Here is a 57,671-nt window from a genome sequence, read left to right as displayed (position 1 = left end):
GTGCAACACGCCGCCATGTTGCTCCAGCAGCAGGGTCTGGCAGTCGGGCAGGGGGCTCATTTCTTTTTCCCCGGCAGGATGCCCATCAGTTTGCAGATGATCCCGAGCATGATTTCGTCGGCGCCGCCGCCAATCGACACCAGCCGCACATCGCGGTAGGCGCGGGCCACCGGGTTGTCCCACATGAAGCCCATGCCGCCCCAATATTGCAGGCAGCTGTCGCTGACTTCACGACCGAGGCGCCCGGCCTTGAGCTTGGCCATCGACGCCAGCCGGGTGACGTCCTGGCCTTTGATGTACTGCTCGGTGGCCTGATACACCAGCGCCCGCAGGCATTCGATTTCGGTCTGCAGTTCGGCGAGGCGGAAGTGGATCACCTGATTGTCGATCAGCGCGTTGCCGAAGGTCTTGCGTTCCTTGCAGTACTCGATGGTGCTGTCGACGCAGTATTCCAGGCCCTTGATCATGTTCGCTGCGCCGAACAGACGTTCCTCCTGGAACTGCAGCATCTGCATCATGAACCCGGCGCCTTCGTGGCCGATGCGGTTGCGCTGCGGCACGCGCACGTTGTCGAAGAACACCTGGGCGGTTTCCGAGCTGCGCATGCCGAGCTTGTCCAGGTGCGAGCTGAGGCTGATGCCCGGGGTGTTCATCGGCACCATGATCAGCGACTTGTTGATGTGCGGCTTGTCATCCGAGGTGTTGGCCAGCAGGCAGATGAAGTCGGCGCTCGGCGAGTTGGTGATCCACATCTTGCTGCCGTTGATCACGTAGTCGTCGCCGTCCTTGCGCGCGGTCGTCTTGAGGCCGGCGACGTCGGAGCCGGCGCCGACTTCCGAGACGCCGATGCAACCGACCTGCTCACCGCTAATCGCCGGACGGAGGAATTGTTCACGCAACTCATCGGAGCCGAAGCGGGCCAGCGCCGGGGTGCACATGTCGGTCTGCACGCCGATCGACATCGGAATGCCGCCGCAATGGATGGTGCCGAACTCTTCGGCGGCGACAATCGAGTAGCTGTAGTCGAGGCCCATGCCACCGAATTTTTCCGGTTTGGAAATCCCCAGCAGACCGAGGTCGCCGGCCTTGCGGAATATCTCGTGGATCGGAAAACGCCCGGCCTTTTCCCACTCATCGACGTGTGGATTGATCTCGTGCTCGACAAACTGGCGAACGGTGCGGCGCAGTGCTTCGTGTTCCGGGGTGAAGATCATTTTTATTGTTCTCCTTGGGATCCGTGGCAGTCAGAAGCGGCTGACGCCGAAGCTGTTGGGTTGCAGCGTGCGAATGTCGGCCTCGTGACAGATATCCAGCAGGTAGCCGAGCAGGGTGCGGGTGTCGCGCGGGTCGATCAGCCCGTCGTCCCACAGGTTGGCGCTGCCGTAGAGCGCAGTGGACTGGCTGTCGAGCTTCTGCGCGGTGACCTGTTCGAGCATGTCGAGCATTTTCGGGTCCGGTGTCAGGCCGTCCTTGAGCTGCTTGGCTTCGGTGACGATGCGCAAGACTTTGCCGGCTTGTGCGCCGCCCATCACCGCGGTGCGGCTGTTGGGCCAGGCGAAGATGAAGCGCGGATCGAGGCCACGCCCGCACATCGCGTAGTTGCCGGCACCGTAGGAGCCGCCGACGACCATCGTCAGTTTAGGCACCCGCGCATTGGCCACCGCTTGAATCAGCTTCGAGCCGTGCTTGATCACGCCTTGCTGTTCGGACTCGGTGCCCACCATGAACCCGGTGGTGTTGTGGAAGAACAGCAGCGGCGTCTGACTCTGGTCGCACAGCTGAATGAACTGCGCGGCCTTGCTCGCGCCGGCCGGGGTGATCGGGCCGTTGTTGCCGATCAATCCACAGGCGCGGCCCTGGATTTTCAGTTGGCCGCACACGGTCTGTTGATCGAACTCACCTTTGAATTCGAGAAAGCAGGATTCGTCTGCAATGCGCGCGATGATTTCGCGCACGTCATAGGGCTTTTTCGGGTCGTCGGGAATCAGTCCGAGCAGTTCATCGATGGGGTAGAGCGGCTCTTTATATTGCGGCTCCGGCAACCACGGCAGTTGTTCGTTCCACGGCAGCATGCGCAGGATCTCGCGCACCAGGCGCACGCCGTCGGCATCGTTTTCCGCCAGGTATTCGGCGGTGCCGGCGACCTGCGCGTGCATCTCGGCACCGCCCAGTTCTTCATCGGTGGCGATTTCACCGGTCGCGGCTTTGAGCAGCGGCGGCCCGGCGAGAAACAGTTTGGCCTTGCCGCGCACCACCACCACGTAATCCGACAGGCCCGGCTGATAGGCGCCACCGGCCGTGGCCGAGCCATGCACCACAGTGATCTGCGGCAGGCCCATGGCCGACATCCGTGCCTGATTGGCAAAGCTGCGCGCGCCTTCGACAAAGATCTCGGCGGCGTAGTTGAGATTGGCGCCGCCGCTTTCGGCGAGAGTGATCACCGGCAGTTTGTTTTCCTGGGCGATCTGTTGCAGACGCAGGGATTTTTTCAGTCCGCTTGGCGAGATCGTGCCGCCCTTGATCGCACTGTTGTTGGCCACCACCAGTGCGCGCACGCCGGATACGTAGCCGATGCCGGCGATCAAACCACCGCCAGCGGCGCTGCCGTCCTTGTCGTCGTGCAGTTTGTAGCCGGCCAGGCTCGCCAGTTCGAGGAACGGTGCGCCGGGGTCGAGCAACAGGTTCAGGCGTTCGCGAGGCAGAAGCTGTCCGCGCTTGGCGAATTTGGCCTTGGCTTCGGCGGCCTTGTTCAGCAGGTTCTGTTCCAGTTGCTGGACGTGCTCGATGGCCGTGAGCATCGCTGCGCGGTTGCGGGCGAAGGCTTCACTGTGCGGATCGAGTTGGGACTGGATCTGCGGCATGGCTTACTCCTTGTCCTTGAGGACGTCGGGCAAGTACGCCCGATGGAAACCGTTGAACGACTCGCTGTGGCTCGCCTTGTGCAGCGGCCACGCGCGGCTGCCGAGGCTCGCGGCACCATCGATTTTCAAAGTGCTGCCACTGATGAACGCCGCCGCCGGACTGAGCAGGAAAACGATCGCCGCGCTGACTTCCGATTCAGTGCCGATGCGCTTGAGCGGCACGTGTTCGCGCAAGGTCGGGATCACCGCTTTGAACGCGCCTTCGTAGGTGTCCATGCCGCTGGAGGCGATCCAGCCCGGCGCCACCGCATTGACCCGCACCCCGGCGTAGCCCCATTCGAACGCGGCAGTCTTGGTGAAATTGTCCATGCCCGAACGTGCTGCGCCCGAGTGGCCCATGCCGGGCATCCCGCCCCACATGTCGGCGAGCATGTTGACGATGTTGCCGCCGTGCTTGCTCATCGACTGGTTGAACACTTCCCGGGCCATCAGAAAGCCGCCGACCAGATTGGTGCGCAGCACGGTTTCAAAGCCTTTCTGATTGATCGAGGCCAACGGTGACGGGTACTGGCCGCCGGCATTATTGACCAGACCGTGGATCGGCCCGTGTTCGGCGATCAACCCGGTGACCAGTTGCTTCACCGCGTCCTCGTCACGGATGTCACAGGCTTGCCAGTGGGCGCGGCCGCCGTCTTCGGCGATTTCGGCGGCGACCTTTTGCAGCTTTTCCGGTTTGCGCCCGACCAGCAGCACCGTGGCCCCGAGGGCCGCCAGTTCATGCGCGGTGCAGCGCCCGATACCGCTGCCGCCACCGGTAACGATGATGGTCTGGCCGCTGAACAGATCGGCTTTGAAAATCGATGCGTAAGCCATGAAGCCCAACCTCTAGTCGAGTTGTTCGGCGATGCTCTGCGGCACCGGGATCTGGATTTCCAGCAGTTGCTGGGCGAAGGCCTTGCCCTGTGGGTCGATGCGCAGACTCGCGACACCGCCGCCGCCGAGGGCGTTTTCCAGCAGGAAGTTCAGGCTGTGGGTGCCGGGCAGATACCAGCGTTCGACCCGACCGTGAATCGGGTCGAGCACATGGCGCATCCAGTCGACGATCACTGCCGGGGTCAGCGCTTCGGCGATCCACGGCAGGTATTCCGGCCGGCGCGGCAGCACGCCGATATTGCTGTGGTTGCCCTTGTCACCGGAGCGCGCCACCGCCAGTTTCACCAGCGGCACACTGGCGTCGGCACGGCCCTGGGGTTTGGGTGGCTGGTCCGGGGTGGGCAGGTCGTGGCTGTCGAGTGGCGCCTGCGCGGGCAGGGTGCAGGGATGCTGTTCACCGGCCATGTCGACGTGCAGGGAACAGACCGTTTTATCGATCAGGAACGAGAACAGGCGGATCAGCGGGTACACCGTCGGGCGCCCGCCAACGATGCCGGTCAGCCCCGGTGCCATGCCGGTGGCGGCTTGGGCGATCTCCCGGGAGAACAGCACCAGCGCCTGTTTCTGTGGATGGCGCACGGCGAGTTTGATCACCACCTCGCGGCTGTCGCGGCGCCGGCCGTGAGGGCCGTAGGTGGCTTCGCTGCCGAGCAGTTCGATGTCGACTTCGCTGTAGGGCGGCCAGCCGCGCTGGCTGAACATTTCGGCAGTCTTATCGATGATTGCCTGACTGACGCGGCGCGCCTTGTCCACCGCATCGATGCCGGCGATCAGGCAACTGGCGGTGCAGCGAAAGCCGTCCGGCCAGGTGGCGCTGACCTTGTATTTGTCGCTCGGTGGCAAGCCTTTGGCACCGTGCACATGCACGGCGTTTTTGCCTTGCTGCTGGAGTTTGACCTGGCTGAAATCGCAGACCACGTCCGGCAGCAGATACGCCTGCGGGTCGCCGATTTCGTAGAGCATCTGTTCGCCGACGGTCAGCGGTGTCACCAGGCCGCCAGTGCCTTCGGCTTTGCTGACGATGAACTGGCCGTCGGCGCTGACTTCCACGATCGGAAAACCGATGTGTTCGTAATCCGGCACGTCGCGCCAGTCGGTGAAATTGCCCCCGGTGCACTGCGCGCCGCACTCGATGATGTGCCCGGCCAGCGCGGCCTGGGCGAGTTTGTCGTAGTCGTGCCACGCCCAGCCGAATTCATGCACCAGCGCCGCACTGACCACCGCGCTGTCGACCACCCGCCCGGTGATGACGATGTCGGCGCCCAGACGCAACGCCTCGACGATGCCCGGCGCGCCCAGGTAGGCATTGGTTGACACGCACATCGGCGGCAGCGGCGTGCCGTTGAACATCTCATGGATGCCCTGCGCGGCGAGTTGCTTGAATTGCGGTTGCAGGTCGTCGCCCAGCAGCACGGCGATTTTCAGCGCCACACCGGCCTTGTCGCAGGCCGCTTGCAGGGCGGCGGCACAGGCCCGTGGATTGACCCCGCCGGCGTTGCTGATGACGCGGATGTGCTGTTCGGCGAGTTGCGGCAGCAGCGGCGCGAGCACTTCGATGAAGTCCGCGGCGAACCCGGCCTGCGGGTCCTTCATGCGGGCGCCGGCCATGATCGACATGGTGATCTCGGCCAGGTAATCAAACACCAGATAATCCAGGCGTCCGCCTGTCACAAGCTGAGCGGCAGCGGTGCTGGTGTCACCCCAGAATGCGCTGGCGCATCCGATGCGAACGGTGGTTGGCATGGTTGTCTCCGACTCAGGAACCTGCGACAGAAGTGTCTGGAGGCTACCAAGCAAGCGCTTGGTTTGTAAACAGCTGAAATAACTTCTGCCCAAGCGCTTGCTTGGTCGCGGCCCGCGGCTTAAATTGCGCGCAACCCTGCGTGTTCAGGGGGCAACAGACTGATCGACTGTAGGAGAGAACGGGTGGACGAGCAAAAAGCCCTGAGGGTCATGCGCGAACTGGTCGACCAGGGCCAACTGACCGACCCTGACAGCGCCCGCGGCAAACTGCTGCAGGTCGCCGCTCACCTGTTTCGCAACAAGGGTTATGAACGCACCACCGTGCGCGACCTGGCCGGCGCGGTGGGGATTCAGTCCGGGAGCATTTTTCATCACTTCAAAAGCAAGGATGAAATCCTCCGGGCAGTGATGGAAGAGACCATCCGCTACAACACCGCGTTGATGCGCGCCGCGCTGGCCGACGCGAGCAACGTGCGCGAACGGGTGCTGGCGCTGATCCGCTGCGAGTTGCAGTCGATCATGGGCGGCAGTGGCGAAGCCATGGCGGTGCTGGTCTACGAATGGCGTTCGTTGTCCGAAGAGGGCCAGGCCAAAGTCCTGGCCCTGCGCGATGTCTACGAAGATATCTGGCTGCAGGTGCTGGGCGAAGCCAAGGCGGCCGGGTTCATTCGGGGTGATGTGTTTGTAACCCGACGTTTTCTCACGGGCGCGCTGTCCTGGACCACCACCTGGTTCCGTGCCGGCGGCAGCCTGAGCCTCGATCAGTTGGCCGATGAAGCGCTGATTCTGGTGCTCGAAGAGCGCTGACCCACTGTCTAACCGGCCGGGAAACTGGCTAACTGGGCGAAACCGCCTAGCTTGAATGCATTGATCGGTATTTTTTCGGGGAGTGGGGTGTTTTGAAGTCTTCGCCAATTCGGATGGCCACGGGTCTGGTACTCGTCGCGCTGACGGCATTTTCAGGGTTGCCTGCACAGGCTGCGCAACTGGTTCGAGTGGGCGCCGCGCACTTTCCGCCTTACACCATCCGCCCGGAAAGCGGTGCCGACACCGGTCTGCTGCCGACATTGGTCCAGGCGCTCAATGAGTCGCAAAGCGACTATCAGTTTGTCCTGGTACCGACCTCGATTCCCCGGCGCTTCGGCGACTTGAAGGAGGGTCGCACCGACATGGCGATTTTCGAAAACCCGGACTGGGGCTGGAAGGACATTCCACACACCACGGTGGATATGGGCCTGGAAGATGCCGAAATTTTCGTCGCGCAGAACCAGGAAGGTCGCCAGCAGAACTATTTCGCTGACCTCAAGGGCAAGCGCCTGGCGCTGTACAGCGGATATCACTATGAGTTCGCCAACTTCAACGCCGACCCCAAATACCTCACGGATACTTTCAACGCCACGCTGACCTACTCCCACGACAGCAACCTGCTGATGGTCCTGCGCGGGCGCGCTGATATCGCCCTGGTGACGCGCTCCTACCTGTCCGATTACTTGCTGCGCAATGAAAAAGTGCGCAAAGAGTTACTGGTGTCGCAGCGCATCGACCAGATCTACCACCATTACGCGATTCTGCGCCCGACCGCGCCCCTCACCGGCGAGGCCTTCGCCAGGCTGCTGCAGGGTTTGCGCGACAACGGGAAGATGCTGGAGATCTTCGATCCGTACAAGATTGCCGTAGTGCCGGTGCCGCGCCCCTGAGCGATTTTCCTCCGCGTGGCTAAATTTCCGCGCTCGGCTCACGTCCCATCGTTGAACTGTCGACGATTATCGTGAGCCCGACCCATGTCCAATCTGAATGACCTGACTGTCCTGGCCTTGCCTTCGGGCAGCCAGCTGCTAGCCGATGCCACCGAAAGCCGTTTGAGCCTGAGCCTGGACGGACAGCCGCTGATTCGCCTGCGGCTGGACCGTGAAGGCAACGGCCCAATCCAGCTCGATGAGCGTTTCACGCTACCGCCCGGCCTGGCGTTGTGGGCGGCGTGCTATTGGCTGTTCGCCCGCGAGCCGGAGCGTCAGCAACTGATCTGGCAACTGGATCAACCACCCACCGAAGCCTTGCTCAGCGGTCTGTTGATCAGCACCGAGGTCGCTGGCGAGTATCGCTGCGAACGCACGCTGTTCTGGCAACTGCCGCAACCATGGCTCGGTGCGTGCCTGAGCGGCAGCTACCCGCAACACATGGTCATCAGCAATGGCAAGCGCCATCCGCTGCGCCCGGTGAAGCCGCGTGGCGAGGTCTATCGGCGTTTCGATGCGCGCCTCGGCGCGTGGATTTCCCTGCGCACGGTGGAGATCGAGCAGGATCTGGCGCGTTTCAATCGCTGGCAGAACAACCCTCGGGTCGCCAGTTTCTGGCAGGAAGAGGGCAGTCTCGAGCAGCATCGTGAATACCTGAGCAAGCTTGAGGCCGATCCGCACACTCTGACCCTGATCGGCTGTTTCGACGATCAGCCCTTTGCCTACTTCGAAGCCTACTGGGCCAAGGAGGATCGCATCGCGCCGTTCTACGACGCCGACGATTACGACCGCGGCATTCATATGTTGGTGGGGGAGGAGGGACACCGTGGTCCGCACAAGGTCGCGAGCTGGTTGTCGGCCCTGGTGCACTATCTGTTTCTGGATGATCCGCGCACCCAGCGCGTGGTCGCCGAACCGCGAGCAGACAACGCGAAGATGATCGGCCACATGCACAACCAGTGCTTCCACTGCGAGAAGGAGTTCGACTTCCCGCACAAGCGTGCGGCGTTGATGATTCTGGGGCGTGAGCGGTTTTTTGATCGGTGCAAGTTGGCGTAAAAGCAAAAGATCGCAGCCTTCGGCAGCTCCTACAGAGGCAAACATTGCATGTAGGAGCTGCCGAAGGCTGCGATCTTTTTTTGCGATGAACCGGGCTTAACGACGACCCATCGAAGCCGCATCCCCACGACTGCCCGACACTTTGCGGCAGTGCACCAGCGCATCGCGAATCATGAAGTTGACCAGGGTCGGCGAGACGCCGAGTTCCTTGGCGATGTCCTTCTGCGGCACGCCATGCAGGCGGTACATCTCGAAGGCATAGCGAGTGCGGCTTGGCAGTTCGGTCAGCGCGTCGGCGATGTGTTCCAGGGTCGAGAAGTTGATGTGTGAGGTTTCCGGCGAAGCGCCCTGAATGACCACGTTCAACCCTTCCTCCTCGGGGCCCGAATACTTCTGCTCCAACGCCTGCTTGCGGTAGTGATCGATAGCGAGGTTGCGCACGATCTGGAACAGGTAACTCAATTGCGCCTTGATCGACGAGGTGATCGGTGGGGCCGACTGCAACCGGAAGAACGCATCCTGCACCACGTCTTCGGCGCGCGAACGGCAGCCGGTAATGCGCGCGGCAATTTTCACCAGAATCAGTCGATTGTCGACGAAGGCCTGAAGTAGCGGTGAATCGCACCTGCTTGTGGATACTTGTTCCGTCATGGAAATCACCTTGCTGCCAATAGGTTAGTGGGACGGCTGGGGGAGGGGCCGTCCTACACATCGAGCGACAAATTATGTTGAATGATAATGATTGTCAATTGAGAAAGAGAAGTAATGCTCCGTAAAGGTGCGAAGCGAGAACTGCGACACACCGCCACACGCCCGCCCCGGTTGGCGATCCCGCCCGCCGACTAATTATTTCCAGACGTCATCCGTTCTCATTGGTGAATGGCTCCGGCTACCCAGCCCCGGCCCGCCAGCATTCCCAAGCCTTGCGTGGTCGGCACAGACCGCGCCCCGCACGCCTCCAGACAGGCGTGACGCAGCACATCGATTCCATTAGCAAGCCGAATTCAGGCAGGAAACCTCATGACCGACGCGTTCGAACTCCCCAGCACCCTGGTCCAAGCCCTCCAGCGCCGCGCGGCCCTGACACCGGATCAACTGGCCTTGCGTTTTCTCGCCGAAAACCCAGAGCAGGCTGTGGTGCTGAGCTACCGCGAACTCGATCAGCGCGCCCGCAGCATCGCGGCCGCGTTGCAGGCTGAAGCCGGATTCGGCGAGCGTGCGGTGCTGCTGTTCCCCAGCGGCCCGGATTACGTCGCGGCGTTTTTCGGTTGCCTGTATGCCGGCGTGATCGCAGTGCCGGCCTATCCGCCGGAGTCCGCCCGCCGTCATCATCAGGAGCGCCTGCTGTCGATCATTGCCGACGCCGAGCCGCGCCTGCTGCTGACCAGCGCCGACCTGCGCGATGCACTGCAGCAGATCGAGGGCGCGCCGCCGTTGCTGTGTGTCGACACGCTCGACAATGCACTGGCCGAAAACTGGGTCGAGCCGAACCTGCCGCCAGAGCATATCGCCTTCCTGCAATACACCTCTGGCTCCACCGCGCTGCCCAAAGGCGTGCAGGTCAGCCACGGCAACCTGGTGGCCAACGAGCTGTTGATTCGCCACGGTTTCGGCATCGATGTGAATCCTGACGACGTGATCGTCAGCTGGCTGCCGCTGTACCACGACATGGGCCTGATCGGCGGTCTGTTGCAACCGATCTTCAGCGGCGTGCCGTGCATCCTGATGTCGCCGGCGTACTTCCTCGGTCGCCCGTTGCGCTGGCTCGAAGCGATCAGCCAATACGGCGGCACCATCAGCGGCGGCCCGGATTTCGCCTACCGTCTGTGCAGCGAGCGCGTCAGCGATTCCGCACTGGAGCGCCTCGACCTGAGCCGCTGGCGCGTGGCCTATTCCGGCTCGGAACCGATCCGCCTCGACACCCTTGAACGCTTCGCCGAAAAATTCACCGCCTGCGGTTTCAGCGAAAGCAGCTTCATGGCCTCCTACGGGCTGGCCGAAGCGACCCTGTTCGTCGCCGGCACACCGCGCGGCACCGGCATTGCGGCGCTGCGCGTGAACGATCAGGCGCTGGCGCAAAATCGCGCCGAGCCGGGCGAGGGCAGCCCGATCATGAGTTGTGGCATCAGTCAGCCCGATCATGCGGTGCTGATCGTCGAGCCGAGTAGCCTCGAAGCACTGGCCGACAACGCCATCGGCGAAGTCTGGGCCACCGGTCCGAGCATCGCCCATGGCTACTGGCGCAACCCCGAAGCCAGCGCCAAGACGTTCGTCCAGCACACCGGCCAGACCTGGCTGCGCACGGGCGACCTGGGCTTTATTCGCGACGGTGAACTGTTCATCACCGGGCGCCTGAAAGACATGCTGATCGTGCGCGGTCACAACCTGTATCCGCAGGACATCGAGCAAACCGTCGAGCGCGAAGTGGAAGTGGTGCGCAAGGGCCGGGTCGCGGCATTCGCGGTCACTCAGGGCGGCGAAGAAGGCATCGGCATCGCCGCAGAAATCAGCCGCAGCGTGCAGAAAATCCTCCCGCCTGAGGAGCTGATCAAAGCCATTCGCCAAGCGGTGGCCGAGGCGTATCAAGAGGCGCCGAGTGTAGTGGTGCTGCTCAATCCGGGCGCGTTGCCGAAGACCTCCAGCGGCAAGCTGCAACGCTCGGCGTGCCGCAATCGTCTGGCCGACGGCAGCCTCGACAGCTACGCAGTGTTCCCGTCTGCCAGCGAATCCCCTGAAAACGCGGAGACCTCGGTGTCGGGGCTGGAAGCGCTGATCGGCAAGATCTGGGCCGAGCAACTCAACCTCAAACAGGTCACTGCCGACGACCACTTCTTCCTGCTCGGCGGCAACTCGATTGCCGCTACGCAAGTGATCGCCCGGGTGCGTGAAGAGCTGGCGCTGGAGTTGAATCTGCGTCTATTGTTCGAAGCCCCGACCCTGTCGGCATTCGCCGCTGCCGTGGCGCTACAGCAGCAAGACGGCGGCAGCGCCCAGGGCGACATCGGCGTGTTGTCGCGCACTGGAGCGCTGCCGCAATCGCTGGCGCAAAACCGTTTGTGGATCACCTGGCAACTCGACCCGCACAGCAGCGCCTACAACATTCCCGGCGCCCTGCGTCTGCGCGGTGAACTGGACGAAGACGCACTGCGCGCCAGCTTCCAGCAACTGATCGAACGCCACGAATCGCTGCGCACACGCTTCTTCGAACGTGACGGTGTAGCGCTGCAACAGGTCGAAGCGGCGCCTGAATTCAACCTGCAATTGATCGACATCAGCGACTTGCCGGCGTACGAGCGCGAAGCCCGTGCGCAACAGATCCGCGAAGACGAGGCGCGCACCCAGTTCGATCTGGAAAAAGGCCCGCTGCTGTGGGTGACGCTGGTGCGGCTCGACGACGAAGATCACCAGTTGCTGGTGACGCTGCACCACATCATCGCCGACGGCTGGTCGCTGAACGTGCTGATCGACGAATTTTCGCGCCTGTACGCCGCGGCAACCCAAGGCCAGCGCGCCGACCTCGCGCCACTGCCGACCCAATACGCCGACTACGGCAGTTGGCAGCGTCAATGGCTGGCGCAAGGCGAGGGCGAGCGGCAACTGGCGTACTGGAAAGCCCAGTTGGGCGATGAGCATCCGATGCTGGAACTGGCCACCGACCACCCGCGCTCGGCCAGGCAATTGCACAGCGCCGCCCGCCACAGCGTGAGCCTCGGTGTCAGCCTCAGCGACGCGATCAAGCAGACTGCCCTGGCGCACCAATCGACGCCGTTCATGCTGTTGCTCTCGGCGTTCCAGAGCCTGCTGCATCGCTACAGCGGTCAGCGCGATATTCGCATCGGCGTGCCCAATGCCAACCGTCCACGCCTGGAAACCCAGGGCCTGATCGGCTTCTTCATCAACACCCAGGTGCTGCGCGCCGAGGTCGATTCGCGCCGGTCGTTTGTCGAGTTGCTGGCACAGACCCGCGAAGCGACACTCGGCGCTCAGGCGAATCAGGATCTGCCTTTCGAACAACTGCTCGAAGCCTTTCCGCAGGCCCGTGAGCAGGGGCTGTTCCAGGTCATGTTCAACCACCAGCAGCGCGACTTGAGTGCGCTCAAGCGCCTGCCCGGGCTGCTCGCCGAAGAACTGCCGTGGCACAGCCGCGAGGCCAAGTTCGACCTGCAACTGCACAGCGAAGAAGACCGCAACGGGCGCCTGACCCTGTCCTTCGACTACGCCGATGAATTGTTCGATACGGCGAGCATCGAGCGTCTGGCCGAACACTTCTGCAACCTGCTGCGTGCCGTCTGCGAGCAACCGCAACAGGCGATCGGCGACCTGCAACTGCTGACCCCGTGCGAGCACGAACAGCAGCACGCATGGAGCGTCGCGCCGTGCACCCCGGCACAACAATGGCTGCCGGAACTGCTTAACGAACAAGTGCGCCAGACCCCGAACCGCACCGCGCTGGTGTGGGACGGCGGCAGTCTCGATTTCGCCGAATTGCACGCCCAGGCCAACCGCCTCGCGCACTACCTGCGCGACAAAGGCGTCGGCCCGGACGTGTGCGTGGCCATTGCCGCCGAGCGTTCGCCGCAACTGCTGATCGGCCTGCTGGCGATCATCAAGGCCGGCGGTGCCTACGTGCCACTGGATCCGGATTACCCGGCCGAACGTCTGGCCTACATGCTCCGCGACAGCGGTGTCGAACTGCTGCTGACCCAGACCGCATTGCTCGACCGTCTGCCGGCCAGCGACGGTGTCAGCGTGATCGCCATGGACGCGCTGCACCTGGAGAACTGGCCGAGCCAGGCGCCGGGTCTGCACCTGCACGGCGATAACCTCGCCTATGTGATTTACACCTCCGGTTCCACCGGCCAGCCGAAAGGCGTCGGCAACACTCATGCGGCGCTGGCCGAACGTCTGCAGTGGATGCAGAACAGCTATCGTCTGAACGACACCGACGTGCTGATGCAAAAGGCGCCGATCAGTTTCGACGTGTCGGTGTGGGAATGCTTCTGGCCGCTGATCACCGGCGCACGCCTGCTGCTTGCCGCGCCGGGCGAGCACCGCGATCCTCATCGCATCGCGCAACTGGTTCAGGCGTACGGCGTGACCACGCTGCACTTCGTGCCGCCGCTGCTTTCGCTGTTCATCGACGAGCCGTTGAGCGCCGAATGCACCAGCCTGCGTCGGCTGTTCTCCGGCGGTGAGGCGCTGCCGGCGGAGCTGCGCAACCGGGTATTGGCGCAACTGCCGGCGGTGCAATTGCACAACCGTTACGGCCCGACGGAAACCGCGATAAACGTCACCCACTGGCACTGCACCCGCGCCGACGGCGAGCGGTCGCCGATTGGCCGCCCGCTGGGCAACGTGATCTGCCGCGTCTTCGACGCCGATCTCAATCCTGTCCCGGCCGGTGTGCCGGGCGAGCTGTGCATCAGCGGCATCGGCCTGGCCCGTGGCTACCTCGGTCGCCCGGCGCTGACTGCCGAGCGTTTCGTGGTCGATCCACTGGGCGAGCAGGGCGCTCGCCTGTACCGCACCGGTGACCGTGCGCGCTGGACGGCAGACGGCGTGATCGAATACCTCGGGCGTCTCGATCAGCAGGTCAAACTGCGTGGCTTTCGCGTCGAACCGGAAGAAATCGAAGCGCGCCTGCTGGCTCAAGACGGCGTCGCCCAAGCTGTGGTGCTGGTGCGGGAAACCGCGGTCGGCGCGCAATTGATCGGCTACTTCACCGCTGTCGATGCCAGTGAAGATCAGGACGTGCAGATCGCCCGCCTGAAAACCGCGCTGGCCGCCGAGCTGCCGGAATACATGGTCCCGGCGCAACTGCTGCGTCTGGACACTATGCCGCTGAGCCCCAGCGGCAAACTTGATCGCCGCGCCTTGCCCGAGCCGCAGTGGCAAGTGCGCGAGCACGTCGAGCCGGTCACCGAACTGGAACAACAGATCGCCGCGATCTGGCGCGAAGTGCTGGGCCTGGCGCAGGTTGGTCTGCGCGATGACTTCTTTGCCCTCGGCGGCCACTCGCTGCTGGCCACGCAAATCATCTCGCGCAGCCGTCAGGCCTGCGACGTCGAGCTGCCGCTGCGCGCCTTGTTCGAACACAGTGAACTGGGCGCTTTCGCCGAGCAGATCCGGTTGATCCAGGCCAGTGGCCGCACCAACAAACAGCCGCCGATCGACAAGGTTGATCGCAGCAAACCGGTGCCGTTGTCGTATTCGCAACAGCGCATGTGGTTCCTCTGGCAGATGGAGCCGGACAGCCCGGCGTACAACGTCGGCGGCATGGCGCGCCTGCGCGGTGTGCTGCATGTCGAGCGTTTCGAGGCCGCGTTGCAGGCGCTGATCCTGCGCCACGAAACCCTGCGCACCACCTTCCCCAGCGTCGATGGCGTGGCGCGGCAGCAGGTGCATGCCGAGACCGGCGTGCGCATGGGCTGGAAGGACTTCTCGAAACTGCCGGCTGACCAGCGTGAACAGAACGTCCAGCAACTGGCCGACGCCGAAGCGCACCTGCCGTTCGATCTGGAAACCGGGCCGCTGCTGCGCGCCTGTCTGGTCAAGACCGCCGAGCACGAGCATTACTTTGTCCTGACCCTGCACCACATCGTCACCGAAGGCTGGGCGATGGACATCTTCGCCCGCGAACTCAGCGCACTGTACGAAGCGTTCGTCGATGACCGCGACTCGCCGCTGGAGCCGCTGCCGGTGCAGTACCTGGACTACAGCGTCTGGCAGCGCAACTGGCTGGAGTCCGGTGAGCGTCAGCGTCAACTCGACTACTGGACCGCGCAACTGGGGCGCGAACATCCGCTGCTGGAACTGCCTGGCGACCGTCCGCGTCCGCCGGTGCAAAGCCATCAGGGCGAATTGTTCCGCTTCGACCTCAGTGATGATCTCGCTGCGCGGGTGCGGGCGTTCAACGCGCAAAACGGTCTGACCCTGTTCATGACCATGACCGCCGCGCTCGCCACCTTGCTCTATCGCTACAGCGGCCAGACCGACCTGCGCATCGGCGCCCCGGTGGCCAACCGTATTCGCCCGGAAAGCGAAGGGCTGATCGGCGCGTTCCTCAACACTCAGGTGCTGCGTTGCCAGCTCGACGGCCAGATGTCGGTCGGTGAGTTGTTCGAGCAGGTGCGCCACACCGTGATCGAAGGCCAGTCGCATCAGGACCTGCCGTTCGATCATCTGGTCGAAGCCCTGCAGCCCCCGCGCAGTGCCGCGTACAACCCGCTGTTCCAGGTGATGTGCAACGTGCAGCGCTGGGAATTCCAGCAGAGCCGCATGCTCGCCGGGATGACCGTCGAGTACCTGGCCAACGATGCGCGGGCGACCAAGTTCGACCTCAACCTGGAAGTCACTGATCTCGATCACCGCCTCGGTTGCTGCCTGACCTACAGCACCGACCTGTTCGACGAGCCGACCATCGCGCGCATGGCCCGGCATTGGCGCAATCTGCTGGAAGCGTTGATCGCTGATCCGCAGCAGCGCCTGAGCCAATTGCCAATGCTCGCGGCGCCGGAGCAACAGCAACTGCTCGACAGCCTTGGGGTCGAGCCGGGCGAGCGTCGTCTCGACCAGTGCATCCATCACCTGTTCGCCGAGCAGGCGCTGGCTCGCAAAGATGCGCCGGCCCTGACCTTCGCCGGACAGACCCTGAGCTACGCCGAACTCGACGCCCGCGCCAACCGTCTGGCCTGGGCACTGCGCGAGCGCGGTGTCGGCCCGCAAGTGCGGGTCGGTCTGGCGCTGGAGCGCTCGCTGGAAATGGTCGTCGGCCTGCTGGCGATCCTCAAGGCCGGCGGCGCGTATGTGCCGCTGGACCCGGAATACCCGCTCGACCGCTTGCATTACATGATCGAAGACAGCCGCATCGGGCTGCTGCTCAGCGATCGGGCGATGTTCAAAGCGCTCGGCGATTTGCCGCCGAGCGTGGCGCGCTGGTGCCTGGAAGAGGACAGCGCTGCGCTGACGGATTACCCGGCGACCGAACTGCCTTTTATCAGCCTGCCGCAGCATCAGGCGTACCTGATCTACACCTCGGGTTCCACCGGCAAGCCGAAAGGCGTGGTGGTGTCCCACGGGGAAATCGCCATGCATTGCCAGGCGGTGATCGCGCGTTTCGGCATGCGCGTCGACGACTGCGAGCTGCACTTCTATTCGATCAACTTCGATGCCGCCACCGAGCGTCTGCTGGTGCCGCTGCTCAGCGGCGCGCAGGTGGTGCTGCGGGCGCAAGGGCAGTGGGACGCGGAAGAAATCTGCGGTTTGATTCGGACGCACCGGATCAACGTGCTCGGCTTCACCCCGAGCTACGGTAGCCAGTTGGCGCAGTTCCTCGCCACGCAGAATGAAACTCTGCCAGTGCGGATGATCATTACCGGCGGCGAAGCGCTGACTGGCGAACACTTGCAGCGGATTCGCGCGGCGTTCAAACCGAGCCTGTTTTTCAACGCCTACGGCCCGACCGAAACCGTGGTCATGCCGCTCGCCAGTCTGGCGCCGGAGGTGCTGGAAGAGGGCGCCGGCAGCGTGCCGATCGGCAGCGTGATCGGCGACCGCGTCGCGTACATTCTCGACGCTGACCTGGCGCTGGTGCCACAAGGCGCGACCGGCGAATTGTTCGTGGGCGGCGCCGGGCTGGCGCAGGGATACCATGACCGTCCGGGCATTAGCGCCGAGCGCTTTGTCGCTGACCCGTTTGCCGCCGATGGCGGACGCATGTACCGCACCGGCGACCTGGTGCGCCAGCGTGCCGACGGGCTGGTGGAATACCTGGGGCGGATCGACCATCAGGTGAAGATTCGCGGTTTCCGTATCGAACTGGGCGAGATCGAAACCCGTCTGCTCGATCACGCGTCGATCCGTGAAGCGGTGGTGCTGGCGCTGGATGCGCCGAGCGGCAAACAACTGGTGGCCTATCTGGTCAGCGAAGTCGCCGAGCAAGGTGAAGCACAACAGGCCGAACTGCGCGAAGCACTGAAGGCGCACCTCAAGGCACAACTGCCGGATTACATGGTGCCGACGCATTTTATCCTGCTGGCGAGCATGCCGCTGACCGCCAACGGCAAACTCGACCGCCGCGCCTTGCCGGCACCGGACCCGGAGCTGAATCGTCAGGACTACGTCGCCCCGAGCAATGCACTGGAGCAGACCCTGGTGCAGATCTGGTGCGAAGTGCTCAACGTCGAACAGGTCGGTCTCAACGACAACTTCTTCGAACTCGGTGGCGATTCGATTCTGTCGATTCAAGTGGTCAGCCGGGCGCGGCAGCAGGGCATTCATTTCAGCCCGCGGGATCTGTTCCAGCATCAGACCGTGCAGACCCTCGCCGGGGTCGCCAGCCGCAGCGAACAGGTGACGGCTGAACAAGGTCTGGTCAGCGGTGAGTCGGCGCTGACGCCAATCCAGCACTGGTTCTTCGACACTGCAATCCCGCAGCGTCAGCACTGGAACCAGGCCTTGTTGCTGGAGCCGAGCGTGGCGCTGGAACCGCATCGTCTCGAGCAGGCGCTGCTGGCCGTGATCGAGCAGCATGACGCCTTGCGTCTGCGCTTTACCCAGAACAACGATCAGTGGCAGGCAACGCATCAACCGGTGTCCGACGCCGAGGTGTTGTGGCAGGTGCGGGTGGCGGCGATGGACAAGTGCGAAGCATTGTTTGCCGAGGCCCAACGCAGCCTCGATCTGCAAACCGGTCCGCTGCTGCGCGCGTTGCTGGTCGATGGTCCGCAAGGTCAGCAACGCTTGTTCATCGCGATCCATCACTTGGTGGTCGACGGCGTGTCGTGGCGCGTGCTGCTCGACGATCTGCAAACCGTGTATCGCCAACTCGACGCCGAACAGTCGGTGAAACTGCCGGCGAAAACCAGTGCCTTCAAAGACTGGGCGGCACGCTTGCAGGCCTACGCCAGCAGCGAATCGCTGCGCGAAGAGCTGAATTGGTGGCAGACGCAACTGGCCGGGCCGAGCGCCGACCTGCCTTGCGAAAACCCCCAGGGCGGACGGCAGAACCGGCATGCGAAAACCGTCAGCGTGCGCCTTGATGCCGAGCGCACTCAACAACTGCTGCAACAGGCGCCGCGTGCCTATCGCACCCAGGTCAACGACCTGTTGTTGACCGCGCTGGCTCGCGTCTTGTGCCACTGGAGCGGGCAGCCGTCGGCACTGATTCAACTCGAAGGCCACGGCCGCGAAACCCTGTTCGACGAGATCGACCTGACCCGCACCGTCGGCTGGTTCACCAGCGCCTATCCATTGCGCCTGACCCCGCACACCAGCGAAGAGGCTGCCGAGCTGGGCGCTTCGATCAAGGCGATCAAGGAACAACTGCGCGCGGTGCCGCACAAAGGCCTGGGCTATGGCGTGCTGCGTTATCTGGCCGATGACCTCAGCCAGCGCAGCATGGCGGCGTTGCCGAACGCACCGGTTACCTTCAACTACCTCGGCCAGTTCGACCAGAGTTTTGCCAGCGATGCGCTGTTCCATCCACTGGACGAAGCGGTCGGCGCGGCCCACGATCCGCAGGCACCGTTGCCCAACGAGTTGAGCATCGACAGTCAGGTGTATGGCGGTGAACTGCTGCTGCGCTGGACTTTCAGCGCCGAGCGTTACGAGGCGCAGACCATCCAAGCGCTGGCCGACGCCTACCTCGGCGAACTGCAAAGCCTGATCGCCCATTGTCTGCACGATTCGGCTGGCGGCCTGACGCCGTCGGACTTCCCGCTGGCGAAGCTGACCCAGGCGCAGCTCGATGCGTTGCCGGTGCCGGCGGCGCACATCGAAGACGTCTATCCGCTGACGCCGATGCAGGAAGGCATGCTCCTGCACACCTTGCTCGAACCGGGCACCGGTCTTTATTACATGCAGGATCGCTACCGCATCAACAGCGAGCTCGATCCCGAGCGTTTCGCCCAGGCGTGGCAAGCGGTGGTCGCCCGTCACGAAGCGTTGCGTGCGTCGTTCTGCTGGAACGTCGGTGAAGACATGCTGCAAGTGATCCACACCCCGGGGCGCACGCCGATCGAGTACCTGGACTGGAGCGCCGTAGCCGAAACCGAGCAAGAACCGAAGTTGCAGGCGCTGCTCAAAAGCGAGCGCGAGGCCGGCTTCGATCTGCTCAATCAGGCGCCGTTCCACCTGCGTCTGATCAAGGTCGGCGCAGCGCGCTACTGGTTCATGATGAGCAACCACCACATCCTCATCGATGCCTGGTGCCGCTCGCTGCTGATGAACGATTTCTTCGAGATCTACACCGCCCTCGGTGAGGGGCGCGAAGCACAGTTGTCAGTGCCTCCGCGTTACCGCGATTACATCGCCTGGCTGCAACGCCAGAGCCTGGCCGAGGCGCGTCAGTGGTGGCAGCAGAACCTGCAAGGTTTCGAACGCACCACGCCGATCCCGAGCGACCGGCCGTTCCTGCGCGAACACGCTGGCGAAAGCGGCGGCATGATCGTTGGCGACCGCTACACCCGCCTCAATGTCGAGGACGGTGCGCGTCTGCGTGAACTGGCCCAGGCCCATCAACTGACGGTGAACACCTTTGCCCAAGCGGCATGGGCGCTGGTGCTGCGCCGCCTGAGTGGTGATCGCGACGTGCTGTTCGGCGTCACCGTGGCCGGGCGCCCGGTGGAGATGCCGCAGATGCAGCGCACCGTTGGCCTGTTCATCAACAGCATCGCGCTGCGGGTGAAAATGCCTGAAGACCACCAGCGCAGCAGCGTGCGGCAGTGGTTGAGCGCTCTGCTCGACAGCAACATGCAACTGCGCGAGTACGAATACCTGCCGCTGGTGAACATCCAGGAGCAGAGCGAACTGCCGAAAGGCCAGCCGCTGTTCGACAGCCTGTTTGTGTTCGAGAACGCGCCGGTGGAAGTCTCGGTGCTGGACCGTGCGCAGAGCCTCAACGCGACCTCGGATTCCGGCCGTACCCACACCAACTTCCCGCTGACGGCGGTGTGCTACCCGGGCGATGACCTCGGTCTGCACCTGTCGTATGACCAGCGTTACTTCGACGAATCGACCATCGAACGCATGCTCGGCGAGTTCAAGCGGCTGTTGCTGGCGCTGGTCGAGGGTTTCCATGGCGACATGGCCGATCTGCCGCTGCTGGGTGCCGAGGAGCAGGACTTCCTGCTGCACGGTTGCAACCAGAGCGCGCACGACTATCCGCTGGAGCAGAGCTACGTGGCGCTGTTCGAAGCGCAGGTCGCGGCGCATCCGCAGCGCATCGCCGCCACTTGCCTCGATCAGCAACTGAGCTATGCCGAGATGAACCACAACGCCAACCGCCTCGGCCATGCACTGGTCGCGGCCGGGGTGCAGAGGGATCAACCGGTGGCGCTGCTGGCGGAACGTAACCTCGACCTGCTGGGCATGATCATCGGCAGCTTCAAGGCCGGTGCCGGTTACCTGCCGCTGGATCCGGGTCTGCCGAGCCAGCGTCTGCAACGCATCATCGAACTGAGTCGCACGCCGTTGCTGGTGTGCACGGAAGCCTGCCGCGAACAGGCGCAGACCTTGCTCGATGAATTCAGCTGCGCCAATCGCCCACGGTTGCTGGTCTGGGAAGAAGTGCAGGCGCTGGCGACGGCGCTGCACAACCCGGGCATCTACAGTGGCCCGGACAACCTGGCGTATGTGATCTACACCTCGGGCTCGACCGGCCTGCCGAAAGGCGTGATGGTCGAGCAGCGCGGCATGCTCAACAACCAGTTGAGCAAGCGGCCGTATCTCGATTTGAGCGACGCCGATGTGATCGCGCAGACCGCGTCGCAAAGCTTCGACATTTCGGTCTGGCAGTTCCTCGCCGCGCCGTTGTTCGGTGCGCGGGTGGACATTGTGCCAAACAGCATCGCCCATGATCCGCAGGGTTTGCTGGTGCACGTGCAGGCCCAGGGCATTACCGTGCTGGAGAGCGTGCCGTCGCTGATTCAGGGCATGCTCGCCGCCGAGCGCCTGAGCCTCGACGGCCTGCGCTGGATGCTGCCGACCGGCGAAGCGATGCCGCCGGAACTGGCGCATCAGTGGCTGTTGCGTTATCCGCAGATCGGTCTGGTCAATGCCTACGGCCCGGCAGAATGCTCCGATGACGTAGCGTTCTTCCGTGTCGATCTGGCTTCGACCCGTGGCAGTTACTTGCCGATCGGTACGCCGACCGACAACAACTTGCTCTATCTGGTCGATGGCGCGCTGGAACTGGTGCCGTTGGGCGCGGTGGGTGAGTTGTGCGTCGCGGGTACCGGCGTCGGTCGCGGTTACGTCAGCGATCCGTTACGCACTGCACCGGTGTTCGTGCCGAACCCGTTCGGTGCGCCGGGCGAGCGTCTGTATCGCACCGGTGACCTGGCGCGGCGTCGCAGTGACGGGGTGCTGGAGTACGTTGGCCGGGTCGACCATCAAGTGAAGATTCGCGGTTATCGCATCGAACTGGGCGAGATCGAGGCGCGTCTGCACGAGCAACCGGAAGTCCGCGATGCGGCGGTGGGTGTGCAGGAGGGTGTCAATGGCAAGCATCTGGTCGGCTACCTTGTCGCTGCGGATTCGGCACTGAATCCGAGCGAACGTCTGGAGCGGATCAAGCAACGCCTGCGCAGCGAGTTGCCGGAATACATGGTGCCGCTGCACTGGTTGTGGCTGGATCAGTTGCCGCACAACGCCAACGGCAAACTCGACCGCAAGGCCCTGCCGGCGCTGGAGATCGGCCAGTTGCAGAGCCAGGATTATCTGGCCCCGCGCAACGAGCTGGAACAGACCCTGGCCGACATCTGGGCCGAGGTGCTCAAGGTCGACAAGGTCGGTGTGCGCGACAACTTCTTCGAGCTGGGTGGTCATTCGCTGCTCGCCACGCAGATCGCCTCGCGGGTACAGAAAACCCTGCAACGCGACGTGCCGCTGCGAGCCATGTTCGAGTGCAGCACCGTGCAGGAACTGGCCGAGTACATTGAGGGCCTGGCGGCCAGCGACATCACCGAGGACAAGGCGGATCGCTTGAATGATCTGATGGCGGAGCTGGAGGGGCTGTAATCTCCGGCGTCTGTTGCGGCCTCATCGCGAGCAGGCTCGCTCCCACATTGGAAATGTATTCTTCCTGTAGGAGTGAGCCTGCTCGCGATTGGGCTGCAGATTTTCAGACCTTTACACGGTTGACGATCAACAACCGGCAGCTCAGTCTGCCGGTTCTCTTTTTCATCGCGGGGGTGGTCGATGCCTTTCTTCACGGTTGACGGACAAGCGCTGCACTACATTGATCAAGGCACCGGCCCGGCCGTGCTGCTGGCGGGCAGTTATCTGTGGGACACCGCCATGTGGGCACCACAGATCGCTGCGCTGGCGCCGCACTATCGGGTGATTGCCCTGGATCTGTGGGGCCACGGCGAATCCAGCACGTTGCCGCCAGGCACCACGTCGCTGGATGACATTGCGCGGCAGGCCGAGGCGTTGCTCGATCATCTGGGTATCGATCAAGTCACGTTGGTCGGACTGTCGGTCGGCGGCATGTGGGGCGTTCGCCTGGCGTTGTCGGCACCGCAACGGATCAATGGCCTGGTGCTGATGGACACGTACGTCGGCGTGGAGCCGGAGCCCACCCGCCAGTATTACTTCTCGCTGTTCAAACAGATCGAGGACAGCGGCGAGATCTCCGAGCAACTGCTGGACGTCGTGGTGCCGATCTTCTTCCGCCCGGGCATTGATCGGCAGTCGGCGCTGTATCAGGACTTCCGCGCCAAACTGGCGGCGTACAGCACTGATCGCCTGCGCGACAGCATTGTGCCAATGGGGCGAATCACGTTCAGTCGGGATGATCGGTTGCCGCGTCTGCGCGAGTTGAACGCCGCGACCACGCTGGTGATGTGCGGCGATCAGGACAAACCACGACCGCCGTCAGAGGCCAAGGAGATGGCGCAGCTGATCGGTTGCCCGTGGGTGCTGGTGCCGGAGGCGGGGCATATCTCCAGTCTGGAGAATCCCGAATTTGTCACTGAGGCGTTGCTCGCCTTTCTGGCTGAGCGCCACTGAAAAGATCGCAGCCTGCGGCAGCTACTGCAGAAAACGCGTTCCCATGTAGGAGTTGCCGCAGGCTGCGATCTTTTGATCTGGCTTATTTAGGACCGAGAATCTTCGCCAGTTTGTCCGGCGAAGGCGCGCCTTGCTGCTGTTGCAGCTCACCCTTGTCGTCCATGTAGAAGATGGCCGGCGTCGCCTGCAACTCCAGGTCTTCCATCAACTGCATGTTGGCCGCGAGTTTGGTCTGCACCGCCGCCGGAATATCCTTCAATGGCTTGAGGGTGCTGGCCTTGCCAGCCTTCTCATGGTCTTCCAGCGCCTTGGCCGGGTCTTTCGCCGCCAGCAGGGCAGCGGATTTCGCCGGGCTGTCTTCGCGGATGATGCCGACCATGATGTGCCGCAGTTGCACCTTGCCGGCCTTGACCCATGGCCGCGCCTGTTCCCAGAACATGTTGCAGTACGGGCAGTTCGGATCGCTGAACAGGTACACCGTGCGCGGTGCGTCCTTGTTGCCGTCCTGAATCCAGTTGCTGGCTTCGAACTTGCCCCAGATTTCCTTGGCCATCGGCGCGTAGACCATTTTCTGCAGCGGTTCGCTGCTCAGGTCCTTGCCGTCGGCGTCGTACAGATTGCCCAGCAACACATGTTGGCCGTCCGGCGTCAGGTACAGCGCCATGCCACGGTTCTGGTACTGCGCCGCATAACCGCGCAAGCCGTCCGGGGCGTCGAACTGGCCGACGATTTTTGCGCCCTTGGCTTCGATCTGCTTGATCGCGGCGGGCAATTCTTCGGCGGCCTGTACCGACGGCAGGTGCAGCAGGGCAGTGCCCAGAGTCAGCGTCAGCAGGTGGCGGAGGCGGGGCATGGCAGTTTCCTTGCAGAGGTGGCCGGTGCGGCGGTTGGATTGGGGCTGTCGAAGTTTTCCAGGGCGCGCGCCAGACTGGCGTTCGACAGCTCGCCCAGGTGGCTGCTCAGCAAGCGACCATCAGGGCTATAGAACAGCGTAGTCGGCAGCGCCATGGAACCCACGGCCTGACCGAGTCGGCCGCTGCGGTCGAACAGCACGTTGTTCAGACTCAAGCCCTGGGTTTCGAGAAAAGTCGCAACGCTTTGCATGCTTTCGGCCTGATTGACGAACAGAAAGGTCAGGTCCGGGCGTTGTTGCTGGGCGTTTTCCAGCACGGGCATTTCACGCCGGCACGGCGGGCACCAGGTGGCCCACAGGTTGATCACCAGCGGACCGCCCTGATAATCGCGGAGCTGGATGGTCTCCCCGGCGGCGTTGCGCAAGGTGATCTCCGGCAGCCGAGTGCCTTGTTCGTAGATGTTCAACGACAGGGTCGCCAGCAGCCAGAACAGCACACCGCTGGCCACGCCGAAACCCAGCGGCCGGCGCAGGCCCGGGCGGCGCCAGCCGCGATACAGCGCCGCCAGCAACAGTACGATCACCCCTGGCCAGGCGAGAAAGCCGCCATCGCGCAGGTCGATGATCTGCCACGGATCGTTGCGATAATGGCCCCAATACAACGCGACAAACGCCACGCGCGCCGCGAGCAGGCCCAGCAGAAACAGGCTGAACAGCGCCGACTCGGGGTTATCGCCGCCACGCTTGGCGACCCGCCAGCCGACAAAGGTCGCCAGCGCCAGGGCACTGATCAGCAGCAGGTGGTTAAGCGCGATGGCAAAGGTGCCGAGGGTGAACGTCAGCATTAATTGGCGTCTCGGGTGGTGGTCCAGCGTTGCAGGAAGGTATCGGCATCGACCTCACCGGTGATGCGCTGGCTGCGCCGTTCTTCGCCGTCGGCGCCGATCCAGACGAAACTCGGTGGCCCCGGGACTTTGTAGCGGCCCAGCAGTTCGCGGCTGGCGGCATTGTCGGCGGTGACATCCAGGCGCAGCAGACGCACATCGCTGAGTGCCTGCATCACCGTATCCTTGCCGAACACTTGTTTCTCCATGACTTTGCACGACACACACCAGTCGGCGTAATAATCGAGCAATACCCACTGACCCTTCGCCTTGGCGGTATCCAGCTCACGTTGCAGCGCTGCCGGATCCTTGATCGTGGTGAACGCGTCATGCCCGCTCGGCGTGGCGCTGGCAACCCGGCCGGCGCTGTACACCTGCAACGGCTGATACGGATCGTCACTGCCACCGGCGGCACCGATCATCAACAGGCTGCCCCACAGACCGAGCAGCAACGAACTGGCGCCGAATACCTGGGCGACACGTCCAAAGCCTTCGGATTGTTTCCAGGCGCAGAACGCGGCGATCAGCAGCAGCGCGCCACACAGGCCCAGCCACAGCGAAGCGTCCAGCACCGGGCGCAACATCAGCAGCGCAGTGGCCAGGAACAGGAAACCGAAGATGCCCTTGAGCAGGTTCATCCACGCGCCGGGTTTCGGCAGGAAGCGGTTGCCGACGGTCACCAGCAGCAACAGCGGCACACCGATGCCAATGCCCAGTGCGAACAGAATCAGCCCACCGTGCAGCGCATTGCCACTCTGCGCGATGTACAGCAAGGCGCCGGCCAGCGGCGCGGTCATGCATGGACCGACCAGTAGACCGGACAAGGCGCCGAGCACCCCGGCACCAATCAGGCTGCCGCCGTTGCGGCTGCGCGAGGCGTGTTCGAGGCGATCACGCACCGCCACCGGCAATTGCAATTCGAAGAAGCCGAACATCGGCAACGCCAGCACCACGAACACCAGCGCAAACGCACCGAGCAGCCAGGGGTTCTGCAACCACGCCTGCAGGTTGGCGCCGAGCAGCGCGGCAACCACGCCCATCGCCGCATACACCAGCGCCATGCAAATCACATAGCTGCTGGCCAGGGCGAACCCGCGACGTGGCGTGGCGCCGCTGCCGACGATCATCCCCGCCAGAATCGGCAGCATCGGCAGCGAGCACGGGGTAAACGCCAGCAGCAGGCCAAGACCGAAGAACACCAGCAGACTCCAGCCCAGTGCGCGCTGTTCAAGGCTGCTGGCCAGGGCCTGATCCGGCGCTTCATTGCCGGCGGTTGGCGTCGCTTTGCCGCCCAGCTCAATCACCCGGGTTTGCGGCGGATAACACAGACCGGCATCGGCGCAGCCCTGATAACTGACCTTGATCTGACCGCTGGCCGAGGCCGGGACTTTCACCTCCAGCCCCTGGCGGTATACCGGTTGTTCACCGAAGAATTCGTCGCTGTGGGACTCACCTTCGGGCAGAGCCGGCTGCTGTTCGGCCTTCAGGCCATCGAACTTCAGGCGCTTCTGATACAGGTAGTAGCCGTCGGCGATCTGCCAGAACAGCTGGGTTTCCCCGGATTCCAGGCGTTCGGAGGTCAGCACGAATGCTTTATCGACCGGAAGAAACTCCGGTTTGGTCTCGAATGGATTGTTTCCCGCCTGGGCCAGGCCGGAGATCAGCAGTGCAAACAAAAGAAAAAAATGACGCATGGAGGAGCCTTGTCCCTGTGCAAGTCTGGTGCACAGTGGCGGGTGGCGATTAACCGATGATTAACCGCCCCGCACGATGTCGGATGGGCGACCCGACGCCGATTCACTGGTGCCTGCGAGTGGCCTCAGTCTTTCAGCAGCCCGGGCCAGGTGGATTCGGAGATTGTATACGGGCCAAATACTTTTTTCGCGCCCTGTTCATAACGCAGGTACTGGTTGTCGTTGAGGAAAACATAAAAGTAAGTGTCGAAGGTCGGGTAGTCGTTGGTGGCAGCAGTCATCATTCGGCCTTTATATTCTTCCAAGGGTGCCCACGGCGAATCTTTGAGTGGCAGCACTTCCAGGTATTCTGAATAAAGGTCGTAGATCAGATAGTTGCCGTTATTCAGCAGAAACCAATAGGTTTCTTTGGTGGCCGAACTCTCGGCCCACATCACGCCGACGATCTGATAGTAGTAAGGAAGTAACTTTGCCCAAGTGGATTTTGCCACGGAAGTTTTCGACAGGGCTGTGTCGGACCTCTGGCTGATCTCACAGACACTGGGTGTATCACCCTCGTCGTAGAACATCCAGAGGGTATCGATGCCACCGTTATAGCTGCGGGTTGTCGTGGTGAAACCAAAGCGCAGATCGGCAGCAGGCTTGTCCAGGCCTTCCCAATGACCGTCAACGGACTTGGGGTAACCGGAGAGCACTTTGTTGTCCTCGAAATCGAAGCGGGCATAGGTGTTCTTTTCTTTGAAAAAGAAATAAATACGATCGGGGCCGGTGCGCCAGTCAACCGCAATGAAGTTTTTGCCAATGGTCATGTTTAAAATTCTTTTAATAAAATATTGATTAAGAGTGATGGTGGTTTGTTGTTTCTGTGTTGCGGGCCAAGATTAGTTATCGGGTTTATATTTGTACAGTGCGGGGATGTTGTTAGTTGTTTCGTTAGTTGCTGTTTGGGTTTGATTGTTTAGTCGGTATTAGTTGTTGTGGCCAGACAAGTTTCGATCAAACAGATCGGAGCCTGCCGCCTGCGTTGTGGCTCTGCCATAATTGCGGCTTAATCCTGCTCTGTTTGACTCACCTTTTTTCTCAGGGAATCGCCATGCACGTACTGGTTTGCGAAGACGATGAATTGATCGCCAGCGGTATCGTTGCCGGGCTCACAGCCCAAGGGCTCACCGTGGAGCACGTCAATACCGCTTCCAAGGCGCGGGCGATGCTCAAGGTCGCCGAATTCGACGTGATGGTGCTCGATCTTGGCCTGCCCGACGAAGATGGCCTCAAGTTGCTGCAACAACTGCGGCAACAGGGCCTGGAAATTCCGGTGCTGATTCTGACCGCGCGCGATTCGGTGACTGACCGGGTCGATGGCTTGCAGGCCGGAGCTGACGATTACCTGCTCAAACCGTTCGATCTGCGCGAGCTGTTCGCCCGCCTGCAAACCCTGCTGCGCCGGGTCGCCGGACGCAGCGTCAACCTGATCGAACACGGCGCACTGACCTACGACCCGAGCAGCCGTGAAACCACCCTGGCCGGGCAGCCGGTGGACTTGTCGCGCCGCGAGCAATCGCTGTTGCAGGCACTGTTGCACAACCGTGGACGGGTGCTGTCCACCGAGCAATTGAAGGACAGCGTCTACGGCTTTAATGACGAGCTGGAGAGCAACGCCCTCAACGTGCACATCCATCACCTGCGCAGCAAACTCGGCAAGGGTATCGTCGAAACCGTGCGCGGTCTGGGCTACCGCCTCGGACCGGCCGATGGTGGAGAGCAACAGAAGTGATGAGTCTGCGTCTGCGCCTGAGTCTGACCCTCGGCGCCGCGTTCGCCCTGATCTGGGCCTTGGCCGCGGCCTGGATGCTCAGCGACTTGCGCAATCAGATGATGTTTTCCCTCGACCAGCGTCTGGTGGCGTCGGCGCGCATGGTCGCCGGGCTGCTGGAGCAATTGCCGGCGCTGCCGAGCAAGGGCGAGGGCACCCATTTCAGTGCCGAACAGTTGAACATTCCCGGCGGCATGGCCTGTCAGGTCAGTTCGTTGCGCGGGGAGATTCTGGCCCGTAGCCACAGCAGCCCCGAGCAAACCCTGGAAGCGGAAAAAATGGGCTTCCACGACCAGATGATCGACGGTGCGCCGTGGCGCAGTTTCACCCTCGCGCGGGGTGACGTGCGGATCACCACCGCTGACCGCCAGATCGAGCGCGAAGCCCTGAACATGTCGATCCTGCTGGCGGCTTCGGTGCCGGTCGGCGTGGCGTTGCTCGGTTGCCTGTGCCTGTTGTGGCTGGGTATCGGTCAGGGTCTGGCGCCGCTCAATCGCCTGCGCGAAGCCTTGATGCGGCGTAACGCCGACTCGCTGGAGCCGCTGCAATTGCAGTCGTTCCCCAGCGAGCTGAAACCGCTGCTCGATACCCAGAACCAGCTGTTCCAGCGCATCGGCAAAACCATCGAGCGCGAGCGGCGGCTGACCGGTGACGCCGCCCATGAACTGCGCAGCCCGCTGACGGCGATCAAGACCCACTTGCAAGTGGCGCGCATGACCGAAGGCAGTGCCCGCGATCAGTCGCTGGCCCGGGCCGAAGAGGGCGCCGATCGCATGCATCGCACGCTGGAGCAACTGCTGTTGCTGGCACGGGTGGAGGGCAGCCTGTCGTTCGACGACGGTGTGCAGTGCAGCGCCGAGCAGGTGGCGAAACTGGCGATGCAGGATGCGGCCGGCGGCGAGCGCCAGCGAATCAAACTGCACTTGCCGACAACCTTGTCCAGCGCACCGGTGCAAATGCCGGCGGTGCTGTCGATTGCCGCGCTGCGCAATCTGCTCGACAACGCTCTGCGCCATACCCCGGCGGACGCCGCGGTGGAGTTGAGCCTGGAAACGGTCGGCCAGCGCGCACGTTTTGTCGTGCGTGACCACGGCCCGGGGATTGCTGCGCAGGATCTGCAGCATCTGACCCAGCGCTTCTGGCGCAACGGCCAGAGCACCGGCTGCGGCCTCGGCCTGGCGATTGTGCAAGCCATCGTCCAGCGCTGTGCCTGCACCCTGCATTTCGACAGTCGTCCGGATGGCCTGCGAGTGGAACTGACGATGCCGCTGCAACCGGTCTGAAAACTCAACAACCTTTGTAGGAGCGAGCCTGCTCGCGATTGCGGTCATTCAGCCGATGAAGATCTGGACTGACACGACGCTATCGCGAGCAGGCTCGCTCCCACAAGGGGATGAGGTTTGGGCACATCAAATGTAACGTCTGCGCATTGGTGATCCGCCGGTCGCAGCGTTATGGTCGGGGCTGCTCTGACTCAATGGATTGAGGGACCGCAGCATGCAAGCACCGATCTGCATCTACCCGGCGACAGCGGCCGACGCCGGCATCATCAGCCGTATCATCGAGCGTTCGATCCGCGTCGGGTGTGCGCTCGAACACCGCAACGACCCGCAACTCGTCAGCCGCTGGATCGCCCGGCAATCCGCCGACGTCATCAGCGCTCGGCTGGCCGACCCGCATTGCTACCTGAACATCGCCTTGCTGCAGGACAAACCGGTGGGTGTCGGCATGGCCACGGCCAGCGGCAACATCGGCTTTTGTCATGTGCAGCCGGAATGGTTTCGTCGTGGTGCCGGGCGGGCGTTGCTGACGGATCTGGAAGGCTGGCTGCGGATGCGCGGCGTGCCGCAGGTGAGCATCGCCAGCACCCGCACCGGCGCGACTTTTTATCGGCATCTGGGTTACTGCGAAGCGGCGTCACCCGCCAGCGAGCAGGGCTTGCACTGCGTGGCGTTGCACAAGCCATTGCCAGTGCCCGGCTGACAACTCGATCAGGGGTCTAAATCCTCGCCGCGCTTAAGCGTTTCCAGAACAGGAAAACCTGCATGTGCGCCCCGCGACCGGAACGCGCACCTGTGCGGTGTGCTGTTTTGGTCACTATCCATAGCGTATTGAGGGGTCGAGAGATGTCAGTCGCCACCAGCCTTATCGAAGAGTCGTCGGCCCGGGTTACTTCGGCGCCGGCCGAAACGTTGTACCAGTTCAACGAATCGCCCCTGCTGGCCCGCCAGAGCCAGCAGGAATCCAACGCCCGCAGCTACCCGCGCCGCATTCCGCTGGCACTCAAGCGCGCCAAGGGCCTGTATGTCGAAGACGTCGAAGGCCGCACCTTCATCGATTGCCTGGCCGGTGCCGGCACCTTGGCCTTGGGCCACAACCACCCGGTGGTGATCGAGGCGATCCAGCAAGTGCTGGCCGATGAATTGCCGCTGCACACCCTCGACCTGACCACGCCGGTCAAGGATCAGTTTGTCCAGGATCTGTTCGGCCTGCTCCCGCCAGCGCTGGCGGCCGAAGCGAAGATTCAGTTCTGCGGCCCGACCGGCACCGATGCGGTGGAAGCGGCGTTGAAACTGGTGCGCACCGCCACCGGGCGCAGCACCGTGCTGTCCTTCTCCGGCGGCTATCACGGCATGAGCCAGGGTGCGTTGAGCCTGATGGGCAGCCTGGGGCCGAAGAAGCCACTGGGTGCGTTGCTCAGCAACGGTGTGCAGTTCATGCCGTTCCCGTATGACTACCGCTGCCCGTTCGGCCTCGGTGGCGCGGCGGGGGTCAAAGCCAACCTGAGCTACCTGGAAAACCTGCTCAACGATCCCGAAGCCGGGGTGCAGTTGCCGGCGGCGGTGATTGTCGAGGCGGTGCAGGGTGAGGGCGGGGTGATTCCGGCCGATATCGAATGGTTGCGCGGCTTGCGCCGGATCACCGAGAAGGCTGGCGTGGCGCTGATCGTCGACGAGATCCAGAGCGGTTTTGCCCGCACCGGCAAGATGTTTGCCTTCGAACACGCCGACATCGTCCCGGACGTGGTGGTGTTGTCCAAAGCCATTGGCGGCAGTCTGCCGTTGGCGGTGGTGGTCTATCGCGACTGGCTCGACACCTGGCAACCGGGCGCCCACGCCGGCACGTTCCGGGGCAACCAGATGGCGATGGCGGCCGGTTCTGCGGTGATGCGTTATCTGCTTGAGCACAAGGTCTGCGAACACGCTGCGGCCATGGGCGAGCGTCTGAGCGAGCACCTGCGCATCCTGCAACGCGACTTCCCGCAGCTGGGCGATATTCGTGGGCGCGGCCTGATGCTCGGCGTGGAACTGGTCGACCCTGACGGTGCGCCAGATGCCCTCGGTCACCCGCCGGCCTTCGCCCGCCTGGCGCCACTGGTGCAGCGCGAATGCCTCAAGCGCGGACTGATTCTGGAGCTGGGCGGCCGGCATGGCGCGGTGGTGCGTTTCCTGCCACCGTTGGTGATCACTGCGGCGGAAATCGACCGCGTCGCGGAGATCTTCGGCCGGGCCTTGGCCGCCGCCACGGCCGCCGAGTAAATTTTTCGCCGCGCCCAACGTTCTTTCTACATACCCGGCTGCACCCGGTGTGCAGCCCACCCTTACCGTGATGGAGAACCAGCATGACGTCAGTATTCGACCGCGAGGACATCCTCTTTCAGGTCGTGGTCAACCACGAAGAGCAATACTCGATCTGGCCGGACTACAAGGCCGTGCCACAAGGCTGGCGCACCGTGGGCAAGAGCGGCCTGAAAAAGGAATGCCTGGCCTACATCGAAGAAGTCTGGACTGACATGCGTCCGCTGAGCCTGCGCCAGAAGATGGAAGGGCAGGCGGCTGCTCAGTAAGCCGACAGGCAAAAACAAACCCGCTGGACTGGTGACAGTCAGCGGGTTTTTTCATGGCCTGCAAAAGATCGCAGCCTTCGGCAGCTCCTACAGGGTGTAAGTATTCCCAAGTAGGAGCTGCCGAAGGCAGCGATCTTTTGATCTTAGGCCGAAGGCCCGCCGCTCAACCCCTTGAGCAGCAAATCCACATTCCCCTCCAGCTCCGCTACCGGGTCCGCCGCATCGGTGCTCAGCACCAGCAGATGACTGCCCGACTCGGCAATCGCCGCTTTCACCGCATCTGAAGGCTGACGATGATGCAGCACCAGCGCCACGTCGTTGTCCTTGAGTGTCGCCGTGAGTTTCTTCAGGTCTTGCGGCGTCCATTCGGCATCCGGGCGTGGATCCTGGCCGATCAGCTCCAGATTCAGGCTGCCGATCAGGTAACCGAAGTGATCGCTCAGGCTCATGACACTGAGGTTGTCGGCCTCGGCCAAACGCGCTTCGCTGTCGGCGCTGAGCTTGAGCAAGCGCTGTTTCAGCGCCGCCAGATTGGCCTCGATCTTCGGCTTGGCGGACGGTGCCAGGCGCACCAGATCCGCCGCCATCACGTCGGCCATGCGCCCCATGTTGTTGCTCGCCAGCCATGGCTGACTGCTCAAGCCATCGACTTTCAGCCCCGGTTGCACGGCAATCCCGGGCAGGGCGCCATCGACCGGGCGCGCCGCGTCGACCTCGACAATACGAATGTTGCTGCGCCGGGCAATCGGGTACAGCGGATCATCGGCCCACAGCGATCGCACGCCGATCACCGCGTCGGCCTCGCTCGCCAGTTTGCCCAGTGCCGGCGCGCCGCGACCGGTGAAATACGCGGTCTGGCGGCTGCCCGGCAGATTCGCCGGGGCCGCGCGTTCGAGGCTGACGTCGGTGCCGTTGAGCAGGACCTCGCCCAACCCGTAGGTGATCGGCAACGAGGCCAGCACGCGTAACGGCCTGGCGTTTTCGGCAGCCATCAAAGGCGTACAGAACACGCCGCACAGAGCGAGGGCCAGGGGCAATTTGCGCAGTGAGAAAGCCATTTATCCAAGGTTCCCTTTCAGACTCGGAACAACCCCGCGCGCAACGGCGGCGAGGGCGAAGGCAATGCCGGCGACCAGAATGATCGCGGCGCCGGACGGAATCGGCAGATCGAAGACGATCGGCGCGAGAATCCCGCACAAGGTGCTGACGGTGGCAATCAGCACCGAGCACCAGAAGAAGCCCTTCAGCGACTGGCTGAGCAAGCGCGCCGCGGCGGCCGGAATCACCAGCAGTGCACCGACCAGAATCGCGCCGATGACCTTTACCGCCGCGACAGTGATCAGCGTCACCAGAATCACGAACAGATAATCCAGGGCCTTCACCGCGACGCCGCGCACCGCCGCCAGTTGCGGGTTGAAACTGGCGAGCATGATCCGGTTGTACAGCGGCAACGCCAGGGCCATGACCAGCGAACCGACGATCGCCAGCACCAGCAGGTCATTTCCGTTGACGGTCAGCACTGAACCGAACAGCACGTTCTCCAGAATGTGCACGTTGATCTTGCCAGCCAGGATCAGCAGCAGGCTCGCCCCCAACGCCAGCGACACTGAAAGGAACACGCCGATCAGCGTATCCGGCGCCAGACCGGTGCGATTGCGCAGGTAGTTGAGCAGGATGCCGAACAACAGGCAGTAGCCGAACAGGCTGCCGTACGGACCGGTGTAGGGTTCGCCGAGCAGAATGCCGATGGCCACGCCGGTCAGCGCCGCGTGGCCGACGGCTTCGGAGAAAAACGCGAAGCGCTTGACCACTACCAGCGTGCCGAGGCCACCGAGCACCGGGCCGATCAGCAGACCGGCGAGCAGCGCATTGACCACAAAACCATAGGCCAGCGCCTCCGGCAGATAACCGGCGGTGGCCCAGCCCTGAACCATCAAACGAAAGGCTTCGTAACTCATCAGACCGCGCTCCGTGGATGGGTGGAAAACAGCGTCAGCAGACGCTCCGGCGTCAGCGCCTGTTGCGGCGTGGCGTCGAACAGCACACGACGGTTGAGGCCGGTAACCCGGTCGGCCAGACGCTTGACCGCCTCCAGATCGTGCTCGATCCACAGCACGGTGATGCCGGCGGCGCGCCAGTCGCCGAGCAGGCGTTCGAACACCTGGATCCCGGCTTCATCGAGCGCCGACATCGGCTCATCCAGCACCAGCAATTGCGGAGGTGGAATCAACCCTTGGGCGAGCAGCACGCGTTGCCGTTCACCGCCGGACAGTGCGCCCATGCGTCGTTTGCGTTTGTCCTGCATGCCGACCCGTTCCAGCGCCTCGCCAATGGCCTTGGCGTAATGCTTGCTCAGGCCGAGAAACGCCGGACGGCGCTGGCACATGGCGGCCATGAAATCGTCGACGGTCATCGGCAGGCCGCGATCGAACTCCAGCGCCTGCGGCACATAACCGATGGTGCCGGGCGCGCCGGGCCAGTGCAGGCGCAGTTGACCCTGATGGGGCATCTGCCCGAGCAACGTCTTGATCAGCGAACTCTTGCCGCCACCGTTGGGGCCGACCAGGGCGTGTACATGGCCGGGTTGTACCTGGAAGGTGACCTTGTCGAGAATTGTCGTGCGCCCGAGCGTCAGAGCGACTTGCGCAAACTCCAGCGTCGGTCCCAATCCTTGTGAGAGCGAGCCTGCTCGCGAATGCGGTGTGTCATTCGATGAAGATGTTGGCTGACCCGGCGCCTTCGCGAGCAGGCTCGCTTCCACAGAGGATTGGTGGGTATCAGAGAGGGTTTCTTTTACCGTCATGCCCCGGACTCCTGAATCGCCCGCACCACGGTGTTGAGGTTGCCGGTCATTTCTTTTTCGTACTTGTCGGCGGTGTATTCGCCGTAGGAAATGTGCGACAGCGGGTACAGCTTCACGCCGGACTCGCGCTGGATGGTTTCGACGTAGGTCGATGGAAAGTCCATCTCCGAGAAGATCACCTTCACGTCGAGTTCGCGCAATTGGTCGATGGTCTTTTTCAACTGGCTCGGGCTCGGCTCGATGCCGTGAGCCGGCTCGACCACGGCGGTGACTTCCAGGCCGAATTCGCGCAGCAGATAGTCGTAGGCGGCGTGCACCGTGGCCACTCGCAGTTCGGCGTTGGGGGCCTGGGTCAGTTTGGCCAGGGCGTCGGCACGCATCTGCCGCAGGCGTTTGCCGTAGGCGCGGGCGTTCTGCGTGTAGGTCTTGGCGTTGTCCGGGTCGAGCTTGCCCAGTTCGCGGGCGATGTTGTTGACCTGGGCAATCGAGGCGCTGATCGACAGGAAGGTGTGCGGGTTGACCACTTTGCCCGCGCCGCGCGCGGCGGTACCGGTGGCGGCCAGCAGCGGCACGTTTTCGTTGGCTTCGATGGTCTTGATGTTCGGCGTTTCGCTGGCGGAGATCATGCGGTCGGCGAAATCGTCATGGCCGACCCCGTTGAGCACGATCACATCCAGCCCGCTGATGCGTTTGATGTCCTCGGCCCGTGGCTCGTAGGCGTGCGGGTTGAATCCGGCGGGGATCAGCGGCACCACGTCGGCCTTGTCGCCGACGATGTTCGCCACATAGCTGTAATACGGGTGCAGGGTGATGCCGATGCGCAGGCGTTTGGCGGGGTCGGCGCTGACCAGCGGGCTCAGCAGGCAGGCACACAGACTCAACAGCAGCAAGCGCAGGAAGGGACGGCGAGGCGATGAAATAGACATGGGCAAGCGGTCTTCTCTGGGGTGAAGGCGAAGGTTCAGTGGCGATGCTCGCGGGTCACGCCGGCATCGAATCGGGCGACGATCTGCTTCCAGCCAGCGGCGGAGAGTGCGGCGTCGCTCAGTTCGGCGGGCGTCTGCAGATCGGCGGCGCGGTTGAGCCAGATGTCCGGCGCGGCATTGGCGTCGGCACTCAACAGCATCACGAACGAACCGGCCACGGCGGGCGACTGGCTGTGGCCGAAATAGGCGCTGTCCGCCAGCAATTGCCAGGCATGGCTGCCACGGCTGACCGAGCTGGCGTCCTGCGCGAACGGCGCGAAACCTTCCTCGGCCAGGATTTGCGGGGTTGGCAGGCTTTGCTGCTCTTCACGCAGCAGGCGGATCTCGTCGAGGGTCACCCGCAGGTCGGCATAGATGCCTTGCTCGGCCGCGCTGAGGTCGCGCCGCGCATCGAGCTGATGGCTGGAAACCGGCTCCGGTTCATGGGACACCCCGCGCCACGCCACCACCGCAGCAGCGACCGCGAGAATCAGCAGACACAACAGCAGGACGTTAAGAGTTTCATGCCCGGCGCCGGCCGGGCGTACGACTTGGGTGGTGGGCGTGCTCATGGGGCCTCGATGTCCGCTTGGTCGATTTCCACGACGTGGCCGGGGCCGGCGTCGAACAACACGTAAAACTCGGCCGCCGGTTTCTTGAAGGTCAGGCTCGAGTCGGCGCCGAGCTTGCCCGGCAGCAGAATGGTTTCGTCGTAACCGATCACGTCCAGGGTCACCCCCGGCGCGCCGCTGCCATCGGAAAAACCGCCGGTGCATTTGATCTGTTCGGCATCGACGGCTTTGCATTCGCACATCGGATTGTGGGCCAGGGCGCCGGCGCTGAAACCGCTGCACAGCATCAGCAATGCGGCGCGCCACCGCAGACGGGAAGGGCGTTGAACGCGGTTCATGGTTTGGCTCCTTGTTTGTTCAGCCAGGCGATCGTGGCGGGAGATGCCTGGCTCAGGGGAATAGAGGCCTGGTGCATGCTGCCGTCCCAGCCTTCCATGGTGATCCACAGTTCGGCGTCGGCCTGGGTCTTTTCCGCAACCGGCAATTGCGCGCCCATGCGATACGGGGTGCCGAAGAAGATCACCCCGGCGGCGCGCAGGCTGCGCGGTTTGCCGATGCGCAGGTACGTGGCCTTGACCTGCCCGACGCAGGCGTCGCACAGGGCGGCGTTGAAATCTTTCATGTAACCGGCGGGGCCATCGGGATGCGGCGCTTCGTTACGCAGTTCGGCCAGGCGCAGGCTCCAGGGACCGACCTGGATGTCGCCGATCTCGTGCTCACCCAAGCCGACGTCACCGCGAAACAACGCTGCATCGGCGAAATATTTAGGCATGAAGCCCAGCGGAATCAGCAGCAGCAAGACGTTCAGGTGAAAGCGCCATTTATGCCAGAAGCGGCGCAGCGCTGACGGCTGGGAAATGCGCTTGGACTGGCTCACAGGCTGACCTCCGCCGGTTCACGGCTGACGCTGGCGCTGCGGGCCTTCTTGTGCTCGCGCTTGAACGCATTGGCGGTGGCCAGTGCGGTGCGCTTGGTCCAGATCAACAGGCCGCTGAGCACCATCATGCTCAGCAACAGGCCGAAGAAAAACCAGATCAGTTTGATCCACAGCCCGCCGAAATCACCGGTGTGCAACGGGCGCATCGATTCGGTGACGAACTCCAGCGAGGAGCGGTCGGAGATCAGCCGCGAGGCGGCCATGTCGCCGTTGTACGGGTTGAGCGTGGCGGTCTGGAACATCAGCGGATACCAGCCGCGCCCGCCGACACTCAGGTGGCTGTAGGCATTGCCTGGCATGCTGATGAAGCTGACTTCCAGTCCCGGGATTTTTTCCTCGGCGATCTGCACTGCCCGATCCAGACTGATGCGTGGCGGCGGGCCGGCATTGGCCGACATTGGCACGTCTTCGCGAGCCATCGCCGGAATGATCGGCTCGGTGGTGATGGACACTTGGTTATCGAACAGAAAGGCCTGGATCAGAAACCACGTGGCGGTGATGGAAATCACCGCAATGAACCAGATCGACCAGATGCCGCTCAGGCGATGGAAGTCGCCCCAGAAAATACGCGCGCCGTGGCGAAAACGCAGGGTGGGGTTGAAGAAGCCTTTCCAGAAGCGCTTGTAGACCACCAGCCCGGTGATCAGCGAGGCGAGCATCGGCAGGCCAAGAAACGACACCAGGTACCAGCCCCAGCTGTAGCCGTTGGTGAACGGCACCAGCCACCAGCCATGCAGGGCGCGGGTGAATGCCTTGAAATCGAAATCCGGTGCCGGGCCTTGAATGACGCCTGTGTAAGGGTTGACGTAGACCGTTTGCGAGCGACCATCGGGGTAGCTGACCTCGACGTCCAGCGCGAAGTGTGACTCGTCGGGGCGGCTGATGCTTTCGACCAGCGTCTGCGGTTCGGCTTGTTTGATCGCGGCCAGCACCTGGTCGTAACTGAGCAGCGGCGCGTCGTCCGACGGCTGGCTGGCGCGCATCTGCGGGTTGGCCAGCCAGACGATTTCCTGACTGACCACCGCCAGCGTGCCGGTGACGCAGACGATCAGGACAAAAAACCAGATCGGCAGCGCGAGCCAGCTATGCACCAGGAACCACAGTTTGGAACGGGATTTCTTCGACATGATTGCGCGTCTTGATTGCGATGAAGGGCACGCGGCTACGGGCTTCGCAGCGCGGTTGTGCCTGAAAGGCGCGATCGTGGCGGTTGCCTGTGCGAACGGCCTGCATCTCTATAGGACGGATGAGCGGGGCAAATCCCGATGGCTTATATGAAAGTAAATGTTTCGCACTTCGCAAGGAGCGACGAGACCCCTGTAGGAGCTGCGGCACGCTGCGATCTCTTGATCTTGATCTTTAAAAACACGATCAGAGATCGCAGCCTCGTTGCACTCGACAGCGTCTGCAGGATTTTGCGGCCCGGCAGATCAGACACGATTCATGAATGCCGCCCTCGCTGTCCGCCAATTGATGGCCGCCACCCGCTCCCTATGATGGAAATCACCGGATTCCCCTGAGCGAGCGCCTTGATGAGCCCCAGAACCCTCTATGACAAACACATCGATTCGCACACCGTGTGCCGCCTCGACGATCAGGGCCATGTGCTGCTGTATATCGATCGACAAGTGATCAACGAATACACCAGCCCCCAGGCCTTCAGCGGTTTGCGCGCCGCCGGGCGCGAGGTCTGGCGGCCGGGCACGGCGCTGGCGGTGGTCGATCACGTCAACCCGACCACGCCGCTGCGGGTGGCGGCGATGCCTGATGCGGGTGGGGCGCGGCAAGTGTCGTATCTGGCGGAAAACTGCCGGGACTTCGGCATCGAACTGCTGGACATCCTCGACAAGCGCCAGGGCATCGAACATGTGATCGCCCCGGAGCAAGGCTTCATTCTGCCGGGCATGGTCATCGCCGCCGGCGACAGTCACACCACCACCTACGGCGCGCTGGGGGCGTTCGGGTTCGGTATCGGCACATCGGAGATCGAACACCTGCTGGCCTCGCAGACCCTGGTCTACAAGCGCCTGAAAAGCCTGCGTGTGACCGTCGATGGCGAACTGGCCCCGGGCCTGACGTCCAAAGACGTGATCATGGCGCTGATCGGCCAGATCGGTGCCTCCGGTGCCAGCGGTTATGTCATCGAATTCGCCGGTTCGACCATCGATGCGCTTAGCGTCGAAGCCCGCATGACCATTTGCAACATGGCGGTCGAGGCCGGTGCGCGGGGTGCGTTCATGGCGCCGGACGAAAAAGTCTTCGCTTATCTCAAGGGCAAGCCTCGGGTGCCGCAGGGTGAGCTCTGGGAACGCGGGGTGCAGAAGTGGCGTGCACTGCGCAGCGATCCCGGCGCGGTGTTCGACCGCGAAGTGCACCTCGACGCCAGCCTGCTGGAGCCCATGGTCACCTGGGGCACCAGCCCCGATCAGGCGGCGGCGATCGGCGCGCAGGTGCCGGACCCGCAACGCCTCGACGATCCGATCCTGCGTCAGGGCATGCGCCGCGCGCTCCACTACATGGGCCTGGAACCGGGCATGGCGCTGTGCGATATCGTCATCAGTCATGCGTTCATCGGCTCCTGCACCAACGCGCGGATCGAAGACTTGCGCGATGCCGCCGCTGTCGTGCGCGGGCGGCGGGTGGCCGGGCATGTCCGGGCGATGATCGTGCCCGGTTCCAGCGAGGTCCGCGCCCAGGCCGAAGTCGAAGGCCTGGCGCAGATCTTCATCGATGCCGGGTTTGAATGGCGTCAGTCCGGCTGCTCGATGTGCCTGGCGATGAACGATGACGTGCTTGCGCCCGGCGACCGCTGCGCCTCCAGCACCAACCGCAATTTCGAAGGCCGGCAAGGTGCCGGCGCGCGCACCCACCTGATGAGCCCGGCGATGGTCGCCGCCGCTGCAATCAGCGGTCACCTGACCGACATTCGCCACTTTGGAGAACGCCCATGAGCCTGCAACCCTTCACTCAGGTCAGCGGTCAGGCCGCGCCGCTGCTCGCGGCCAACGTCGACACTGACGTGATCATGCCCAAGCAATTCCTCAAAGGCATCGACCGCCAAGGGCTGGATCGCGGGGTGTTTTTCGACCTGCGTTTTCTTGCCGACGGCACGCCCAACCCGCAGTTCGTGCTGAACCAGCCAGCCTGGCAGGGGGCGCGCTTTCTGGTGGTCGGGGCGAATTTCGGTTGCGGCTCCAGCCGTGAACACGCGGTCTGGGGGCTGCAGCAAATGGGCATTCGTGCGCTGATCGGCAGCCGTTTTGCCGGGATCTTTTATGACAACTGCCAGCGCAACGGGGTGTTGTTGATCACCCTGGATGAGGCGCAGGTTCAGCGCATCGGTAGGCTGGTGAGTCAGCCGGACACGGCGCAGATCAGTGTCGATCTGGAGGCGCAACAGATCCGTCTGGCGAACGGTGAGGTGATGGGTTTTCAGATTGATGGCTTGCGCAAGACCGCGCTGCTGCTGGGGCTGGGTGCGATTGGCAGCACTCTGCAGCGGCGCGAGCAGATCAAGGCGTTCGAGCGTGAACACCTGGCCGCCAACCCATGGCTGACCTGACCACAAAACCCGTGGGAGCTGGCTTGCCAGCGATGAGGCCAACACCTCCAACATTTACATTGGCTGGGCTGACGCCTTCGCTGGCAAGCCAGCTCCCACAGGGTTTTGTACTGAACCCGCTACAGCGACAAGTCTTTGAAATGCCCCTGCAAAAACTCCACACACGCGCGCAACTTCCCGGAGTTGGCCAGCCGCGTCGGGTACACCGCCCAGACATTGGCGCTCTGGCTGTAATCGGCCAGCACCGGCACCAATCGACCCTGTTCCAGCAACGGCTTCACATCCCACAATGAGCGCAGCAACACGCCGCGTCCGTCGAGCGCCCATTGCAGGACGATCTCGCCGTTGTTGGACGACAACGGTCCGCTGACCCGCACGCTTTGCGGCGTGCCGTCGCGGTCCAGGTGCCAGATGCCGAAGGCGTTGTCGCGCTCCTTGATCACCAGGCAGTCATGCTGTTGCAAGTCGTCCAGTGTCTGCGGCGTGCCGTGGCGTTGCAGGTACTCGGGCGCGGCGCACAGCACCCGACGGTTGCTCACCAGTTGCCGGCCGATGTGCTGGCCAGGCAGGTCGTCGCCGACACGAATTTCCAGATCGAAGCCCTCGTTGACGATGTCCACCGCGCGGTCGAACAGGTCGAGGCGAATCTGCAGTTGCGGATGAAGTTCGGCCAGTTGCGAAACGGCGGGCGCCACATGGTTGCGGCCGAAGCCGAAACTGCTGCAGATGTGCAAGCGCCCGCGCGGGCTGTCGTGGGCGTCGGCGAGGTCGTCGCGCAGTTGCTGGAAATCATCAAGGATGCGCAAGGCCCAGCGCTGCACCCGTTCACCGTCCTCGGTCAGCGACACGCGACGACTGGTGCGGTGTAGCAGGAGGGTACCGAGGGTCGATTCGAGGATCTGGATGCGTTTGCTGACGTAGGCCGGGGACAGGCCCAGCTCATCGGCGGCGGCTGCGAAATCGCTCTTGCGGATCACCGTCAGCAGCACGCGCAGGTCTTCGGGCAGGGGCACAGGATCTTGGTTCTGGGACATGTTGGCACGAGCACTGACGGCACAAGCCGCCAGCATAGCATCGGCAGGCAGGGCTCGATTCAGCGCAGGAACTCCAGGGCTTCGGCGAGCAACTGTTCAGGCACTTCCTCGGCCAGGTAATGCCCGGCCGGCAACGCCTTGCCGCTGACGTGGGTTGCTACTTGCTGCCATTCCTTGAGCGGATCGAAGCAGCGTCCGACCGTGCCGTCGGCGCCCCACAGGATGCGCAGTGGCAGATTCAGTTGATGGCCGGCGGCAATGTCGGCGCGGTCGTGCTCCAGGTCAATGGCGGCGCTGGCGCGGTAATCCTCGCAAATGCCCCGGGCGCTGCCGGGACGCTTGAGGCAGCGCAGGTATTCGCTGAACGCTTCCTCGGTGAACGGCTTGAGCCCGGCGCTGCGGCTGCCCATGACGCTGCGCAAATAGGTTTCGGGATCGGCTTCGATCAGGGTTTCCGGCAACGGTGCCGGGCGAATCAGGAAGAACCAGTGCCAATAGGCGCGGGCGAATGCTTCGTTGGTCTGCGCGTACATCGACAGGGTCGGGGCGATGTCGAGCAGCATCATTCGCTGCACCGCAGCAGGATGATCAAGGGCCAGGCGATGGGCGACCCGCGCGCCACGGTCGTGGGCCAGCACCGCGAACTGCGCGAAGCCCAGCGCCTGCATCAACTCGAGGTTGTCCCTGGCCATTTCCCGCTTCGAGTAATGGCGGTGTTGTTCATCGGCGGGCGGCCGGCTGCTGTCGCCATAACCGCGCAGGTCGGCGGCGACCACGGTGAAGTGCTCGGCCAGTTGTTCGGCAATCTTGTGCCAGATCACGTGGGTCTGCGGGTGCCCGTGCAACAGCAACAGACCCGGACCGCTGCCGCCGAGGCGGTAGGCGATGTCGACGCCGTTGACGTGGCGCTGGTCTTTGACGAATCCGGCAAACATCGGGTTGATCCTTGTTCAGGTGCGGGTTGGATGCATCCTGAAAGTGTCTGGCATTCGGGGCAAGGGGTGAAGCGTGGTGTGGCGGTTCATGAAGTGTGATGTATCCGCACTGGCCTCGTCGCGAGCAGGCTCACTCCTACACTTGAAACGCGTGCCAATTGTAGGAGTGAGCCTGCTCGCGATAGGGCCAGCCCAAAGCTGAAGATCTCAACCCTGTTCAAACATCTCCATCGCCCGTTGCTTGATCTGCTCCTCGGTCAGATCCTCCTTGCGCGAAGCCAGAAACCACAGGTGCCCATACGGATCCTTGAACGTGCCGCTGCGGTCACCATAAAACTGATCCTTGACCTCGGAGACCGACGTCGCCCCGGCCTCCAGCGCCCGCTGGAAGGACTTATCGACATCGGTGACATACAGGTGCAAACCGACCGATACCGCCTCGTCCGGACCGCTCAACGGCCCTTGATCGCACGGTGTGCCGAGCATGATCGCGCTGTCGCCAATCCGCAGTTCAGCGTGGCCGATGCGGCCGTCGGGCATGTCGAGGCGCATGACCACCGTGGCGCCGAAGGCTTTTTTATAGAACTCGATGGCTTCGGCGGCATTGAGGATGCCGAGGTACGGGGTAATGCTGTGATACCCCTCGGGAATGGGTTTGACGCTCATGACGTTCTCCCTGTTCTTTGTTTTGTGAGGTGTACGGCTCCACCGGATTTGTGGAAGGTTCAATATAGAACTGTCTGCGCGGCCAGGATTTTTGCCCGACGAGCAGTCAACCGAGGAAATGCGCGCCCGGCCCTTGTTCACCGAGCACATCCCCCTGATTGCGCAGCGGACAGGCCTCCATCGACAGACAGCCACAGCCGATGCAACCGGTAAGTCGGTCGCGCAGCAGGGTCAACTGGTTGATCCGCTCATCCAGCTCGCGGCGCCACTGCTCGGACAGGACTTTCCAGTCCGCCGCGGTCGGTGCGCGGTCGTCCGGAAGTCTCTTCAACGCCTCGCCGATTTCCGCCAGCGGAATGCCCAGCCGCTGCGCGACCTTGATCAGCGCCACCCGACGCAACACTTCCCGAGGGTAGCGGCGCTGATTGCCGGCATTGCGCTGGCTCTTGATCAGGCCTTTGGTTTCGTAAAAGTGCAGGGCGGTGACCGCCACACCGCTGCGTGCGGCGACTTCGCCGACGGTGAGCTGCTTATGCAGGGTTTCTTTGCTGATCATTGGCAAAATCACTCTTGACCTTGACTTAACTAGAGGTTTTACCCTGCAGGCCTTCGAGTCGCAAGACGCGTCTTACGGTGAATGGGGACTTCTCATGCAAACGTCAGCGAAAAATCGCAGCTTTACCCAATTGATCGAATTCGAGATCGAACCGCGTCAGCAACCGGCGCTGGTGACGGCGCTGGCGCAGCAGACCGAGCATCTGGCGCAGCGCTATGCAGGTTTTGTCAGCGCCAGCGTCCAGGTCAGCGACGACGGTCGGCGGGTGCTGAGCCTGTTGCAATGGCAAAGCCGCGAGGCGGGGGAAGCGGCGTTCAGCCGTTTTGAAAGCGGTGAGCAGGATTTCTGGCAACTGATCCGCGCCCATCAGGCGAAAACCGTGATCTTCAATTCATTCCAGGTGTTGAGCAGCATCGCCCGCAGTCATGACGATGCGCTGCACTGCCATCTGGTGGGCTAGATCGACAACTGAATCAGGCGTTCGCCTTGCAGGTTCTCGCTGAGACGCCGCTTGTTCACCGCCAGTTCGCCGATCTTGATCAGCCGCGTGCGGGTGACGTTGCGGCTCAGCCCGAGCAGGGCGGCGGTGTGCACCTGGTTGTAATGGCAGAAGCGATAGGCGGCACGCAGCAGGGCATCTTCGACCTTTTCGTGGAGAGCACCGGCCTGTTGTTCGAAGAGTTTTTGAAAAGCCCGCTCAAGCAACACTTCCGGTGAATCGTCGGCGCTCGACTGCTGATCGTCCGGGCGCTCGATGCGCAGGTTCGACAGGCGCAAATCATCGCGCTCGATCACGCCGTTGCGGCAGATCAGCAGGGTGTGATGGATGACGTTTTCCAGTTCGCGGATGTTGCCCGGCCAACTGTAGCTGCGCAGTTTGTGCTCGGCGCCGGGGCTGATGCTGACCCGCCCGTAGCCCAGACGCTGACTGTAGGCTTCGATGAAATGCCGGGTCAGCGGCAGGATGTCGCCGGGCCGCTCGCGCAACGGGCTGAGTTCCAGATTGACCACGTTCAGGCGATAGAACAGGTCTTCGCGGAAGTTGCCGGCATTGATGGCTTTCTCCAGTTGCACGTTGGTCGCGGCCAGCACCCGCACATCGATCGGAATGCTCTTGCGCGAGCCGAGGCGCACCACTTCGCGCTCCTGCAATACCCGCAGCAGCTTGACCTGAATCGCCATCGGCAAATCGCCGATTTCGTCGAGGAACAAGGTGCCGCCGTCCGCCTCTTCGAACCAGCCGGCCTTGGCACTGAGGGCGCCGGTGAAGGCGCCTTTTTCATGGCCGAACAGTTCAGCTTCCACCAGCGACTCCGAGAAGGCCCCGCAGTTGACCGCGACAAACGGCCGATGACGACGGTTGCTCAGGTTATGGATGTGCCGCGCCACCAGCTCCTTGCCGGTGCCGGTCTCGCCGATGATCAGCACGCTGGCTTCACTCGGCGCGACTTGTTGCAGGTGCGCGAGCAGGGCCTGGGATTTCGGGTCTTCGAAGACCTGCGCGGTGGCGCGGATCGACGTCGCCAGGGCGGGTGAGGGTGGAAGGGTCAGCAGTTGCCTGGCTCGCTCCAATAAAGGAAAGATCAGGAATAGAACGTCGGCACCGGCAGCGCCTGGTTCAGCGCCCAGTCGCCCAGCTCATGGAGTTTGTAATCGAGCGGGTCGTGCAGGGTCTGCGTGCGCAGGTTGCGCCAGTGGCGATCCAGGCGCAGCGAGGCGTGGGTCGAACGCGCGCCGGTGACTTCGAACAAGCGGCTGCAAATCTCCAGCCCCTGACGACTGGCGGCGACCTTGGCCGTGGCAATCGCCGTGGCCAGCTGCCCGCGTTCCTCGGCACTCAGGTTCGGGCCTTTGGCCCAAGCGTCATCGAGCAGTGCGGCGGCCCGTTCGACCAGCAGGCGAATGCCTTCCAGCGCCACCCAGAACTCGCCGAAATGGGCGAGTACGTACGGGTCTTCACGCACGTTGCGGGCTGCGGATTTGTGCCACAGACGGGTTTCGCTCAGGGTGTATTGCCGGGCTTCTGCAAAGGCGCCTTCGGCGATGCCGAGAAACAGGTGGGTGAAGGTCAGTTGCGCGATCAGCGGGCGCAGGCAGGCGAACGGTGTACTCAACGGGCCGGGGTCGAGCAGCAGCTCGGACTCTTCGACCCGCACCCGCTCGAACGTGGCGCTGCCGCTGTCGGTCTGGCGCTGGCCGATGTTGTTCCAGTCATCGTGCAGGGTGATGCCGCTGCGACCGCTGGGGATTGCCGCGATCAGCAATTTGCCGCCGGCACTTTCGTCCACCGCCGAGGCGATCAACATCTGCGAATCGCTCGCGCCGGAGCAGAAGCTTTTCTTCCCGGAAAACTCGCGCCAGCCACCGCAGTCCTTGACCACGGTGCGGGTGTCGAGCGGGTTGAGGGCGTTGCCCCAGAACCAGTTCTGCCGCGCGGTCTGTTCGAACCACGGCTGCCATTGTTCCGGGCGCGAGAACAGGCGCACGGTGGCGAGCATCAGGTGATGAAAGCCGAAGACATGGGCGATGGAACTGTCGACCTTGGCGAACTCGCGCACGACCTGCAGGGTTTCGCTCCAGCGCGCGCCGAGGCCGCCGTAGCGCGTGGGAATGCTCAAGGCCAGCAGGCCGCTGTCGCGCAGGGCATCGCGCTCGGCCTTCGGCGTACCGCCACGCTCGTCGCGTTCGACGGCGGTGAGGGCGAATTCGGCGGCCAGTTGGCGGGCAGTCAGCAGCGGGGAGAGCAGGGTGCTTTGTGGTTTGGCGGTCACACCAAATCTCCTATTTTCTATAACTTTCCTGTAGGAGCTGCCGAAGGCTGCGATCTGTTGATCTTGCTTGTATAAGTCGAAGTCAAAAGATCGTCCGAGCGCGGCCCGAGCCTTCGGCAGCTCCTACAGTGGGCGTTTTCAGGCCTTGGCTTGGGCGGGCAACACATCGTTGGCGATCATTTCGCCAAACGGCCCGGTGAGGTTGGTCACGCCGCGTCCGGCGAGGCTCGCGTACGGTTCCGGCAGCAGCGGGAACACCAGTTCGGCAAAGCGATAGGCCTCTTCCAGGTGCGGATAGCCGGAAAAGATGAAGCTCTCGATGCCCAGGTCCGCGTACTCCTTGATCCGCGCCGCCACTTGCTGCGGATCGCCCACCAGCGCAGTCCCGGCGCCGCCACGGACCAGGCCGACACCGGCCCACAGGTTAGGAGCGATTTCGAGGTTGTCGCGACGCCCGTCGTGCAACGCCGCCATGCGCCGCTGGCCTTCGGAGTCGAAGCGCGAGAAGGATTTCTGCGCCGCCTCGATGGTCTCGTCGCTGATGTGTTCGATCAGTTTGTCTGCGGCTTTCCATGCGTCTTCGGCGGTTTCGCGGACGATCACGTGCAGGCGGATGCCGAATTTCACCTTGCGTCCATGACGAGCGGCGCGTTCACGCACATCGGCGAGTTTTTCGGCGACGGCGGCGGGTGGTTCGCCCCAGGTCAGGTACACGTCGACTTGTTCGGCGGCCAGATCATGCGCTGCGTCGGACGAACCGCCGAAATACAACGGCGGATACGGTTTCTGCACCGGCGGATACAAGGCTTTGGCGTTCTGCACTTTCAGGTGTTTGCCCTCGAAATCCACCGATTCGCCTTGCAGCACCCGGCGCCAGATCTTGAGGAATTCGTCGGTGACTTCGTAGCGTTCGCTGTGGCTGAGGAAGCTGCCGTCGCCACGGTTTTCGTCGGGGTCGCCGCCGGTCACCACGTTGATCAGCAAGCGGCCGTTGGACAGTCGATCGAGGGTTGCCGCCATGCGTGCCGACACGGTTGGCGAGATGATCCCCGGGCGGATCGCCACCAGATAACGCAGGCGCTCGGTCAATGGCACTAGCGCCGAGGCGATCACCCACGAGTCTTCGCAGGAGCGCCCGGTGGGAATCAGTACGCCGTGATAGCCGAGGCTGTCGGCAGCCTGCGCCACTTGTTTCAGATAGTTGAGGGTCACCGGGCGAGCGCCTTGCGTGGTGCCCAGGTAATGGCCGTCGCCGTGGGTTGGCAGGAACCAGAAAACATCCATGAACAGCTCCTTAAGCGATTTTCAGCAACGGTTTGATTTGCGTGCCGAACAGCGGCGCGGCGCGTTCGGCGGCCAGGCGGATGCGCGCTTTCAGCGGCTCGCTAGTGATCTGGTAGTCGGCGAAATCGGCCTCGGTGGCGTACACCCCGATCGGCAGGGTCACGGCCTGGAAGAAACTGAACAGCGGACGCAGTTGGTGATCGAGCACCAGCGCATGACGCTCGCTGCCGCCAGTGGCCGCCAGCAGCACCGGGGTGTCGATCAGCGCATTGAGGTCGATCAGGTCGAACAGATGCTTGAGCAGGCCCGGGTAGGATCCGCGATACACCGGCGCCGCAACGATCAGCAGATCGGCCTGTTCGATGGCTTGCAGTTCGGCTTCGACCTCAGGGCTCAGTTCCTGGCGCGACAGCGCAGCACCCAGTGGGCGGGCGATGTCACCGAGTTCGATCAGGTGACTGTCGATCGACAGGTGCCCGGCCAGCTCGGCCAGCAGGGCTTGGGTCAGCACCAAAGTGCGGGACGGACGCCAGGTGCCGCCGGACAGGGCGACGACTTTCAGGGGACGCGACATGATGAGTTCCTTTTTAGCAACAGTTGCTCAGCGAGCAGTGAGTAAGTGCCAAGGCTTGAGCAAGCGCTGTACCAATTCCTGAGAGGCCCGGTTTACCGGGGGTTGAGCGTTCTGGGGCAAGTCGGTTGTGCAGATTTCAGGCGGGTTTGCTGATCTGCTGTTGCCTGGGCAACAGTTGCTGGAGCAACAGTTGTTCGCCGTGTGAAGGGATTTATAACGGCTGTCTTTTATTCCGTAAAAGAACGTTAATCGATATTTATAGATCTTTAAGAGATATGAGGGCGTTAAAGCTGAAATCCTGATAGCCACTATTGAGCGTGTTGATTTTTGCCCGGGCGGGCGCGGGCGTAGCCTTTGTCCATCGACTCACACCGCTCGCCAGGACGCTCCCCATGAATCATTTACTGACTGTTTCGCTGCTGCTCGCTGTCTCCGTACTTGCCGGTTGCGCCAGCCACGTGTCCCCCGAACAAAGGCCGTACACCGCCGAAGAAACCCGCGAGTTGGCAATGGAAGCGCTTAACCGCGGCGGCTTGTCCTTCGACGAATACCATGCGAAGAAAGCCGCGCTGCTGGGCCAATCGCAATTCGACAAGAAAGCTGAAATGAGTGCCGGACGAGCAATACAGCTGCACGGCCGTCCAAGCTGATAGCAAACTGTACTGCTCGAAGTTTTACCCAACTGTCCGTGGGTTTGCGGGCTGGCGTGCGATAGGGTCAACACCTGAATGACCCCCACGGATTGCTCCCATGACCCTCTCGCTTGATCTGCTGTTGGGCTTTGCCCTGTTTGCCCTTGTCACCTCGATTACACCGGGGCCGAACAACACCATGTTGCTGGCGTCAGGGGTGAATTTCGGTTTCAACCGCACCATTCCTCACATGCTCGGCATCACCTGCGGTTTCTTCGTCTTGGTGGTCGCAGTGGGCTTTGGCCTCGGCGCGGTGTTCCAGACTTATCCGCTTCTCTATACGGTGCTGCGTTATGTCGGCGCCGCGTATCTGCTGTATCTGGCGTGGAAAATTGCTCATTCGGGCCCGGTGGGCGAGGGCGTGGAAGGCGAGGCCAAGCCGATCAGCTATCTGGGCGCTGCCGCGTTTCAGTGGGTCAATCCCAAAGCCTGGATCATGGCCATCGGCGCAATCAGCACCTACACACCGATGCAGGGTTATTTCACCAACGTCGTGGTGATCGCGGCGGTGTTCGCCATCATCAACCTGCCCAGCGTCGGCGTCTGGGCGGCGTGCGGCACGCTGTTGCGTAACGTGCTGAAGGACCCGCGCTGGTTGCGCGTATTCAACTGGGGCATGGCTGCGCTGCTGGTGATTTCCCTGTACCCGTTACTTCTCGAAAGCTTTCACTGACGCATTGCTTCAACCGCCGGCCCGATGCCTGTTAAGCTCGGCTTCAGGAGCGTTCCTACGCACTTTTAAATGAAGTTGTTCTTCTTTAACGGCATCCGATCAGGTATTGATGACGCTCTCGAACCGACGCGCAGCTCACAAGGCTGCGCTGTGCCGTTTGCAGACACGAGCCTCCTGATCCCGGAACACGCTCTGCGAGTCTTTTATGAATAAACGTCCGTTGTATTTCGATTACGCCGCCACCACCCCGGTGGACGAGCGGGTCATCCAGGTGATGATCGATTGTCTGGGGTTTCACGCTAACTTCGGCAATCCGGCCTCCAGCTCCCATGCCTTCGGCCAGCAGGCCCGGCAGACGGTTGAGCATGCCCGTCGGCAAGTCGCCGAACTGGTCGGGGCCGAGGCCCGGCAGATTGTCTGGACCTCCGGCGCCACCGAATCCAACAACCTTGCCCTTAAAGGCGTGGCCCAGGCGCGCGGTGTTGCCGGCGGCCACATCATCACCAGCCAGATCGAACACAAAGCCATCCTCGATACCGCCCGGCAACTGCAGGACGCCGGCGTTGCGGTGACCTATCTGGTGCCGGACGCCGAGGGTCTGATCACCCCGCAGGCCGTCAGCGAAGCGCTGCGCGACGACACGTTTCTGGTGTCGCTGATGCTGGTCAACAACGAACTCGGCACGCTCAACGACATCCCGGCCATCGGTGAAGTCGTGCGTGGCCGTGGCGCGCTGTTCCATGTCGATGCGGCGCAGGGCGCCGGCAAAGTGGCGATCGATCTGCAGCAGTGGCCGGTGGACTTGATGTCGTTTTCGGCGCACAAACTCTACGGCCCCAAGGGCATTGGCGCGTTGTATGTCGGCCCGCGCGCGGAGCAGCGCTTGCAGGCGCAGATTCACGGAGGCGGTCACGAAGGCGGGCTGCGCTCCGGGACTCTGGCGACCCATCAGATCGCCGGCATGGGCGCAGCATTCGCTTTGGCCGCGGCCGAATTCGATGCCGAGAAGAAGTCCATCGTGGCGTTGCGCGAGCGCCTGCTTGAACAGTTGCTGAGCCTGCCGGGCGTGCGCCTCAATGGCAGCGTCAGCCAGCGCATCCCGCACACTTTGAGCCTGACCTTCAGCGAAGGTGACTTCAACAGTGCGGCCTTGAGCCATTCGATCGCGTTTTCCGCGACCTCGGCCTGTAACTCGGCGAGCAACACGCCATCTCACGTGTTGCTGGCGCTGGGGCATGACGCCCGGCTGGCCGGTCGCACCATTCGCCTGAGCCTTGGCCGTTTCACCACCGCCGACGATATCGACCAGGCGGCAGCACTGATCAAAGGCGCCTGCGCCAGTGCCCCGGCATTCTGGGCGACAGGGCTTTAACCAGCCGATTTCCACGGCTACGAACAATAACGATGAAGTGATTGGCAGGAGACATGATGAGTACCCAGACTTTGACCGAAGGAACGGTTCCCCAGCGCCTGGCGCACACCCGTGAACTGATGCGCCGCGAAGGCATCCATGCGTTGCTGGTGCCATCGGCCGACCCGCACCTCTCGGAATACCTGCCGGGCTACTGGCAAGGGCGGCAATGGCTGTCGGGCTTTCATGGTTCGGTCGGTACTTTGATCGTCACCGCTGATTTCGCCGGAGTCTGGGCCGACAGTCGTTACTGGGAACAGGCGACCAAGGAGCTCAAAGGCAGCGGCATCGAACTGGTCAAGCTGCAACCGGGGCAGCCGAGCCCGCTGGACTGGCTGGCCGAGCAAACGCCGGAAGGTGGTGTGGTGGCGGTCGACGGTGCGGTGATGGCCGTCGCTTCGGCGCGGACCCTCAGCAGCAAGCTCGAAGCCCGTGGCGCGCGTCTGCGCACCGACATCGACCTGTTGAATGACGTCTGGGCCGATCGCCCAAGCCTGCCGAACGCGCCGATCTATCAGCATCTGCCGCCGCAAGCGACGGTCAGCCGTGGCGAAAAACTCGCCAAACTGCGTGAGACCCTGCAGGAGCGCGGCGCCGACTGGCATTTCATCGCCACCCTCGACGACATCGCCTGGCTGTTCAACCTGCGCGGCGGTGATGTCTCGTTCAACCCGGTGTTTGTGTCTTTCGCCTTGATCAATCAACAGCAAGCGACACTGTTTGTGGCCTTGAGCAAAGTCGATGCCGAATTGCGTGCGGTGCTGGAGCGGGACGGCGTGACCCTGCGTGATTATCACGAAGTGGCCGATGCCTTGCGCGCGGTGCCGGGTGGCGCGAGCCTGCTGGTGGATCCGGCGCGGGTGACCACGGGGTTGCTGGATAACCTGGACAGCGGCGTGAAACTGGTCGAAGGCCTGAACCCGACCACCCTCGCCAAGTCGCAAAAGAGCGAGGCTGATGCGCAGCACATCCGCAAGGCGATGGAGCAGGATGGCGCAGCGTTGTGCGAGTTCTTTGCCTGGCTGGAGTCGGCCTGGGGCCGCGAGCGCATTACCGAACTGACCATTGACGAGAAACTCACCGCTGCCCGTGAGCGCCGTCCGGATTACGTGTCGCTGAGCTTCAACACGATTGCCGCGTTTAACGCCAACGGCGCAATGCCGCACTATCACGCTACCGAAGAAGAGCACGCGGTCATCGAGGGCGACGGCTTGCTGCTGATCGACTCGGGTGGCCAGTATTTGGGCGGTACGACCGACATCACCCGAATGGTGCCGGTCGGTACGCCAACGGACGAGCAGAAGCGTGACTGCACGCGCGTGCTCAAAGGCGTGATTGCACTGTCGCGGGCACACTTCCCCAAAGGCATTCTTTCGCCGCTGCTGGATGCCATCGCCCGCGCGCCGATCTGGGCGGAGAGCGTCGATTACGGCCACGGCACCGGTCATGGCGTCGGCTATTTCCTCAACGTTCACGAAGGCCCGCAGGTGATTGCCTACCAGGCTGCGCCGGCACCGCAAACGGCGATGCAGCCGGGGATGATCACATCCATTGAACCGGGCACTTACCGCCCGGGCCGTTGGGGCGTGCGGATCGAGAACCTGGCGATGAACCGCGAGGCGGGGAGCAGCGAGTTTGGCGAGTTCCTCAAGTTTGAAACCTTGACCCTGTGCCCGATCGACACGCGCTGCCTGGAGCCGTCCTTGCTGACGCAGGAAGAGAAACAGTGGTTCAACGCCTATCACGCTGAAGTGCGTGAGCGTCTGAGTCCATTGCTCGAGGGTGCCGCACTGGAGTGGCTGAACACGCGCACTGCGGCGATCTGAATGGCTGAAACCCAGGCGCTGCTGGCAGCGCCTGGGTTCTGCTCTTTTCTAAGCCTGACGCAGGGCTTCTTCGACGAAGTCGAGGCGGTCCTGACCGAAGAACAACTGATTGCCGATAAACATGCTCGGCGCCCCAAACACACCGCGTTTAACGGCTGTCTCAGTGTTGTCCTTGAGAGTTGTCTTGACCGTTTCGTCGTGAGTCATGGCCAGGACTTCATGGGGATCGAAGCCATGTTCGCTCAATACCGCTGCAACGGTCGCCGGCTCATCGAGAGGGCGTCCCTCCACCCACAGTGCCTTGAACAGACAGTCGATAAACGCCTGAAAGCGTTCCGGCTGGCGTAGCTGAATGCCGGTGACGGCGCGCATCAGCATCAGCGTGTTGATCGGGAAGTGCGGATTGAACTTCAGTGGCACGCCATAGCGTTTGGCGTAACGATCCAGATCCTGAAACATGTAGCGACCCTTGGCCGGAATCATCGCCGGCGAGGCGTTGCCGGTCGCCTTGAACACGCCGCCCAGCAGCATCGGAATGTAGATCAGCTCGCTATGGGTGTCGGCACAGATCTTCGGTAACTGGGTGTAGGCCAGGTAAGTGGCGGGACTGCCGAGGTCGAAATAGAACTCCACGGTTTTGCTCATCTTTGCTGCTCTCTGTTTATTGTTATGGAGGAGGGCTTACCAGGGTTCATTCCACGGGCGCAAATCCAGTTCGAAGGTCCAGGCATCCCGTGGCTGACTGTGCAGATACCAGTAGTTTTCGGCGATGTGCTCGGGGTTGAGAATGCCGTCCTGATCCTTGGTCGCGTACTTCTCCGGAAAACTGTTACGGATGAAGTCAGTATCGATCGCGCCATCGACCACCACGTGGGCGACATGGATGTTCATCGGGCCCAACTCACGCGCCATGCTTTGTGCCAGTGCGCGGATGCCGTGTTTGGCGCCGGCGAACGCGGCAAACCCGGCCGCACCGCGCAGCCCGGCAGTGGCGCCGGTGAACAAAATGGTGCCGCGCTGGCGGGTGACCATGCGCTTGGCCACTTCGCGGGCGTTGAGGAAACCGGAGAAACAGGCCATCTCCCAGATCTTGAAATACTTGCGCGCGGTTTCTTCAAGAATACTGCAAGGCACGTTGGCGCCGATGTTGAAGACAAACGCTTCGATCGGGCCGAGGCGGGTTTCGATGTCCTCAATCAGCGCAATGACGTCTTCCTCCTTGCGCGCGTCGCAGGCGAAACCGTGGGCCTCTCCACCTTCGGCTTGAATCGCCTCGACCAGCGGCTGCAGTTTGTCGGCACTGCGGCGTGTCACGCAGGCGACAAAACCTTCCTTGGCAAAGCGCTTGGCGATTGCTCCACCGGTGGCATCGCCTGCACCAACAACCAACACGACCTTCTTGTTATTCATGGGCATATCCCTTTAGTAAACGATCGTTAAGTGAACGAACGTTATGCTAGGATCCGGGTAACGTCAAGGCGCTCGATCAAGAGGGTAAGCACATGCGGTATTCCGCCAGTCACAAGCTGGAAACCCGGGAAAAACTGCTGAACAGCAGTGCGCTGTCAGCCAAGCGTTCTGGATTTTCGACCGTTGGGGTCGATGGTTTGATGAAGGCGATCGGCCTGAGTGGCGCTGCGTTTTATAGCCACTTTTCGTCGAAAGACGCGCTGTTCACCGCCATCGTCGAACGTGAACTGTGCCAGAGCCTGGAGCGATTGGGCGGGAGGGGGGAGCAGGACCGCGAGCGGCTGGAGCGCTGTCTCAAGCAATACCTGAGTATGGCCCACGTCGAACAGCCCGAGTCGGGTTGCGCCTTGCCGACACTGGGGGCGGAAATTGCCCGTTCAGATGATCAGGTACGGGAGCAGGCAGAGTTGTGGATTTGTCGGCTGCAAGCCAGTTGGGCACAGATTCTGGAGAGTGACAGCCTGGCGTGGGCGATTCTGTCGCAATGCGTTGGAGCATTGGTGGTTGCGCGGATGCTGGTGACGCCGGCGATTCAGCAGACGGTATTGAAGTCCAGTCATGAAGAGATCGAGCGTCAACTGGCTGCTCGGCGAGACGAGCAGCCAGAGTGATTCATTTGCAGATGACAATCATGCTTCGACTGGTATAACCAGCCGGGTTGAGACCGAACGGGTAGTCACCTGGCTCCTCCACAGCATCTCCCGATTTGGCGATGACCTTGTAGCCTTTCGGGGCGCAAGCATTGGCGGCGCTGGTGTAGCACTTGTCCCAAGAGGACGACAGCCCGGAACAGTTGATGTGCAGCCCTTTTCGACCGTGCTTCACTTGAGTCTTGGAGGTCGCTGCGCACCCGGCAATAGCCAGCACAGCGATCAGTATCAAAATTCGTTTCATTACCGTCCTTATGGTAGCCACGAGTCTGGCGCTCGGGTCTGCCTGTATTCGCTTGCGCTGTAAGCGTGTCGATGTCCCTGTCCGAAAAATCCATATCTGGCACTAAGTTAAGGGGTCTAAACATGGCCTAAATAAGCGCCAATTGCCAGACCTTCGTCAAATCCTGTTTCAATCTGCCGCGACGGCAGGCTTGGCGGAACTGCCCATGGTCATGGTTGCGCCGACGGAGGCCAGAATAATGCAGAGGATCGCCAGCCATTGCGACAGCGTGAGGTACTCCTGCAGAAACAGCAGCCCCGACAGCGCGCCGAAGGCCGGTTCAATGCTCATCAAGGTGCCAAACGTTCGTGCGGGCATGCGGGTGAGGGCGACCATCTCCAGTGTGTAAGGCAGCGCGGTCGACAAAATGGCGACACCAATGGCAACAGGAATCAGTGAGGGCGTCAGCAAGGCAGCGCCGGCATGCACGATGCCGATCGGCGCAACAAACAGCGCGGCAATCATTACGCCCAGAGCTGCGGTGGTGACACCGTTGTCAGCGCCGGCCTTCTGGCCAAACAGAATATAGAGTGCCCAGCACACGCCAGCCCCCAAAGCATAACCGGCTCCGACCAGGTCAATTCCGGCAGTCGTCGCACCTGTGGGGATCAACAGCAGCAAACCGACCGCCGCCAAGGCAATCCAGAGAAAGTCGATGGCGCGACGCGATGCGTAAATGGCGACGGCCAGCGGACCGGTAAATTCGAGCGCGACGGCGATCCCGAGCGGCACGGTGCGCAATGACATATAGAAGAGGAAGTTCATCCCGCCCAGCGCCATGCCGTAAACGATCACGGTGCGCAGGGATTGAGCGGTCAGCCTTGCTCGCCAAGGGCGCAGCAACAGCAGCATGATCACACTGGCGAAGATCAGGCGCAGAGTGGTCGTGCCTTGAGCGCCAACCACCGGGAACATGCTTTTGGCTAGCGACGCGCCGGACTGAATGGATGCCATGGCTATCAGTAACAGGCCTACCGGAAACAGCATTGAGGCCAGAGAGCGAGGTTGGTCAGTCATTGCGAGGCATCATCCGAAGGTAAGAGCGGGGTATTGTTTTAGGGGTTGGGCAATATACTGCGCATTCACTGCTGTTGCGTCTATATATAAGCAGGCTTTTTCGTAGTCTCGATAGAAAACTGAAATTAACGGTTGACGGCAGATTCCAGAGGTCTATAATTCGCCCCACTTTCGGCGCAGTCGAAACGGAAAACTCCTTGAGATTCAATGAGTTACGCAGTTTTCGGCAGTGGGTCGCTTCAGTTCATCGAAGCCTGGAAGGAGTTGAAAGAGTGGTGATGTTTGGCTCTTTTAACGGTTCGATCTTCTCGGTCGAAAGCGGAGAAAAAGAGGTGTTGACAGCAGCGTGTAACGCTGTAGAATTCGCCTCCCGCTGACGAGAGATCGGAAGCGCAAGTGGTTGAAGTTGTTGAAGAAATCTTCGAAAGCTTCTGAAAATAATCACTTGACAGCAAATGAGGCTGCTGTAGAATGCGCGCCTCGGTTGAGACGAAAGATCTTAACCAACCGCTCTTTAACAACTGAATCAAGCAATTCGTGTGGGTGCTTGTGGAG

The 57,671-nt window shown here is 62.5% G+C and carries 48 protein-coding genes (1 of these 48 running past the window's edge); 18 read left to right on the top strand and 30 right to left on the bottom strand.

The genetic code is table 11. The annotated features are described in order from the left end of the window. The 5 genes in view from HBN98_RS05315 to HBN98_RS05295 are tightly spaced (at most 30 nt apart) and all read right to left on the bottom strand, a layout consistent with a single transcriptional unit that may run on beyond the window. A protein-coding gene (locus HBN98_RS05315) for an enoyl-CoA hydratase/isomerase family protein (RefSeq protein ID WP_083368336.1) crosses the window boundary here: on the bottom strand, positions 1-60 show its 5' portion. The gene continues 738 nt to the left of window position 1, outside the view; 60 of the gene's 798 nt are visible here — the first part of the coding sequence; it begins with the start codon at positions 58-60; its stop codon lies beyond the left edge, outside the window. Beyond that, positions 57-1,214, bottom strand: a complete 1,158-nt coding sequence (atuD, locus tag HBN98_RS05310; RefSeq protein WP_064588499.1) for a citronellyl-CoA dehydrogenase — start codon at positions 1,212-1,214, stop codon at positions 57-59. Before atuD ends, HBN98_RS05315 begins: the two co-directional genes overlap by 4 nt. Positions 1,215-1,244: 30 nt before the next feature. Further along, entirely contained in the window at positions 1,245-2,861 is a 1,617-nt protein-coding gene (gene atuC, locus HBN98_RS05305; RefSeq protein ID WP_083368337.1) for a geranyl-CoA carboxylase subunit beta, read from the bottom strand. Positions 2,862-2,864: 3 nt separating this feature from the next. Beyond that, positions 2,865-3,734 carry an SDR family oxidoreductase gene (locus tag HBN98_RS05300; RefSeq protein WP_083368338.1) on the bottom strand — a complete coding sequence of 290 codons (870 nt, stop codon included), beginning with the start codon at positions 3,732-3,734 and terminating at the stop codon, positions 2,865-2,867. Between the two features lie 12 nt (positions 3,735-3,746). Continuing rightward, positions 3,747-5,537 (bottom strand): acyclic terpene utilization AtuA family protein, encoded by a 1,791-nt coding sequence (locus HBN98_RS05295; protein ID WP_083368339.1) that lies wholly within the window; start codon positions 5,535-5,537, stop codon positions 3,747-3,749. Positions 5,538-5,720: 183 nt separating this feature from the next. Between HBN98_RS05295 and HBN98_RS05290 the strand changes: the two genes are divergently transcribed. The 3 genes from HBN98_RS05290 to HBN98_RS05280 all read left to right on the top strand — a co-directional run bounded on the left by HBN98_RS05290 (position 5,721) and on the right by HBN98_RS05280 (position 8,332). Beyond that, on the top strand, positions 5,721-6,344 hold the full coding sequence (locus HBN98_RS05290; protein ID WP_064588495.1) for a TetR/AcrR family transcriptional regulator: 624 nt from the start codon (positions 5,721-5,723) through the stop codon (positions 6,342-6,344). Between the two features lie 92 nt (positions 6,345-6,436). After that, complete coding sequence (locus HBN98_RS05285) at positions 6,437-7,234, top strand: substrate-binding periplasmic protein (protein WP_083368340.1); 798 nt, start codon at positions 6,437-6,439, stop codon at positions 7,232-7,234. An 84-nt stretch (positions 7,235-7,318) separates the two neighbouring features. Further along, on the top strand, positions 7,319-8,332 hold the full coding sequence (locus tag HBN98_RS05280) for a GNAT family N-acetyltransferase (protein ID WP_083368341.1): 1,014 nt from the start codon (positions 7,319-7,321) through the stop codon (positions 8,330-8,332). 96 nt (positions 8,333-8,428) lie between these two features. Here the strand turns inward: HBN98_RS05280 and HBN98_RS05275 are convergent, their stop codons facing one another. Then, entirely contained in the window at positions 8,429-8,983 is a 555-nt protein-coding gene (locus HBN98_RS05275) for an RNA polymerase factor sigma-70 (protein ID WP_027613402.1), read from the bottom strand. Between the two features lie 369 nt (positions 8,984-9,352). Between HBN98_RS05275 and HBN98_RS05270 the strand changes: the two genes are divergently transcribed. Next, the gene (locus HBN98_RS05270; RefSeq protein WP_083368342.1) at positions 9,353-22,351 is read left to right on the top strand and encodes a non-ribosomal peptide synthetase; all 12,999 of its coding nucleotides are present in this window, start codon (positions 9,353-9,355) and stop codon (positions 22,349-22,351) included. Between the two features lie 180 nt (positions 22,352-22,531). Next, on the top strand, positions 22,532-23,344 hold the full coding sequence (locus HBN98_RS05265; RefSeq protein ID WP_083368343.1) for an alpha/beta fold hydrolase: 813 nt from the start codon (positions 22,532-22,534) through the stop codon (positions 23,342-23,344). An 82-nt stretch (positions 23,345-23,426) separates the two neighbouring features. Here HBN98_RS05265 and dsbG read toward each other — a convergent pair whose 3' ends face one another. The 4 genes from dsbG to HBN98_RS05245 all read right to left on the bottom strand — a co-directional run bounded on the left by dsbG (position 23,427) and on the right by HBN98_RS05245 (position 27,584). Next, the gene (gene dsbG / locus HBN98_RS05260) at positions 23,427-24,197 is read right to left on the bottom strand and encodes a thiol:disulfide interchange protein DsbG (RefSeq protein ID WP_064588490.1); all 771 of its coding nucleotides are present in this window, start codon (positions 24,195-24,197) and stop codon (positions 23,427-23,429) included. Further along, a complete protein-coding gene (locus tag HBN98_RS05255; protein WP_064588489.1) occupies positions 24,173-25,042 on the bottom strand; it encodes a TlpA family protein disulfide reductase in 870 nt (289 codons plus the stop codon). Before HBN98_RS05255 ends, dsbG begins: the two co-directional genes overlap by 25 nt. Then, positions 25,042-26,775, bottom strand: coding sequence for a protein-disulfide reductase DsbD (gene dsbD, locus HBN98_RS05250; RefSeq protein ID WP_083368344.1), 1,734 nt, complete (start codon positions 26,773-26,775; stop codon positions 25,042-25,044). Before dsbD ends, HBN98_RS05255 begins: the two co-directional genes overlap by 1 nt. Positions 26,776-26,900: 125 nt before the next feature. Beyond that, positions 26,901-27,584: a hypothetical protein gene (locus HBN98_RS05245; RefSeq protein WP_083368345.1), complete on the bottom strand. Its 684-nt coding sequence runs from the start codon at positions 27,582-27,584 to the stop codon at positions 26,901-26,903. Positions 27,585-27,868: 284 nt separating this feature from the next. Between HBN98_RS05245 and HBN98_RS05240 the strand changes: the two genes are divergently transcribed. From HBN98_RS05240 to HBN98_RS05220, 5 genes are all read left to right on the top strand, one after another. Then, positions 27,869-28,549 (top strand): response regulator, encoded by a 681-nt coding sequence (locus HBN98_RS05240; protein ID WP_007969056.1) that lies wholly within the window; start codon positions 27,869-27,871, stop codon positions 28,547-28,549. Beyond that, positions 28,549-29,871, top strand: a complete 1,323-nt coding sequence (locus HBN98_RS05235; protein WP_083368346.1) for an ATP-binding protein — start codon at positions 28,549-28,551, stop codon at positions 29,869-29,871. The genes HBN98_RS05240 and HBN98_RS05235 overlap by 1 nt, the downstream gene beginning before the upstream one ends. 214 nt (positions 29,872-30,085) lie before the next feature. Further along, positions 30,086-30,571, top strand: a complete 486-nt coding sequence (locus HBN98_RS05230) for a GNAT family N-acetyltransferase (RefSeq protein WP_083368347.1) — start codon at positions 30,086-30,088, stop codon at positions 30,569-30,571. Between the two features lie 143 nt (positions 30,572-30,714). Then, a complete protein-coding gene (locus HBN98_RS05225) occupies positions 30,715-32,127 on the top strand; it encodes an aspartate aminotransferase family protein (RefSeq protein ID WP_083368348.1) in 1,413 nt (470 codons plus the stop codon). An 83-nt stretch (positions 32,128-32,210) separates the two neighbouring features. Further along, positions 32,211-32,435 carry an MbtH family protein gene (locus tag HBN98_RS05220; RefSeq protein WP_016985437.1) on the top strand — a complete coding sequence of 75 codons (225 nt, stop codon included), beginning with the start codon at positions 32,211-32,213 and terminating at the stop codon, positions 32,433-32,435. Between the two features lie 143 nt (positions 32,436-32,578). Here the strand turns inward: HBN98_RS05220 and HBN98_RS05215 are convergent, their stop codons facing one another. Genes HBN98_RS05215 through HBN98_RS05180 form a run of 8 tightly spaced genes read right to left on the bottom strand, consistent with a single transcriptional unit; the run spans position 32,579 to position 38,839 of the window. Beyond that, positions 32,579-33,493, bottom strand: a complete 915-nt coding sequence (locus HBN98_RS05215) for a metal ABC transporter substrate-binding protein (RefSeq protein ID WP_083368349.1) — start codon at positions 33,491-33,493, stop codon at positions 32,579-32,581. Further along, positions 33,494-34,393: a metal ABC transporter permease gene (locus tag HBN98_RS05210; protein ID WP_064588482.1), complete on the bottom strand. Its 900-nt coding sequence runs from the start codon at positions 34,391-34,393 to the stop codon at positions 33,494-33,496. It abuts the gene before it with no gap. Next, positions 34,393-35,238: a metal ABC transporter ATP-binding protein gene (locus HBN98_RS05205; protein WP_083368350.1), complete on the bottom strand. Its 846-nt coding sequence runs from the start codon at positions 35,236-35,238 to the stop codon at positions 34,393-34,395. The genes HBN98_RS05210 and HBN98_RS05205 overlap by 1 nt, the downstream gene beginning before the upstream one ends. After that, the gene (locus tag HBN98_RS05200; RefSeq protein WP_083368351.1) at positions 35,235-36,164 is read right to left on the bottom strand and encodes a metal ABC transporter substrate-binding protein; all 930 of its coding nucleotides are present in this window, start codon (positions 36,162-36,164) and stop codon (positions 35,235-35,237) included. Before HBN98_RS05200 ends, HBN98_RS05205 begins: the two co-directional genes overlap by 4 nt. 35 nt (positions 36,165-36,199) lie before the next feature. Next, positions 36,200-36,775 (bottom strand): DUF6162 family protein, encoded by a 576-nt coding sequence (locus tag HBN98_RS05195; protein WP_083368352.1) that lies wholly within the window; start codon positions 36,773-36,775, stop codon positions 36,200-36,202. Continuing rightward, a complete protein-coding gene (locus HBN98_RS05190; protein ID WP_229755032.1) occupies positions 36,772-37,062 on the bottom strand; it encodes a hypothetical protein in 291 nt (96 codons plus the stop codon). The genes HBN98_RS05195 and HBN98_RS05190 overlap by 4 nt, the downstream gene beginning before the upstream one ends. 47 nt (positions 37,063-37,109) lie before the next feature. Next, positions 37,110-37,652, bottom strand: a complete 543-nt coding sequence (locus HBN98_RS05185; protein ID WP_064588477.1) for a hypothetical protein — start codon at positions 37,650-37,652, stop codon at positions 37,110-37,112. After that, positions 37,649-38,839 carry a PepSY-associated TM helix domain-containing protein gene (locus tag HBN98_RS05180; RefSeq protein WP_083368353.1) on the bottom strand — a complete coding sequence of 397 codons (1,191 nt, stop codon included), beginning with the start codon at positions 38,837-38,839 and terminating at the stop codon, positions 37,649-37,651. The genes HBN98_RS05185 and HBN98_RS05180 overlap by 4 nt, the downstream gene beginning before the upstream one ends. A gap of 405 nt (positions 38,840-39,244) precedes the next feature. Here HBN98_RS05180 and leuC point away from each other — a divergent pair, with 405 nt between their 5' ends. Next, positions 39,245-40,663: a 3-isopropylmalate dehydratase large subunit gene (leuC, locus tag HBN98_RS05175; RefSeq protein ID WP_083368354.1), complete on the top strand. Its 1,419-nt coding sequence runs from the start codon at positions 39,245-39,247 to the stop codon at positions 40,661-40,663. Then, positions 40,660-41,274 (top strand): 3-isopropylmalate dehydratase small subunit, encoded by a 615-nt coding sequence (gene leuD / locus HBN98_RS05170; RefSeq protein WP_083368355.1) that lies wholly within the window; start codon positions 40,660-40,662, stop codon positions 41,272-41,274. The genes leuC and leuD overlap by 4 nt, the downstream gene beginning before the upstream one ends. A 119-nt stretch (positions 41,275-41,393) precedes the next feature. Here leuD and HBN98_RS05165 read toward each other — a convergent pair whose 3' ends face one another. The 4 genes from HBN98_RS05165 to soxR all read right to left on the bottom strand — a co-directional run bounded on the left by HBN98_RS05165 (position 41,394) and on the right by soxR (position 44,465). Then, the gene (locus HBN98_RS05165) at positions 41,394-42,344 is read right to left on the bottom strand and encodes a LysR substrate-binding domain-containing protein (RefSeq protein ID WP_083368356.1); all 951 of its coding nucleotides are present in this window, start codon (positions 42,342-42,344) and stop codon (positions 41,394-41,396) included. A gap of 23 nt (positions 42,345-42,367) precedes the next feature. Then, positions 42,368-43,243: an alpha/beta fold hydrolase gene (locus tag HBN98_RS05160; RefSeq protein WP_083368357.1), complete on the bottom strand. Its 876-nt coding sequence runs from the start codon at positions 43,241-43,243 to the stop codon at positions 42,368-42,370. 207 nt (positions 43,244-43,450) lie between these two features. Further along, positions 43,451-43,909, bottom strand: coding sequence for a VOC family protein (locus HBN98_RS05155; protein ID WP_083368358.1), 459 nt, complete (start codon positions 43,907-43,909; stop codon positions 43,451-43,453). Between the two features lie 106 nt (positions 43,910-44,015). Next, positions 44,016-44,465, bottom strand: a complete 450-nt coding sequence (gene soxR, locus HBN98_RS05150; protein WP_064588470.1) for a redox-sensitive transcriptional activator SoxR — start codon at positions 44,463-44,465, stop codon at positions 44,016-44,018. Positions 44,466-44,559: 94 nt separating this feature from the next. Between soxR and HBN98_RS05145 the strand changes: the two genes are divergently transcribed. After that, complete coding sequence (locus tag HBN98_RS05145; RefSeq protein WP_064588469.1) at positions 44,560-44,925, top strand: antibiotic biosynthesis monooxygenase; 366 nt, start codon at positions 44,560-44,562, stop codon at positions 44,923-44,925. Here HBN98_RS05145 and HBN98_RS05140 read toward each other — a convergent pair. The 4 genes from HBN98_RS05140 to msuE form a co-directional block, all read right to left on the bottom strand. Then, positions 44,922-46,037 (bottom strand): sigma-54 interaction domain-containing protein, encoded by a 1,116-nt coding sequence (locus HBN98_RS05140; protein WP_083368359.1) that lies wholly within the window; start codon positions 46,035-46,037, stop codon positions 44,922-44,924. The genes HBN98_RS05145 and HBN98_RS05140 overlap by 4 nt on opposite strands. A gap of 11 nt (positions 46,038-46,048) precedes the next feature. Next, complete coding sequence (locus HBN98_RS05135; RefSeq protein WP_083368360.1) at positions 46,049-47,236, bottom strand: acyl-CoA dehydrogenase family protein; 1,188 nt, start codon at positions 47,234-47,236, stop codon at positions 46,049-46,051. A 138-nt stretch (positions 47,237-47,374) separates the two neighbouring features. Then, on the bottom strand, positions 47,375-48,520 hold the full coding sequence (gene ssuD / locus HBN98_RS05130) for an FMNH2-dependent alkanesulfonate monooxygenase (protein ID WP_083368361.1): 1,146 nt from the start codon (positions 48,518-48,520) through the stop codon (positions 47,375-47,377). A 10-nt stretch (positions 48,521-48,530) separates the two neighbouring features. Further along, positions 48,531-49,094, bottom strand: coding sequence for an FMN reductase (gene msuE / locus HBN98_RS05125; RefSeq protein ID WP_064588465.1), 564 nt, complete (start codon positions 49,092-49,094; stop codon positions 48,531-48,533). A 392-nt stretch (positions 49,095-49,486) separates the two neighbouring features. Here msuE and HBN98_RS05120 point away from each other — a divergent pair, with 392 nt between their 5' ends. The 4 genes from HBN98_RS05120 (at position 49,487) to HBN98_RS05105 (ending at position 53,696) form a co-directional block, all read left to right on the top strand. Further along, a complete protein-coding gene (locus tag HBN98_RS05120; protein WP_083368362.1) occupies positions 49,487-49,744 on the top strand; it encodes a hypothetical protein in 258 nt (85 codons plus the stop codon). A gap of 100 nt (positions 49,745-49,844) precedes the next feature. Next, positions 49,845-50,459, top strand: a complete 615-nt coding sequence (locus tag HBN98_RS05115) for a LysE family translocator (RefSeq protein ID WP_064588463.1) — start codon at positions 49,845-49,847, stop codon at positions 50,457-50,459. A gap of 205 nt (positions 50,460-50,664) precedes the next feature. Continuing rightward, positions 50,665-51,831: an aminotransferase class V-fold PLP-dependent enzyme gene (locus tag HBN98_RS05110; RefSeq protein ID WP_083368363.1), complete on the top strand. Its 1,167-nt coding sequence runs from the start codon at positions 50,665-50,667 to the stop codon at positions 51,829-51,831. 56 nt (positions 51,832-51,887) lie between these two features. Further along, the gene (locus HBN98_RS05105; RefSeq protein WP_083368364.1) at positions 51,888-53,696 is read left to right on the top strand and encodes an aminopeptidase P family protein; all 1,809 of its coding nucleotides are present in this window, start codon (positions 51,888-51,890) and stop codon (positions 53,694-53,696) included. 48 nt (positions 53,697-53,744) lie between these two features. On the opposite strand, the gene HBN98_RS05100 is transcribed toward HBN98_RS05105, so the two are convergent. Further along, positions 53,745-54,341: a 2-hydroxychromene-2-carboxylate isomerase gene (locus tag HBN98_RS05100; RefSeq protein WP_083368365.1), complete on the bottom strand. Its 597-nt coding sequence runs from the start codon at positions 54,339-54,341 to the stop codon at positions 53,745-53,747. A gap of 36 nt (positions 54,342-54,377) precedes the next feature. After that, positions 54,378-55,106, bottom strand: coding sequence for an SDR family oxidoreductase (locus HBN98_RS05095; RefSeq protein ID WP_083368366.1), 729 nt, complete (start codon positions 55,104-55,106; stop codon positions 54,378-54,380). A 92-nt stretch (positions 55,107-55,198) separates the two neighbouring features. On the opposite strand from HBN98_RS05095, the gene HBN98_RS05090 reads away from it, so the two are divergent. Next, positions 55,199-55,777 carry a TetR/AcrR family transcriptional regulator gene (locus HBN98_RS05090; protein ID WP_083368367.1) on the top strand — a complete coding sequence of 193 codons (579 nt, stop codon included), beginning with the start codon at positions 55,199-55,201 and terminating at the stop codon, positions 55,775-55,777. Between the two features lies 1 nt (position 55,778). On the opposite strand, the gene HBN98_RS05085 is transcribed toward HBN98_RS05090, so the two are convergent. Together HBN98_RS05085 and rhtA are read right to left on the bottom strand one after the other, a co-directional pair. Next, on the bottom strand, positions 55,779-56,060 hold the full coding sequence (locus HBN98_RS05085; protein ID WP_064588457.1) for a hypothetical protein: 282 nt from the start codon (positions 56,058-56,060) through the stop codon (positions 55,779-55,781). Positions 56,061-56,228: 168 nt separating this feature from the next. Next, positions 56,229-57,116 carry a threonine/homoserine exporter RhtA gene (gene rhtA / locus HBN98_RS05080; RefSeq protein WP_083368368.1) on the bottom strand — a complete coding sequence of 296 codons (888 nt, stop codon included), beginning with the start codon at positions 57,114-57,116 and terminating at the stop codon, positions 56,229-56,231. Positions 57,117-57,671: the final 555 nt, after the last annotated feature.

The organism is Pseudomonas koreensis, assembly GCF_012986595.1.
GTDB classification, from domain to species: Bacteria; Pseudomonadota; Gammaproteobacteria; order Pseudomonadales; family Pseudomonadaceae; genus Aquipseudomonas; species Aquipseudomonas koreensis.
This window is presented reverse-complemented; position numbering and strand designations above follow the sequence as displayed.

Excerpts from the sequence above, each read along its gene's own strand:
- HBN98_RS05225 (WP_083368348.1), top strand. The coding sequence starts at position 30,715 with ATGTCAGTCGCCACCAGCCTTATCGAAGAGTCGTCGGCCCGGGTTACT.
- HBN98_RS05085 (WP_064588457.1), bottom strand. The coding sequence starts at position 56,060 with ATGAAACGAATTTTGATACTGATCGCTGTGCTGGCTATTGCCGGGTGC.
- HBN98_RS05240 (WP_007969056.1), top strand. The coding sequence starts at position 27,869 with ATGCACGTACTGGTTTGCGAAGACGATGAATTGATCGCCAGCGGTATC.
- HBN98_RS05155 (WP_083368358.1), bottom strand. The coding sequence starts at position 43,909 with ATGAGCGTCAAACCCATTCCCGAGGGGTATCACAGCATTACCCCGTAC.
- HBN98_RS05265 (WP_083368343.1), top strand. The coding sequence starts at position 22,532 with ATGCCTTTCTTCACGGTTGACGGACAAGCGCTGCACTACATTGATCAA.
- atuD (WP_064588499.1), bottom strand. The coding sequence starts at position 1,214 with ATGATCTTCACCCCGGAACACGAAGCACTGCGCCGCACCGTTCGCCAG.
- soxR (WP_064588470.1), bottom strand. The coding sequence starts at position 44,465 with ATGATCAGCAAAGAAACCCTGCATAAGCAGCTCACCGTCGGCGAAGTC.
- HBN98_RS05280 (WP_083368341.1), top strand. The coding sequence starts at position 7,319 with ATGTCCAATCTGAATGACCTGACTGTCCTGGCCTTGCCTTCGGGCAGC.
- HBN98_RS05160 (WP_083368357.1), bottom strand. The coding sequence starts at position 43,243 with ATGTTTGCCGGATTCGTCAAAGACCAGCGCCACGTCAACGGCGTCGAC.
- HBN98_RS05255 (WP_064588489.1), bottom strand. The coding sequence starts at position 25,042 with ATGCTGACGTTCACCCTCGGCACCTTTGCCATCGCGCTTAACCACCTG.
- HBN98_RS05215 (WP_083368349.1), bottom strand. The coding sequence starts at position 33,493 with ATGGCTTTCTCACTGCGCAAATTGCCCCTGGCCCTCGCTCTGTGCGGC.
- HBN98_RS05205 (WP_083368350.1), bottom strand. The coding sequence starts at position 35,238 with ATGACGGTAAAAGAAACCCTCTCTGATACCCACCAATCCTCTGTGGAA.
- HBN98_RS05300 (WP_083368338.1), bottom strand. The coding sequence starts at position 3,734 with ATGGCTTACGCATCGATTTTCAAAGCCGATCTGTTCAGCGGCCAGACC.
- rhtA (WP_083368368.1), bottom strand. The coding sequence starts at position 57,116 with ATGACTGACCAACCTCGCTCTCTGGCCTCAATGCTGTTTCCGGTAGGC.
- leuC (WP_083368354.1), top strand. The coding sequence starts at position 39,245 with ATGAGCCCCAGAACCCTCTATGACAAACACATCGATTCGCACACCGTG.
- HBN98_RS05120 (WP_083368362.1), top strand. The coding sequence starts at position 49,487 with ATGAATCATTTACTGACTGTTTCGCTGCTGCTCGCTGTCTCCGTACTT.
- HBN98_RS05270 (WP_083368342.1), top strand. The coding sequence starts at position 9,353 with ATGACCGACGCGTTCGAACTCCCCAGCACCCTGGTCCAAGCCCTCCAG.
- msuE (WP_064588465.1), bottom strand. The coding sequence starts at position 49,094 with ATGTCGCGTCCCCTGAAAGTCGTCGCCCTGTCCGGCGGCACCTGGCGT.
- HBN98_RS05245 (WP_083368345.1), bottom strand. The coding sequence starts at position 27,584 with ATGACCATTGGCAAAAACTTCATTGCGGTTGACTGGCGCACCGGCCCC.
- HBN98_RS05105 (WP_083368364.1), top strand. The coding sequence starts at position 51,888 with ATGAGTACCCAGACTTTGACCGAAGGAACGGTTCCCCAGCGCCTGGCG.
- HBN98_RS05220 (WP_016985437.1), top strand. The coding sequence starts at position 32,211 with ATGACGTCAGTATTCGACCGCGAGGACATCCTCTTTCAGGTCGTGGTC.
- HBN98_RS05180 (WP_083368353.1), bottom strand. The coding sequence starts at position 38,839 with ATGTCGAAGAAATCCCGTTCCAAACTGTGGTTCCTGGTGCATAGCTGG.
- leuD (WP_083368355.1), top strand. The coding sequence starts at position 40,660 with ATGAGCCTGCAACCCTTCACTCAGGTCAGCGGTCAGGCCGCGCCGCTG.
- HBN98_RS05100 (WP_083368365.1), bottom strand. The coding sequence starts at position 54,341 with ATGAGCAAAACCGTGGAGTTCTATTTCGACCTCGGCAGTCCCGCCACT.
- HBN98_RS05165 (WP_083368356.1), bottom strand. The coding sequence starts at position 42,344 with ATGCTGGCGGCTTGTGCCGTCAGTGCTCGTGCCAACATGTCCCAGAAC.
- atuC (WP_083368337.1), bottom strand. The coding sequence starts at position 2,861 with ATGCCGCAGATCCAGTCCCAACTCGATCCGCACAGTGAAGCCTTCGCC.
- dsbD (WP_083368344.1), bottom strand. The coding sequence starts at position 26,775 with ATGCGTCATTTTTTTCTTTTGTTTGCACTGCTGATCTCCGGCCTGGCC.
- ssuD (WP_083368361.1), bottom strand. The coding sequence starts at position 48,520 with ATGGATGTTTTCTGGTTCCTGCCAACCCACGGCGACGGCCATTACCTG.
- HBN98_RS05145 (WP_064588469.1), top strand. The coding sequence starts at position 44,560 with ATGCAAACGTCAGCGAAAAATCGCAGCTTTACCCAATTGATCGAATTC.
- HBN98_RS05115 (WP_064588463.1), top strand. The coding sequence starts at position 49,845 with ATGACCCTCTCGCTTGATCTGCTGTTGGGCTTTGCCCTGTTTGCCCTT.
- HBN98_RS05110 (WP_083368363.1), top strand. The coding sequence starts at position 50,665 with ATGAATAAACGTCCGTTGTATTTCGATTACGCCGCCACCACCCCGGTG.
- HBN98_RS05210 (WP_064588482.1), bottom strand. The coding sequence starts at position 34,393 with ATGAGTTACGAAGCCTTTCGTTTGATGGTTCAGGGCTGGGCCACCGCC.
- HBN98_RS05275 (WP_027613402.1), bottom strand. The coding sequence starts at position 8,983 with ATGACGGAACAAGTATCCACAAGCAGGTGCGATTCACCGCTACTTCAG.
- HBN98_RS05295 (WP_083368339.1), bottom strand. The coding sequence starts at position 5,537 with ATGCCAACCACCGTTCGCATCGGATGCGCCAGCGCATTCTGGGGTGAC.
- HBN98_RS05230 (WP_083368347.1), top strand. The coding sequence starts at position 30,086 with ATGCAAGCACCGATCTGCATCTACCCGGCGACAGCGGCCGACGCCGGC.
- HBN98_RS05195 (WP_083368352.1), bottom strand. The coding sequence starts at position 36,775 with ATGAGCACGCCCACCACCCAAGTCGTACGCCCGGCCGGCGCCGGGCAT.
- dsbG (WP_064588490.1), bottom strand. The coding sequence starts at position 24,197 with ATGCCCCGCCTCCGCCACCTGCTGACGCTGACTCTGGGCACTGCCCTG.
- HBN98_RS05190 (WP_229755032.1), bottom strand. The coding sequence starts at position 37,062 with ATGCTGTGCAGCGGTTTCAGCGCCGGCGCCCTGGCCCACAATCCGATG.
- HBN98_RS05090 (WP_083368367.1), top strand. The coding sequence starts at position 55,199 with ATGCGGTATTCCGCCAGTCACAAGCTGGAAACCCGGGAAAAACTGCTG.
- HBN98_RS05095 (WP_083368366.1), bottom strand. The coding sequence starts at position 55,106 with ATGAATAACAAGAAGGTCGTGTTGGTTGTTGGTGCAGGCGATGCCACC.
- HBN98_RS05235 (WP_083368346.1), top strand. The coding sequence starts at position 28,549 with ATGAGTCTGCGTCTGCGCCTGAGTCTGACCCTCGGCGCCGCGTTCGCC.
- HBN98_RS05200 (WP_083368351.1), bottom strand. The coding sequence starts at position 36,164 with ATGTCTATTTCATCGCCTCGCCGTCCCTTCCTGCGCTTGCTGCTGTTG.